Source organism: Halorarum sp. SLYT50 (genome assembly GCF_059821265.1).
This window is the reverse complement of the sequence record NZ_CM187555.1, coordinates 2,710,183-2,764,397: the sequence shown is the minus strand read 5'-3', so window position 1 is coordinate 2,764,397 and position 54,215 is coordinate 2,710,183. Positions and strand designations below refer to the sequence as shown.

The 54,215-nt window shown below is 71.5% G+C and carries 53 protein-coding genes, 1 tRNA gene and 3 pseudogenes (2 of these 57 only partly in view); 29 read left to right on the top strand and 28 right to left on the bottom strand.

Annotated features, from left to right (window positions below):
• A protein-coding gene (locus AC6RUA_RS14480) for a DUF255 domain-containing protein (protein WP_499813704.1) crosses the window boundary here: on the bottom strand, window positions 1–701 show its 5' portion. 877 nt of this gene lie to the left of the window's left edge; the window shows 701 of its 1,578 coding nt (coding positions 1–701); the start codon lies at window positions 699–701; its stop codon lies off the left edge, out of view.
• A gap of 135 nt (window positions 702–836) precedes the next feature.
• Here AC6RUA_RS14480 and AC6RUA_RS14475 point away from each other — a divergent pair, with 135 nt between their 5' ends.
• The gene (locus tag AC6RUA_RS14475; RefSeq protein WP_499813703.1) at window positions 837–1,400 is read left to right on the top strand and encodes an FxsA family protein; all 564 of its coding nucleotides are present in this window, start codon (window positions 837–839) and stop codon (window positions 1,398–1,400) included.
• A 61-nt stretch (window positions 1,401–1,461) separates the two neighbouring features.
• A tRNA-Ile gene (locus AC6RUA_RS14470) sits at window positions 1,462–1,535 on the top strand.
• 166 nt (window positions 1,536–1,701) lie between these two features.
• On the opposite strand, the gene betC is transcribed toward AC6RUA_RS14470, so the two are convergent.
• The gene (gene betC / locus AC6RUA_RS14465; protein WP_499813702.1) at window positions 1,702–3,237 is read right to left on the bottom strand and encodes a choline-sulfatase; all 1,536 of its coding nucleotides are present in this window, start codon (window positions 3,235–3,237) and stop codon (window positions 1,702–1,704) included.
• 355 nt (window positions 3,238–3,592) lie between these two features.
• On the opposite strand from betC, the gene AC6RUA_RS14460 reads away from it, so the two are divergent.
• Entirely contained in the window at window positions 3,593–4,243 is a 651-nt protein-coding gene (locus tag AC6RUA_RS14460) for a hypothetical protein (protein WP_499813701.1), read from the top strand.
• Between the two features lie 29 nt (window positions 4,244–4,272).
• Here the strand turns inward: AC6RUA_RS14460 and AC6RUA_RS14455 are convergent, their stop codons facing one another.
• Entirely contained in the window at window positions 4,273–5,646 is a 1,374-nt protein-coding gene (locus tag AC6RUA_RS14455; protein ID WP_499813700.1) for an adenylosuccinate synthase, read from the bottom strand.
• A 165-nt stretch (window positions 5,647–5,811) separates the two neighbouring features.
• Between AC6RUA_RS14455 and AC6RUA_RS14450 the strand changes: the two genes are divergently transcribed.
• Window positions 5,812–6,594, top strand: a complete 783-nt coding sequence (locus tag AC6RUA_RS14450) for an SDR family NAD(P)-dependent oxidoreductase (protein ID WP_499813699.1) — start codon at window positions 5,812–5,814, stop codon at window positions 6,592–6,594.
• A 247-nt stretch (window positions 6,595–6,841) separates the two neighbouring features.
• Here AC6RUA_RS14450 and AC6RUA_RS14445 read toward each other — a convergent pair whose 3' ends face one another.
• A complete protein-coding gene (locus AC6RUA_RS14445) occupies window positions 6,842–8,056 on the bottom strand; it encodes a GNAT family N-acetyltransferase (protein WP_499813698.1) in 1,215 nt (404 codons plus the stop codon).
• A 51-nt stretch (window positions 8,057–8,107) separates the two neighbouring features.
• Between AC6RUA_RS14445 and AC6RUA_RS14440 the strand changes: the two genes are divergently transcribed.
• The 3 genes from AC6RUA_RS14440 (at window position 8,108) to AC6RUA_RS14430 (ending at window position 9,774) form a co-directional block, all read left to right on the top strand.
• Window positions 8,108–8,539: a DUF7996 family protein gene (locus AC6RUA_RS14440; RefSeq protein ID WP_499813697.1), complete on the top strand. Its 432-nt coding sequence runs from the start codon at window positions 8,108–8,110 to the stop codon at window positions 8,537–8,539.
• A 29-nt stretch (window positions 8,540–8,568) separates the two neighbouring features.
• A complete protein-coding gene (locus AC6RUA_RS14435) occupies window positions 8,569–8,814 on the top strand; it encodes a DUF8006 family protein (RefSeq protein WP_499813696.1) in 246 nt (81 codons plus the stop codon).
• A 78-nt stretch (window positions 8,815–8,892) separates the two neighbouring features.
• Window positions 8,893–9,774, top strand: a complete 882-nt coding sequence (locus tag AC6RUA_RS14430) for a homoserine kinase (protein WP_499813695.1) — start codon at window positions 8,893–8,895, stop codon at window positions 9,772–9,774.
• Window positions 9,775–9,807: 33 nt separating this feature from the next.
• Here the strand turns inward: AC6RUA_RS14430 and AC6RUA_RS14425 are convergent, their stop codons facing one another.
• From AC6RUA_RS14425 to pdxS, 4 genes are all read right to left on the bottom strand, one after another.
• A complete protein-coding gene (locus AC6RUA_RS14425) occupies window positions 9,808–11,241 on the bottom strand; it encodes an FAD-binding oxidoreductase (protein ID WP_499813694.1) in 1,434 nt (477 codons plus the stop codon).
• On the bottom strand, window positions 11,222–11,806 hold the full coding sequence (locus AC6RUA_RS14420) for a thiol-disulfide oxidoreductase DCC family protein (RefSeq protein ID WP_499813693.1): 585 nt from the start codon (window positions 11,804–11,806) through the stop codon (window positions 11,222–11,224). Before AC6RUA_RS14420 ends, AC6RUA_RS14425 begins: the two co-directional genes overlap by 20 nt.
• A 55-nt stretch (window positions 11,807–11,861) precedes the next feature.
• A complete protein-coding gene (locus AC6RUA_RS14415; RefSeq protein WP_499813692.1) occupies window positions 11,862–12,143 on the bottom strand; it encodes a hypothetical protein in 282 nt (93 codons plus the stop codon).
• Between the two features lie 79 nt (window positions 12,144–12,222).
• Window positions 12,223–13,128, bottom strand: a complete 906-nt coding sequence (pdxS, locus tag AC6RUA_RS14410) for a pyridoxal 5'-phosphate synthase lyase subunit PdxS (RefSeq protein ID WP_499813691.1) — start codon at window positions 13,126–13,128, stop codon at window positions 12,223–12,225.
• A gap of 106 nt (window positions 13,129–13,234) precedes the next feature.
• Between pdxS and AC6RUA_RS14405 the strand changes: the two genes are divergently transcribed.
• Window positions 13,235–15,109 carry a S9 family peptidase gene (locus AC6RUA_RS14405; RefSeq protein ID WP_499813690.1) on the top strand — a complete coding sequence of 625 codons (1,875 nt, stop codon included), beginning with the start codon at window positions 13,235–13,237 and terminating at the stop codon, window positions 15,107–15,109.
• 46 nt (window positions 15,110–15,155) lie between these two features.
• Here AC6RUA_RS14405 and AC6RUA_RS14400 read toward each other — a convergent pair whose 3' ends face one another.
• Window positions 15,156–17,342, bottom strand: a complete 2,187-nt coding sequence (locus tag AC6RUA_RS14400; protein ID WP_499813689.1) for a hypothetical protein — start codon at window positions 17,340–17,342, stop codon at window positions 15,156–15,158.
• 141 nt (window positions 17,343–17,483) lie between these two features.
• Here AC6RUA_RS14400 and gpmI point away from each other — a divergent pair, with 141 nt between their 5' ends.
• Window positions 17,484–19,028, top strand: coding sequence for a 2,3-bisphosphoglycerate-independent phosphoglycerate mutase (gene gpmI / locus AC6RUA_RS14395; RefSeq protein WP_499813688.1), 1,545 nt, complete (start codon window positions 17,484–17,486; stop codon window positions 19,026–19,028).
• Here the strand turns inward: gpmI and dnaG are convergent.
• Window positions 18,999–20,459 (bottom strand): DNA primase DnaG, encoded by a 1,461-nt coding sequence (gene dnaG, locus AC6RUA_RS14390; RefSeq protein WP_499813687.1) that lies wholly within the window; start codon window positions 20,457–20,459, stop codon window positions 18,999–19,001. The genes gpmI and dnaG overlap by 30 nt on opposite strands.
• A gap of 79 nt (window positions 20,460–20,538) precedes the next feature.
• Here dnaG and AC6RUA_RS14385 point away from each other — a divergent pair, with 79 nt between their 5' ends.
• The 7 genes from AC6RUA_RS14385 to AC6RUA_RS14355 all read left to right on the top strand — a co-directional run bounded on the left by AC6RUA_RS14385 (window position 20,539) and on the right by AC6RUA_RS14355 (window position 27,508).
• On the top strand, window positions 20,539–20,907 hold the full coding sequence (locus AC6RUA_RS14385) for a YqcI/YcgG family protein (RefSeq protein ID WP_499813686.1): 369 nt from the start codon (window positions 20,539–20,541) through the stop codon (window positions 20,905–20,907).
• A gap of 247 nt (window positions 20,908–21,154) precedes the next feature.
• The gene (gene pyk / locus AC6RUA_RS14380) at window positions 21,155–22,915 is read left to right on the top strand and encodes a pyruvate kinase (RefSeq protein WP_499813685.1); all 1,761 of its coding nucleotides are present in this window, start codon (window positions 21,155–21,157) and stop codon (window positions 22,913–22,915) included.
• 100 nt (window positions 22,916–23,015) lie between these two features.
• A complete protein-coding gene (locus AC6RUA_RS14375; RefSeq protein ID WP_499813684.1) occupies window positions 23,016–23,198 on the top strand; it encodes a DUF7312 domain-containing protein in 183 nt (60 codons plus the stop codon).
• A 21-nt stretch (window positions 23,199–23,219) separates the two neighbouring features.
• Window positions 23,220–23,810 carry an NfeD family protein gene (locus AC6RUA_RS14370; protein WP_499813683.1) on the top strand — a complete coding sequence of 197 codons (591 nt, stop codon included), beginning with the start codon at window positions 23,220–23,222 and terminating at the stop codon, window positions 23,808–23,810.
• A gap of 109 nt (window positions 23,811–23,919) precedes the next feature.
• On the top strand, window positions 23,920–25,119 hold the full coding sequence (locus AC6RUA_RS14365; protein ID WP_499813682.1) for an SPFH domain-containing protein: 1,200 nt from the start codon (window positions 23,920–23,922) through the stop codon (window positions 25,117–25,119).
• Window positions 25,120–25,187: 68 nt separating this feature from the next.
• Window positions 25,188–25,817: a winged helix-turn-helix transcriptional regulator gene (locus AC6RUA_RS14360; protein ID WP_499813681.1), complete on the top strand. Its 630-nt coding sequence runs from the start codon at window positions 25,188–25,190 to the stop codon at window positions 25,815–25,817.
• A 119-nt stretch (window positions 25,818–25,936) separates the two neighbouring features.
• Window positions 25,937–27,508 carry a sulfatase-like hydrolase/transferase gene (locus AC6RUA_RS14355; RefSeq protein ID WP_499813680.1) on the top strand — a complete coding sequence of 524 codons (1,572 nt, stop codon included), beginning with the start codon at window positions 25,937–25,939 and terminating at the stop codon, window positions 27,506–27,508.
• A 120-nt stretch (window positions 27,509–27,628) separates the two neighbouring features.
• Here AC6RUA_RS14355 and AC6RUA_RS14350 read toward each other — a convergent pair whose 3' ends face one another.
• The gene (locus tag AC6RUA_RS14350; protein WP_499813679.1) at window positions 27,629–27,910 is read right to left on the bottom strand and encodes a DUF7123 family protein; all 282 of its coding nucleotides are present in this window, start codon (window positions 27,908–27,910) and stop codon (window positions 27,629–27,631) included.
• Between the two features lie 188 nt (window positions 27,911–28,098).
• On the opposite strand from AC6RUA_RS14350, the gene AC6RUA_RS14345 reads away from it, so the two are divergent.
• Window positions 28,099–30,003, top strand: a complete 1,905-nt coding sequence (locus tag AC6RUA_RS14345) for a flippase-like domain-containing protein (protein ID WP_499813678.1) — start codon at window positions 28,099–28,101, stop codon at window positions 30,001–30,003.
• 51 nt (window positions 30,004–30,054) lie between these two features.
• Here AC6RUA_RS14345 and AC6RUA_RS14340 read toward each other — a convergent pair whose 3' ends face one another.
• Both AC6RUA_RS14340 and AC6RUA_RS14335 read right to left on the bottom strand, forming a co-directional pair.
• Entirely contained in the window at window positions 30,055–30,876 is an 822-nt protein-coding gene (locus tag AC6RUA_RS14340; RefSeq protein ID WP_499813677.1) for a class I SAM-dependent methyltransferase, read from the bottom strand.
• Window positions 30,877–30,988: 112 nt separating this feature from the next.
• Window positions 30,989–31,600, bottom strand: coding sequence for a DUF84 family protein (locus AC6RUA_RS14335; protein WP_499813676.1), 612 nt, complete (start codon window positions 31,598–31,600; stop codon window positions 30,989–30,991).
• A gap of 143 nt (window positions 31,601–31,743) precedes the next feature.
• On the opposite strand from AC6RUA_RS14335, the gene AC6RUA_RS14330 reads away from it, so the two are divergent.
• The gene (locus AC6RUA_RS14330; RefSeq protein WP_499813675.1) at window positions 31,744–33,120 is read left to right on the top strand and encodes an outer membrane protein assembly factor BamB family protein; all 1,377 of its coding nucleotides are present in this window, start codon (window positions 31,744–31,746) and stop codon (window positions 33,118–33,120) included.
• A gap of 89 nt (window positions 33,121–33,209) precedes the next feature.
• Here AC6RUA_RS14330 and AC6RUA_RS14325 read toward each other — a convergent pair whose 3' ends face one another.
• Window positions 33,210–33,974: a helical backbone metal receptor gene (locus AC6RUA_RS14325; RefSeq protein WP_499813674.1), complete on the bottom strand. Its 765-nt coding sequence runs from the start codon at window positions 33,972–33,974 to the stop codon at window positions 33,210–33,212.
• Window positions 33,975–34,153: 179 nt separating this feature from the next.
• Between AC6RUA_RS14325 and AC6RUA_RS14320 the strand changes: the two genes are divergently transcribed.
• Window positions 34,154–35,110 carry a transcription initiation factor IIB gene (locus AC6RUA_RS14320; RefSeq protein ID WP_499813673.1) on the top strand — a complete coding sequence of 319 codons (957 nt, stop codon included), beginning with the start codon at window positions 34,154–34,156 and terminating at the stop codon, window positions 35,108–35,110.
• A 107-nt stretch (window positions 35,111–35,217) separates the two neighbouring features.
• Window positions 35,218–35,907: a type I 3-dehydroquinate dehydratase gene (locus tag AC6RUA_RS14315; protein ID WP_499813672.1), complete on the top strand. Its 690-nt coding sequence runs from the start codon at window positions 35,218–35,220 to the stop codon at window positions 35,905–35,907.
• A gap of 50 nt (window positions 35,908–35,957) precedes the next feature.
• Here the strand turns inward: AC6RUA_RS14315 and AC6RUA_RS14310 are convergent, their stop codons facing one another.
• From AC6RUA_RS14310 to AC6RUA_RS14300, 3 genes are all read right to left on the bottom strand, one after another.
• The gene (locus AC6RUA_RS14310) at window positions 35,958–36,251 is read right to left on the bottom strand and encodes an ArsR/SmtB family transcription factor (protein WP_499813671.1); all 294 of its coding nucleotides are present in this window, start codon (window positions 36,249–36,251) and stop codon (window positions 35,958–35,960) included.
• The gene (locus tag AC6RUA_RS14305; RefSeq protein WP_499813670.1) at window positions 36,238–36,999 is read right to left on the bottom strand and encodes a hypothetical protein; all 762 of its coding nucleotides are present in this window, start codon (window positions 36,997–36,999) and stop codon (window positions 36,238–36,240) included. The genes AC6RUA_RS14310 and AC6RUA_RS14305 overlap by 14 nt, the downstream gene beginning before the upstream one ends.
• Window positions 37,000–37,182: 183 nt before the next feature.
• The gene (locus tag AC6RUA_RS14300) at window positions 37,183–38,376 is read right to left on the bottom strand and encodes a 3-dehydroquinate synthase II (protein WP_499813669.1); all 1,194 of its coding nucleotides are present in this window, start codon (window positions 38,374–38,376) and stop codon (window positions 37,183–37,185) included.
• A gap of 385 nt (window positions 38,377–38,761) precedes the next feature.
• Between AC6RUA_RS14300 and AC6RUA_RS14295 the strand changes: the two genes are divergently transcribed.
• Complete coding sequence (locus AC6RUA_RS14295) at window positions 38,762–40,156, top strand: MFS transporter (RefSeq protein WP_499813668.1); 1,395 nt, start codon at window positions 38,762–38,764, stop codon at window positions 40,154–40,156.
• A 75-nt stretch (window positions 40,157–40,231) separates the two neighbouring features.
• On the opposite strand, the gene AC6RUA_RS14290 is transcribed toward AC6RUA_RS14295, so the two are convergent.
• From AC6RUA_RS14290 to trpC, 4 genes are read right to left on the bottom strand one after another with little or no spacing between them, the layout of a single operon-like run.
• Complete coding sequence (locus tag AC6RUA_RS14290; protein WP_499813667.1) at window positions 40,232–41,035, bottom strand: 2-amino-3,7-dideoxy-D-threo-hept-6-ulosonate synthase; 804 nt, start codon at window positions 41,033–41,035, stop codon at window positions 40,232–40,234.
• Between the two features lie 50 nt (window positions 41,036–41,085).
• Complete coding sequence (trpA, locus tag AC6RUA_RS14285) at window positions 41,086–41,922, bottom strand: tryptophan synthase subunit alpha (protein ID WP_499813666.1); 837 nt, start codon at window positions 41,920–41,922, stop codon at window positions 41,086–41,088.
• Complete coding sequence (gene trpB, locus AC6RUA_RS14280; RefSeq protein WP_499813665.1) at window positions 41,919–43,184, bottom strand: tryptophan synthase subunit beta; 1,266 nt, start codon at window positions 43,182–43,184, stop codon at window positions 41,919–41,921. Before trpB ends, trpA begins: the two co-directional genes overlap by 4 nt.
• Window positions 43,181–43,969 carry an indole-3-glycerol phosphate synthase gene (gene trpC, locus AC6RUA_RS14275; protein WP_499813664.1) on the bottom strand — a complete coding sequence of 263 codons (789 nt, stop codon included), beginning with the start codon at window positions 43,967–43,969 and terminating at the stop codon, window positions 43,181–43,183. Before trpC ends, trpB begins: the two co-directional genes overlap by 4 nt.
• Window positions 43,970–44,117: 148 nt before the next feature.
• Here trpC and AC6RUA_RS14270 point away from each other — a divergent pair, with 148 nt between their 5' ends.
• Entirely contained in the window at window positions 44,118–44,600 is a 483-nt protein-coding gene (locus tag AC6RUA_RS14270; RefSeq protein WP_499813663.1) for a methylated-DNA--[protein]-cysteine S-methyltransferase, read from the top strand.
• Window positions 44,601–44,633: 33 nt separating this feature from the next.
• On the opposite strand, the gene AC6RUA_RS14265 is transcribed toward AC6RUA_RS14270, so the two are convergent.
• On the bottom strand, window positions 44,634–44,984 hold the full coding sequence (locus AC6RUA_RS14265; protein WP_499813662.1) for a hypothetical protein: 351 nt from the start codon (window positions 44,982–44,984) through the stop codon (window positions 44,634–44,636).
• 154 nt (window positions 44,985–45,138) lie between these two features.
• Here AC6RUA_RS14265 and AC6RUA_RS14260 point away from each other — a divergent pair, with 154 nt between their 5' ends.
• The gene (locus AC6RUA_RS14260; protein WP_499813661.1) at window positions 45,139–45,333 is read left to right on the top strand and encodes a cold-shock protein; all 195 of its coding nucleotides are present in this window, start codon (window positions 45,139–45,141) and stop codon (window positions 45,331–45,333) included.
• Between the two features lie 57 nt (window positions 45,334–45,390).
• Here the strand turns inward: AC6RUA_RS14260 and AC6RUA_RS14255 are convergent.
• Window positions 45,391–45,663: pseudogene (locus AC6RUA_RS14255) on the bottom strand (hypothetical protein); the annotation flags it as partial.
• Between the two features lie 38 nt (window positions 45,664–45,701).
• On the opposite strand from AC6RUA_RS14255, the gene AC6RUA_RS14250 reads away from it, so the two are divergent.
• Window positions 45,702–45,875, top strand: a complete 174-nt coding sequence (locus tag AC6RUA_RS14250; protein ID WP_499813660.1) for a hypothetical protein — start codon at window positions 45,702–45,704, stop codon at window positions 45,873–45,875.
• Window positions 45,876–45,907: 32 nt separating this feature from the next.
• Here the strand turns inward: AC6RUA_RS14250 and AC6RUA_RS14245 are convergent.
• Together AC6RUA_RS14245 and lonB are read right to left on the bottom strand one after the other, a co-directional pair.
• A pseudogene (locus AC6RUA_RS14245) lies at window positions 45,908–46,775 on the bottom strand (CPBP family intramembrane glutamic endopeptidase).
• Window positions 46,776–46,788: 13 nt separating this feature from the next.
• Window positions 46,789–48,891, bottom strand: coding sequence for an ATP-dependent protease LonB (lonB, locus tag AC6RUA_RS14240; RefSeq protein ID WP_499813659.1), 2,103 nt, complete (start codon window positions 48,889–48,891; stop codon window positions 46,789–46,791).
• 166 nt (window positions 48,892–49,057) lie between these two features.
• Between lonB and AC6RUA_RS14235 the strand changes: the two genes are divergently transcribed.
• The 3 genes from AC6RUA_RS14235 (at window position 49,058) to AC6RUA_RS14225 (ending at window position 51,078) form a co-directional block, all read left to right on the top strand.
• Entirely contained in the window at window positions 49,058–49,615 is a 558-nt protein-coding gene (locus tag AC6RUA_RS14235; protein ID WP_499813658.1) for a nicotinamide-nucleotide adenylyltransferase, read from the top strand.
• Between the two features lie 7 nt (window positions 49,616–49,622).
• Window positions 49,623–50,429, top strand: coding sequence for an SAM hydrolase/SAM-dependent halogenase family protein (locus AC6RUA_RS14230; RefSeq protein ID WP_499813657.1), 807 nt, complete (start codon window positions 49,623–49,625; stop codon window positions 50,427–50,429).
• Between the two features lie 61 nt (window positions 50,430–50,490).
• Window positions 50,491–51,078 carry a trimeric intracellular cation channel family protein gene (locus tag AC6RUA_RS14225; RefSeq protein ID WP_499815454.1) on the top strand — a complete coding sequence of 196 codons (588 nt, stop codon included), beginning with the start codon at window positions 50,491–50,493 and terminating at the stop codon, window positions 51,076–51,078.
• Between the two features lie 24 nt (window positions 51,079–51,102).
• Here AC6RUA_RS14225 and AC6RUA_RS14220 read toward each other — a convergent pair whose 3' ends face one another.
• Complete coding sequence (locus AC6RUA_RS14220) at window positions 51,103–51,549, bottom strand: hypothetical protein (RefSeq protein WP_499813656.1); 447 nt, start codon at window positions 51,547–51,549, stop codon at window positions 51,103–51,105.
• Window positions 51,550–51,713: 164 nt separating this feature from the next.
• On the opposite strand from AC6RUA_RS14220, the gene AC6RUA_RS14215 reads away from it, so the two are divergent.
• Together AC6RUA_RS14215 and AC6RUA_RS14210 are read left to right on the top strand one after the other, a co-directional pair.
• Entirely contained in the window at window positions 51,714–52,511 is a 798-nt protein-coding gene (locus AC6RUA_RS14215) for an SDR family NAD(P)-dependent oxidoreductase (protein ID WP_499813655.1), read from the top strand.
• Window positions 52,508–52,711: pseudogene (locus tag AC6RUA_RS14210) on the top strand (hypothetical protein); the annotation flags it as partial. The gene AC6RUA_RS14215 and the pseudogene AC6RUA_RS14210, both read left to right, overlap by 4 nt.
• On the opposite strand, the gene AC6RUA_RS14205 reads toward AC6RUA_RS14210, so the two are convergent.
• Both AC6RUA_RS14205 and thsA read right to left on the bottom strand, forming a co-directional pair.
• On the bottom strand, window positions 52,621–53,001 hold the full coding sequence (locus AC6RUA_RS14205) for a nuclear transport factor 2 family protein (RefSeq protein ID WP_499813654.1): 381 nt from the start codon (window positions 52,999–53,001) through the stop codon (window positions 52,621–52,623). The pseudogene AC6RUA_RS14210 and the gene AC6RUA_RS14205 sit on opposite strands and share 91 nt — an antisense overlap.
• Before the next feature lie 243 nt (window positions 53,002–53,244).
• A protein-coding gene (gene thsA / locus AC6RUA_RS14200; protein ID WP_499813653.1) for a thermosome subunit alpha crosses the window boundary here: on the bottom strand, window positions 53,245–54,215 show its 3' portion. 586 nt of this gene lie beyond the right edge of the window; the window shows 971 of its 1,557 coding nt (coding positions 587–1,557); its start codon lies off the right edge, out of view — the gene reads right to left on this strand; its stop codon occupies window positions 53,245–53,247.

Genomic DNA, 54,215 nt, shown 5'->3' with positions numbered 1-54,215 from the left:
GCGAACGCGCGCACCAGCGCGGCGTTGTCAGCCAGCAGTTTCTCGCGGTGCGGGTCACCCCAGTCGCGCGCGCCGGCGTAGCGGAACAGCCCGCCGTCGTCGTCCGCGAGGTTCCGCGCGACGGCGTCGAGCGTCCGGGTCGCCTTCTCCCGGTCGCGCTTCAGCGCGAACTCCACGGTGCGGGGCATCGGGAACTTGGCGTCCGTCCCCCACCCCGCGAACTCGGGGTCCCACTGGTCGTCGAGTTGCCCGGCGAGGTGCTCCTCGATGTGCGGTCCGACCGGTCCGGCGGGGGTCTCCTCGCCCGAGAGCGCTCGGGGGACCTGCCCCGCCGTCTCCCCCTTCGCGTCCCACGTCTCGCGCACCCGGTCGAGCACGGAGCGGAACCCCTCCGGACCGACGTACGTCGCGCCGGTGACGATGTCACCCGAGGGCGTCGCGAAGACGACGGAGGGGAACCCGCCCATGTTGTACCGCTCGCGGACGCGGGGGTGGCGGTCCACGTCCACCCGGACCGGGACGAACCCGTCGGAGACGTTCGCCGCGATGCGCGGGTCGCCGAACGTCTCGACGGCCATCCGGTGGCAGTCCTCGCACCACGTCGCCGTCAGGAACAGCACGACCGGCGCGCCGCGGCGCTCGGCCGCCGCGAACGCGTCGGGTCCCCACTCGCGCCACTCGACGCGGGTCTCGTCGTCCATGCCTCGCGTCCGGGCGCGACGGGGGTAAAGTCGGCGTTCGGTCCGCACCCGCGTTCGCCGGCCGATACCGACGGACGACCGGTTCGGCCGGAACCTCCCGCAAGGGATATAGGCCGTCCTCGGGAACCTCGGGGCATGCGCACTCGGTACCTCCTCGTCGCGCTCCTCGCTATCCCGCTGGCGGACGCCGCCTTCCTGGTGTGGGTCGCCGGGCAGATCGGTGCCGTGGAGACCGTCGCGCTCGTCGTCCTCACCGGACTGGTCGGGATGCTGCTCGTCAGGGCCGAGGGTCGCCACGCCCTCCACAGCCTGGAGCGGAAGCTGGCGCGGGGCGAACTCCCGACGAGCGAACTGCTCGACGGGGGACTGCTCGTCGCCGCGGGCGCGTTCCTGCTTACGCCGGGGCTGGTGACCGACACGCTGGGGTTCCTGCTCGCGGTGCCGCCGACGCGCTACCCGATCCGGGAACTGCTCAAGCGGTACGTCGTCGTCCCGTACATCGACCGCAAGACCGGCGGGCTGGGAACCGGCGTCGTCTGGACGAGCGGCTTCCCCGGCCCGGACGCCGACGCGGCCGGCGGTCCGGGCGGCGCGACCGGGTCCTCCGAAGGGGGGACGACCGGCGAGGACGACGTGGTGGACGTCGGGGGTGACGACTACTCGGTCGACGACAGCGAGTCGCGAGACCGCAGGACGTGAGGGCGATTCCGAACGGAAACGCTTAACCCACGGCATCCGCAACGTGGAGACGCGCTCACCTGGGCCAATAGCTCAGTCAGGTTGAGCGCTCGGCTGATAACCGGGAGGTCCGCGGTTCAAATCCGCGTTGGCCCACCTCCTATCCGCTCGGTCCCCGACCGAGCGAGATTGGTGGGGTCCACTCCCCAGCCATCCAATCTCGTTGCTCTGAACCCCGACAGGGTCGGGTATCGCCGTCCGTCGGACGCGACGCGTGCGTCTCGGTGAGCGGAGCGGTTCCGTCCGGGGAGACGACGCCGGGTCAGTCGGGCAGGTACTGCGCGAGCGGGTGTCGAGACGGGTCGAAGTCCGGGTCGTGCGCCCAGTCGGTTCCGGACTCCTGCGCCGCCTCGTAGACGAGCGCACGCCGCCGGATGCTCGCGTCGACGGCGTCGTCGATCTCCTCGGGGTCGAACCGGTCGAGGAGCGCCCCGCGCAGGTCCTCGACCACGTCCCGTCGCTCCTCCGAGCGGTCGTTCCACTCGCCGGGGTCATCGCTCAGGTCGAACAGTTGCTCGTCGTGACCGTGGACGTCGACGTACTTGTGGTCGCCGCGCCGCGCCATGAAACACGGGGCGTGGACCCCCTCGGCGTAGAACTCGGAGAAGACGACCCGGTCGTCGAGCCGGCCCTCCAGCGTATCGAAGAGGCTGTGCCCGTCGAAGGGGAGCCGGTCGGCCTCGTCGACGCCGGCGACGTCGAGGAACGTCGGTAGGAGGTCGACGAGGCTCACGGGAACCGAACAGGTCTCGCCGGCGTAGCTCCCGTCGGGGAAGGCGGCGACGAGGGGAACCCGGCTCGACCACTCGTAGAAGCAGCGCTTCTGGACCATCCCGCGCTCACAGAGCATGTCGCCGTGGTCCGAGCAGAAGACGACGACGGTGTCGTCCGCCAGCCCCGCCTCCTCGAGGGCGTCGAGCAGTTCCCCCAGTTTGTCGTCGACGTAGCTGACCAGCCCGTAGTACGCGCGCCGGACGCGTCGGACGTTCTCGTCGCCGGTGAGGTCGGGCCGGTCGTGGACCTCGTGCCAGTCGTTCACCCACTCGTCCATCGTCGAGCGCGTCTCCTCGACGTCCTCCGGAATCTCGGGGAGGTCGACGGGGGCGTCCGCGTACCGCTCCCAGTACTCCTCGGGCGGCCAGAAGGGGTCGTGCGGGTGGTGGTACGAGACGGTGAGGTGGAACGGCTGTGCGTCCGTCGCCTCGTCGGCCTCGCGTCCCTTCGCGCGGAGGTACTCCAGCGCCCTGAACTGCGTCTCCTCGTCGTAACTGAGGTACTTGTTCCACTCGCCGACCTCGACGGCGTCCGCGACGTACTCCGTCACGTGTCCGCCGGTGGCCGACGTCGCCAGTCCGACGGCGCTCTCCTCGTCGAGTCCGCGGTACGGCGTCCACCGGAAGTCCTCGGGGAAGATGTCGGTGGTGAACCGCCGGTCGAACCCGTGGAGCTGGTCGGCCCCGACGAAGTGCATCTTCCCCGAGAGGACCGCGTCGTACCCCTCGTCGGCGAGGTAGTGACCGTAGGTGACCTCGTCGTCACCGATGGGGGCGGCGTTGTCCCAGGCGCCGATCTCGGCGACGTGACGGCCAGTCACCATCGACGCCCGGGCCGGCGCACACATCGGACACGGAGTGTACGCCGCGTCGAACCGGACGCCCCGCTCGGCGACCCGGTCGAGGTGGGGCGTCTCCACGACGTCGTGGCCGTACGTGCCCGTCAGTTGGGGCGTCAACTGGTCGGTCACGACGAACAGGACGTTCGGTCGGTCGGCGGCGAGCGGCGACGCGGAGTGGGTCATTCGGAGTGCGAGTGCGGAGAGACGGGAAAAAACGCTACCGGTAGTCCCGACCGTCGACCCCGCGTCCGCACGAGCGAGCGTCGGAGTCGGGAACGTCTCCCTCCCGGTCGAATTCGTCGGTTCGATAATTTGGGCGGGACGTACTTGACCGTGGAGTCGCTAGGAGACACGAGATGTCACGGTCGACTGGCGACAGCGGGTCGGGGAATCGCCGAAGCCGGGGAGAGACCGAAGGCGCCGTCCGGGCCGGTCGACCGACCGAACCCGTCCTCGGCCTCGGAGCGGAGACGAACGCCGCCAGAGACGGTCGCCGCGTACGGAACGCGGCGTCGGGTAGAGCGAGGAGGGAGTCGTAATGTCGGTCCTCAACCGCGTGTTCGACGCCACGCTCCGTCCGCACCTCCCGCCGAAGCGAGTCCGCCTCGGCGGCGTGGACGCGTACGCCGGCAGCGTCCTCGACCGGACGCTCGGGGACGACCCGGAGTACGAATCGGCGATGCGGGCCGCCCTGCGGACCCACGTCGAGGACGGCGACGCGGTCCGGGTGGTGGGTGGGGGGTCCGGCGTGACCGCGGTGGTCTCGCTCGACGCCGGCGCCGGCTCGGTCGAGGTGGTGGAGGCGACCGAGACCGGCGTCGAGTGCTGCCGACGGACGCTCGCCGGGAACGGGTACGCGGCGCGGTCGGAGGTGCACCACGGCGTCATCGGCGAGGTCCGGGAGGCGTGGGGAGGGGGTCTCGGAACGCCGCGTTCCCCGGAGTGGTGTCGGAACTGCGACGTCCTCGAACTGGACTGCGAGGGCGCGGAGCGCGAGATACTCTCGGCTCTCGACGCCGGCGGTCCCCTCCCGCGCGTCCTGCTCGTGGAATCGCACGGCTACCTCGGTGCACCGACCGCGTTCGTCCGCGACCGACTGGAGGAACTGGGGTACCGCATCGAGAGCGAGACGCCGGAGCGAGCCGAGCGGGACGTCTCCGTTCTCGCGGCGGTCCGACCGGCGGAGTAGCCGCCGCCTCGCGAGCGGCGTGACCCTCCCTACTCGTACGGGTCCGCCAGCACTACCGTCTCCTCGCGCCCCGGTCCGACGCCCACGGCGTAGAGGGGCGCGTCGAGTTCGGCGGCGACGTGCTCCAGGTACGCGCGGGCGTTCTCCGGAATCGCGTCGTACCCCTCGTCGACGACCGCGCGCCAGTCGACGTCGGGCCAGCCGTCGAACTCGCGGTAGACGACCGAACAGCGCTCCCAGTCGCCGGTGGTCGGCGGGACCGTCGTCGTCTCCTCGCCGTCGAGTTCGTACGCGTGGCCCACCCGCACCGTCTCCAGTCCGGCGAGCACGTCGACGTGACCGACCACGAGGCCGGTGAACCCGTTCGCGCGCGCCGCGTGCCGGAGCATCGGGAGGTCCAGCCAGCCGACGCGGCGCGGCCGCCCCGTGACCGTCCCGTACTCGCCGCCCTCGTCGCGGACGTACGTCGCGAGTTCCTCCTCCTCGTCGGTCTCGTTCGGACCCCGGTAGCCGGGCGTCTGTCCCTCGACGCCGCCCAGTTCCGTCGGGAACGGACCGGTTCCGACCCGGGTGAGGTACGCCTTCACGACGCCGACCACCTCTCCCCGTCCGACGACCGTCGGGCCGAGTCCGGTGCCGACGGCCGCGCCGCCCGCCGTGGGGTTCGAGGACGTCACGTACGGGTAGGTGCCGTGGTCGACGTCGATGAGCGTCCCCTGTGCGCCTTCGAGCAGCACTTCGTCGCCGTCGTCGATGCGCCGCTGGAGGAAGGTGCCGCAGTCGACGGTCATGCGTTCCTCGTCGAGGCGGCGGCCGTACGCGCGGTACCGTTCGAACAGGGCGTCAGCGTCGAACGCGTCGCCGGGGTCGGCGTCGAGCGTCGCCTCGGCGGCCGCTCGCTTCCGCGGGACGACGTACCTTAGCCGGTCGCGGAGCGCGTCCGGGTCGAGCAGGTCGCCGACGCGGACGCCGCGCCGGCCGGCCTTGTCCTCGTAGGTGGGTCCGATACCGCGGCCGGTCGTCCCCACCGCGAGGTCCGACTCGTCCTCGGCTCTCGCGTCCTCCTCCGCGTCGTCGAGGAAGCGGTGGTACGGCATGATGACGTGCGCGCGTTCGGCCACGCGCACGTCGGGGTCGAGTCCACGCTCGCGGAGCGCGTCGAGTTCCTCGAACAGCGTCTCGGGGTTCACGACGCAGCCGTTGCCGAGGACGCCCACCTTGCCGCGGACGACGCCGGACGGGAGCAGCGAGAGCTTGTACTCCTCGCCGCCCGCCACGACGGTGTGGCCGGCGTTGTCGCCGCCCTGATAGCGGGCGACCACGTCCGCGCCTCCACCCCAGAGGTCGACGGCACCCCCCTTGCCCTCGTCGCCCAGTTGCGAGCCGACGATAGTGACGGTCATACGGGCGGCGAGTTCGCGCGAGCCCTACAAATATGTGGTGATATTCTGCAGTTAACTCGTGCTTGATATGCACGTTCGTGTACCTCTCACGGGTGCCAGACGAGTCCATCCCGTCCGTCTCGCCGCCACGCCAAGCGTGAGGTGTGAGGCGTCCGTGCGGGGGGTATGGGTTCGCTCAACCCCGACTTCTCCGACGAGACGGTGGTGGTCACCGGCGGCAGTTCGGGCATCGGCCGAGCCGTCGCTCTGGCGTTCGGCGACGCCGGCGCGACGGTCGTCAACGCGGACGTACGCGCCGCGTCGAAAGACCCCGACGCCGACGCGCCGACCCACGAGACCATCCGCGAACGGGGCGGCGAGGCGTCGTACGCCGAGTGCGACGTCTCCGACCCCGAGCAGGTGGCCGACGTGGTCGAGGCGGCCCGCGAGTTCGGCGGCGTCGACGTGATGGTGAACAACGCGGGCGTGTACACGAAGCGTCGCTTCAGGGAGGTGACGCCCGAGGAGTTCGCGGAGGTCCACGGCGTCAACGCCCGGGGGGCGTTCTTCGGGACGCAGGCGGCCGCGAACGACATGATAGACCGCGGCGACCCGGGGGTCGTCGTCAACACGAGTTCGAGCACGCAGGGACGCGCGGCGTGGGACCACTCCCACTACGCCGCGAGCAAGGGTGCGGTCCGGTCGATAACCCGGAGCGCCGCGCTCGAACTCGCGGGAGAGGGCGTCCGGGTGAACGCCGTCGCGCCCGGCCCGGTCGCGACCGAGATACGCGAGGGGTGGTCTGAGGAGGCCGCCGAGATCCGACCGGAGGGGGAGACGCCGTCGCTCCCGTTGCGGGCGGCGACGCCGCCGGAACTGCCCGGGGCGTACCTCTACCTGGCGAGCGACGACGCGTCGTACGTCACCGGTGAGACGGTCTGGGTCGACGGCGGGGCGCACGTCTGCTGACGACCCGTCGGGTTCCGTCGGGTTCGCGTGTCGCGCCGCTCGTGAGACCGACGGCGAGTAGAACGGAGGGCGACACGGTTCGTGACCTCGTTTCGACCCCTCGGCCGCGTCCCGAGCGGGGGTCGTCCCGGTTGGCTCGGCACTCGTGGCGCCTCGCGCGTCACCGGACTATCGTGTGGCGTTCGCCGGAACGGCGAGATGATAAAATAACCTTCCGACCCGGTTTTCAAAACGGAGAAGCGAGGGGTCAGAACCCTTCGCGGAGAAAGGTCTTCGTCGGGGGAAACGCGGCCGCGAGGGTGCGACGCGCCCCGTCGGCGTCGACCGTCAGGTGGCCGAGCGCCTCGAGTCGCTCGACGGAGTGGGAGCCGGCGACGAGTCTGGCCAACGCACCGGCGTCGAGCGACGCGTCCGGGTCGGCGTCGGTCGGGGCGCACGCCGCCGTCCCGCCCTCCACGGAGAGGCGGAACCGGCCGTCGTTCCACGGGCAGGTCTCGTCCGCGACGGCGAGCGCGACCGACCCCTCGACCTCCGTCGGGTACGCGAGCGCGCCGAGCGCCGCCGGGACGTCGACCAGCCGGAACATGGGACCGGGCCTGACGCTCGTGTCGGCCGCACGGGGGTCGTCGAGTTCGTCGAACAGGCGCTCGTCCGCGCGGGCGGTCAGCCGAACCGTCGACACCTGCGAGTCGTGGTTGCGGCAGAACCGGAGCAGGTGGCCGCGCGCCTCGCGGTCGACCGCCGCGAACTCCGAGACCGAGAGCCGTCGGCCGTCGTCGGTCTCCTCGACGGCGTAGACCAGGTAGCCCCGCAGGTCGCCGTCGCGCTCCCAGCCGTAGACGAACGGGTCGGTCCCCCACGACCGGAACACCCGGCACCGCCACCAGTCCGCGGTACGGTCGAGCGCGAGCGTCTCGGTCGCCGCCGCGTCGTGAACCGCGTCCAGCCGCTCCCAGTCGTCCGCGTCGAGGCGGACGAACTCGCCCGCCGGCGCCGGGCACGCCGAGTCGAGTTCGGCAGGGGCGACGTCGATGCGGGCGTAGTCGTTGACGCGCTCGTAGCCCAGACGCCGGTAGAACGAGTACTCGAACGGCCACAGCGCGGCGAACGGAACGCCCTCCTCGCGGAGTTCGGCGTGGACGCCCCCGAGCAGGTCGTAGACGAGGCCCCTGCGGCGCGACTCGGGCGGCGAGGCGACGGCGGCGACGCCCGCCATCGGTCGGAACGCGCCGCGGATTCGCGCGGAGAAGTCGTAGTAGGCGCAGACCACCGCGAGGTCGCTCGCGTCGAGCGACTCCCGTGGCGCGTCCGGAGAAACGTCGTACAGTCCGCGGCCGTGGAGTCCGGCGGGGTGGTCGGGGCCGTCCCGGTCCGGGTCGGGACCGCTCTGAGGGTTGAACGCGTACGCGACGATTCGGTCGAACGCGTCCTCGTGGTCGTCGGGGACTCGTCGGTACTCCATGCCACCCGTGGCGGCGGCGGGGGGAAAGTCGTTGCGCGTCCACGTGAGACGGTGCCAGCCCGGGACCGGACCGAGGGGTTCACGACGCTGGACGCCCGACTGACGCCCGTGACCGACACCGACAGCGACGGCGGACTGTTCACGCGCGACACGCTGTTGCTCGCGCTCGTGCTGTTCGTCGGCGTCGCCGGGACGGGCGTCGTCCGCCGGCAACTCGGCCTGCTCGGGTACAACGAACTCGGTCGCGTCGTGTTCGTCCTCGGCTACGGGGGGATGGTGTTCGTCGTCTGGTACGGGTGGATACGACCGCTCGACATCACGGGGCCGACGGGGAACGCCGGACGCGGGACGACCGCTGCGGACCCCGAGAATCCCGAGAACCCCGGAGACTGCGGGGAGACGACGGACCGCGACGGCGGGGAGAGCCGAGACGCGCCGGCGAGCGAGCGAGCGCGGGAGCGGGACGAGAGAACGGAACGTTAATGCGAACCCCGGAGCCACATCGGGTACGAATGCTCCCGCTACAGGTCATCGACAGTTTCCTGCTCAACTACAACGTCGGGCAGGCGCTCCTGGTCGGGTTCATCCTGACGACGGTCGCGACGCTGTTGCTCTCGCGGAAGGTGCTGGCGCTCAACACGATCCTCTTCGGCGTTATCTTCCTCCTCACTCCACAGTCGCTCGTCCCGACGCACTACCTGTTTCTCGGCATCGTGCTCGTCGTCGTCGGCCCGCTCGTGTTCGTCGTCTCCGACTGAGCGAGCGTCACCGACCGGCCGAGGCCCGCGTCGCGCCGAACGCCACCCTTTTGCCGGGTGGCACCCGACCACCGCGCCATGGTAACCGCTCGGGCGCCGGCGACCAGCGCGAACCTCGGGAGCGGGTTCGACACGTTCGGCGTCGCGCTCGACCGACCGGCCGACACCGTCACGGTCGAGCGGGCGGACGAGACGACCATCGAGGTGACCGGAGCGGGCGCGCAGTTCATCCCCGAGGACCCGGAGAAGAACACCGTCGGCGCGGTGGTCGAGGCGCTCGACGCGCCGGCGCACGTCCGCATCGACAAGGGGATTCGACCCTCCTCGGGACTCGGCTCGTCGGCCGCGTCCGCGGCGGCCGCGGCGGTGGCGCTGAACGACCTGTACGACCGCGGCCGCAGCCGCGAGGACCTGGTCCGGGTCGCCGCCGAGGGTGAAGCGGTCGTCTCCGGCGACGCCCACGCAGACAACGTCGCGCCGTCGCTGCTCGGGGGGTTCACCATCGTCCGCGACGGCGGCGTCACGCGAATCGGAGCGGAGGTCCCGCTGGTCGTCTGCTTGCCCGAGATAGCCGTCTCGACGCGCGACGCCCGCGGGGCGGTGCCCGACAGCCTGTCGATGGCCGACCACGTCGAGACGGTGGGCAACGCCGCGACGCTCACCGCCGGCATGTGTCGGTCGAACCCGACGCTCGTCGGCGAGGGGATGGACGACCCCGTCGTGACGCCGGCGCGCGCCGACCTCATCACGGGATACGCGGGCGTCCGCGAGGACGCGCTGGTGGCCGGCGCGACGGGCGTCACGGTCAGCGGCGCCGGACCGGCGGTGCTCGCCGCCTGCCGGCCCGGCCGGCGGCGTGCGGTCGCCGGCGCGATGGTCGAGGCGTTCGAGCGGGCCGGCGTAGGAGCGCGGGCGTACCAGAGCGGCGTCGGCGAGGGCGCGACGCTGCTTCGACCCTGAATCCCGGACCTCAAGCCGGCGGCTGCTCCCCCCTCAGTCCGCCTCCGCGCGGATGTTCCGGTTCACGCGGAACAGGTTCCCCGGGTCGTACCGCCGCTTCACCCCCACCAGTCGGTCGTAGTTGTCCCCGTACGTCGCCCGGATGCGCTCCTCGCTCTCGTCCGCGGTCTGGAAGTTCACGTAGTTGCCGCCCGTCGAGTACGGCCGGAACCGGCCCCACGCCTCGCGGACCCACTCGCGGTACCGGGCGCCGTCCTCGTCGTCCGGCTGCCACATCCCGGCCGCGCCGTAGACGAACCGGGCGTCGCGGTTCCCCACGGCGCCGTCGTCCTCGTCGCGTTCGTTGAGCGCGCCGCCGACGTGCGCGAAGACCAGTTGCCCGCCCGGGATGGGGTTCTCCGCGGCCAGGTCGCGCACCGTCGCCAGCAGGCCGTCGCTCAACTCGGCGGCGAACTCGGTCTTCCAGTAGTAGTGGTTCCCCTTGGGCTGTGTCGCGTCGAGGGACGACTGAATCTGCGTGTACGGCTGTTCGGCGAGCGTGTCCACGACGGGCCCCTCCAGCGCTCGAATCGGCGCCAGCGCCTCGTCGACGCCGGCCAACTCGCCGCTGTAGCAGACGACCATGAGACAGATGCGCTCGCCGTGCCACTCCTCGGGGACGAACGGCGCCGGCGGGGCCCGCCGCATGAGCAGGAACACCGTCAGTTCCCGCGGCGCCGTCGCGGTGAGTTCCCGGTAGGCGTCGAGAATCTCGTCGGCCCGGTCGAACGGCCACGCGACGAGTCCGCCGTAGACGGTCGGTCCCACCTCGTGCACCCGGAACGTGAACGACGTGACGACGCCGAAGTTGTGGCCGGCGCCGCGGACGGCCCAGAACAGGTCCGGGTTCTCCTCGCGACTGGCGCGGCGAACCCGCCCGTCGGCGGTGACGATTTCGACTTCGAGCAGGTTGTCGACCGTCCACCCGAACCGGCGGGTCAGGTAGCCGAAGCCGCCGCCGAGCGTCAACCCGGCGAGGCCGGTTTCGGAGACGAACCCGCCCGGCGTAGCCAGTCCGTGGACCTGCGTCTCCCTGTCGAAGTCGCCGAGGAGACACCCGCCCTGGGCGGTAGCCGTCCGCTCCTCGGGGTCGACGATGACCCCCCGGAGCCGCGACATGTCGATGGTCAGGCCGCCGTCCGCCAGAGCCGTTCCGGCGATGTTGTGCCCGCCGCACTTCACGGAGAGCAGGAGTCCCCGCTCGCGGGCGAAGTTCACGGCCGCCACGACGTCGGCCGTACCCGTCGGCTGAACGACGAGCGCGGGCGTCTTCCTCACCATGCCGTTCCAGATGCGCGTCGCCTCCTCGAAGCCCGTATCCCCGGGAGTGAACACCGGTCCCCGCAGTTGCTGACGGAACGCGTCGAGCGCCTCTTCCGTCGGTGCGGTCGTATCCGGTTCTCGCGCGTCAATCGTGTCTTGGGTCATGCTGCCTCCTCGGTCGTGAGTCGGTGGTGGACTCACGGTCGCATAATATAACGATAAATAGAGAGATAAGGTAGTAGTGTGACGAACTGACACGTGTGCGCGTCGGTTCACGGAGAACCGGCGAGCGAGCGCTCCGCGAACCGTCCGCGGAGGCGCGCGGCGGAAGCTGACACTCGTCGGTCCGACCGAACACTCGGTACCGGTTGGCGGCGACGACGTCGTAGGCCGCGTCGCGCAGGCGCGTCGGCACGGGGACGAGCGGGCACGCCAGCGGCCACGGACCGTCGAGGCGGACGGCCCGGAGCGCGGCGGTCGACTTCTCGTAGACCACACCGTCCTCGACGAGTACGAACGAGTCGAACGACTCGCACGGGAGACCGTAGCGGTCGAGGAGCGGCCGTCCCACGGTCGACTGGAGCGGCGCGAACCGGAACGTCCCGGCGGCGTCGAACCGGACGACGAACCGCACGGCCGCGTTACAGAGGTCGCAGACGCCGTCGAACAGGAGCACGGGGTGCTCGCCCGTGTCGAACCCCGCGAGCGGGTCGTCCGTGTCGTCGCTCACGGCCGGAGGACGCGCGCCGGAGGTATCAGGCAGTCGACGGCGGGGACACGGTCGCCTACAAGCCGTCGGTGCCGCGCCGGTCGTACTCCTCCCACACCCCCCACGCGAGGAGTCCGAGACCGACGGCGAGTAGCGCCCACAGGAGGAGGCGCGTCCCGAGGAACAGCCGTGCCGTTCCGGACGCGTACGGCCCGGGGTCGAAACTCCCCCACTCGAGCGACGCGCTCCGTGCGACGTGGTACTGCGTGAAGAAGAGGTGTCTGGCCCAGCCGTTGACGACGGCCGCGAGCAGGCTCAGGCCCGAGAGAACGCTCCCGGCGAGCAGTTTCGTGTTCATCGGTGGGAGCCGTGACGCCGTCGCCGGATAACGGTGGGGGTCGCGGAACGGGGCTCCGTCGACGGTCCGAGTCCGTCGCTCAGACGCCGCGGCCCTGGAGCTTCTCCTCTTCGGGCATCGTCTCGTTCGCCTGCCCCTTCATGCCCTTGCCGATGTCCTTGGCGATCTCCTTCAGCGTCTCGGGGTCGTCGTAGTTGTTGACGGCGCTGACGATGGCCTCGCCCATCTTCTGGGGGTCCTCCGCGCCGAAGATGCCCGACCCGACGAAGATGCCGTCACAGCCGTGTTGCATCATGAGCGCGGCGTCCGCGGGCGTGGCGATGCCGCCGGCCGCGAAGTTGACGACCGGGAGTCGGCCGAGGTCGGCCGTCTCGTGGACCAGTTCGCGGGGCGCCTCGTGCGTCCGCGCCCACTCGTCGCGCTCCTCGTAGTTCATCCCGGAGAGCTGTCGGATGGCGCGCTGGATGGCGCGCTGGTGGGTGACCGCCTGGTTCACGTCGCCCGTGCCGGCCTCCCCCTTCGTGCGAATCATGGCCGCCCCCTCGTCGATGCGGCGGAGCGCCTCGCCGAGGTCGCGCGCGCCGCAGACGAACGGCGCGGTGAACCCGCGCTTGTCGATGTGGTAGCGCTCGTCGGCCGTCGTGAGCACCTCCGACTCGTCGACCATGTCGGCGCCGGTGGCCTCCAGAATCTGCGCCTCCGCGGTGTGGCCGATGCGGCACTTCCCCATCACCGGGATGGACACCTCGTCGATGATGTCCTCCAGCATTCCGGGGTCGGCCATCCGGGCGACGCCGCCGCGCTTGCGGATGTCGGCCGGTACCGCCTCCAGCGACATCACCGCGACCGCGCCGGCGTCCTCCGCGATGCGGGCCTGCTCGCGCGTCACCACGTCCATGATGACGCCGCCCTTCTGCATCTGGGCGAACCCGCGCTTCACCAGTTCCGTCCCCCGCCTGAGGTCTTCGAGGTCCGTCTCGGTCATACTCGCGCTTACGGCGCGGCGCACTTAACGAGTCTCCTTCCGGCGGGGACGCGTCGCCACCTTCCGCGACCGAGGGTTACAAGCGCGGGCCGCGCCACCGCCCGCCGTGTACCGACGAGACCTGCGCGACACCGATTACGACGACCTGCTCGCCGCGATGGCCAGCGCGGACGCGGCCGTGCAGGCCGCACCCGGGCCCGGCGGCGACCGGCTCGCGTACGCGAAGGCGCGCGAGGGACAGACGGACCTCTGGCTCTGGGACGGCGAGCGGGACGTCCGACTGACGAGCGAGGGTATCACCGCGATGCGCTACGGACGGGGCGACCCCGCGTACCTCGACTGGCACCCCGACGGGGAGGCGGTGGCGTTCGTCGACGCCGACGGCAGCCTCTCGACGGTCGACGTCGACACCGGCGAGGTGACGGCGCTCACGGGGTACGACGACCCCGACCTGGGACTGGCGTACGGCCCCGACGGGGAGGAACTGGTCGTCGTGACGGACCACTTCTCGCGGGCGTCGCTCGCGGTGGTGGCGGCCGACGGGAGCCGGGTCGAGGCGCTCGCCGACGACGAGTACCTCTACGGCGACCCGGCGGTCGCCGACGACGGAACGGTGTACGCGACCCGCGCGCGCCACCGCGACCTGTTCGACTACGAGGCGGCGCTGGTCCGCGTCGACCGTGGGGAAGCGGAGGAGAACGAACGCGTCGAGACGGTGTTCCACGAGGAGGGCGTCCGCGTGCAGAACGTCCGGCCCCGCCCCGACTCCGGGGAGGTGGCGTTCGTCCACGACGGGAGCGGGTTCGACGCCGCGTACGTGACCGACCCGAGCGCCGAAGGGGCCGAAGGGGTCGAGGAACTGTACGCCGAAGACGGCGCGGAGGTGGCCGACCCCGCGTGGAGTCCCTCGGGGATGACGCTCGCGGTGACGGTGACGCGCGACGCGGCGTCGACCGTCCACACCGTCGACCGCGACGGGTTCTCCTCGGAACTGACCGACGAGCGCGTCTTCCACACCGCGCCGCGGTGGTTCGACGGCGACGTCGTGTCCGTGCGCGACGCGCCCCGGGAGCCGCCGGCCGTCTGGAACGCGAGCGACGGCGAGCAGGTGACGCCCACCGCCGCGCCCGCGTTCGACGCGCGCGTCCCGGAACCGGAGTCCATCACATACCGCTCGGAGGACCGCGACGTGCAGGCGGTCGTCTACCCGCCCGGCGACGACGCCGACGACGAGTCGGTTCCGGTGCTGGTGAAGGCGCACGGCGGTCCCACCTCGTTCGACCGCTTCCGGTTCGACTACCGCGCGGGCTACTTCGCCGCGCTGGGGTACTGCGTCGTCCTCCCGAACTACCGCGGGAGCGACGCGTACGGCCGCGAGTTCCGGATGGCGAACGACGCCGACTGGGGCGGCGGCGACCTGCAGGACGTGATTTCGGCCGCGGACGCGGCCGCGACGGCGTACGACGCGGTGGACGGCGACCGGGCCGGCATCTACGGCGGGTCGGGCGGCGGGCTGATGACGGTGAACGCGCTCGGCACCTCCGACCGCTTCCGCGCCGGCGCGGCGTTCTACGGCGTCTACGACTACGAGACGTTCCTCGACGACACGGACGACGTCGGCTGGCAGTTGATGAAGCGCGAACTCGGCGACGTGGCGACCGACCTGGAGAACTACCGCGACGCCTCCCCCATCCGGCACGCCGCGGATGTCGACGACCCGCTGCTCGTTCTGCACGGCGAGGAGGACGCGCGCGTCCCCATCAGCCAGTCCGAACAACTGTGTGACGAGCTAGAGAGACACGGGAAGCGCTACGAGTTCCGCCGGTACGACGGCGAGCCGCACGGGTTCGGCGACCGGGAGAGCGTGGTGGACGCGTACACCCGGGTCGCCGACCTGTTCGCGAAGTACCTCCGCGTCAACCCGGACGACGGGAGCAGTACCCCCCACCCGACGGACGAACCGGACCGGACGTCGGGCTGACCGCGCGCGCGACCCGCCACCCCGGAGAGGGCGAGGACTCGCCGCCTCAGAGGTCGGCATCGATGGTCGCCGCCGCGCGCTCGTGGGCGGTCGGGAGCCGCGTCGAGAGGAGCGCGCGGAACTCCCGTTCGAGCCGCGTGCCGGCGCTCGCGAGCGCCTCCCGGGCCGCCGTCACGTCGTCGCTCGCGTCGCGGAGCGCGCCGTTCGCCGCGGCGGCGTCGCCGGCCGCGGCCGCGTCGTGAGCGCGCGATGCGGCGTCGACGGCCTCCGCGACGGGCGCGAGCACGCGGACGTAGACGCCGTCCTCCTTCAGGCGCGCCGGGAACCGGCCCGCGGCCGCACCCTCGACGAGGTCCGCGACCGACGAGCGACCGGTTCCGTCGTCGCTTCGGTCCCCGTCCGCTCCGCGCTCGCCGCGTTCGACGCTCTCGTCCGGGAGGTCAAGCGACGAGAGGTCGAGTCCGAGCGCGAGCGCGAGCCCCTGCTCGAACGTCTCGGCGAGGAACGTCGCGAGGAAGCGCGCGGCGGCGGCTTTCCCCGTCTCGACGTTCTCGATGGTCGCGTCGGTCTGGTCGGGTCCGGGGTTGACGCGATACGCGCCGGTTCGGCCCGCCTCGTCGGTCACCTCGGCCGTGTACGCGCCCGCCCGGTGGACGTAGACGCCGGCCCGGTCGTCGCCGGCCGGTCGGCCCTCGTAGACGGTGCCACCGAAGTCGTCGGTGACCGACAGCGAGGCGAGCGACGGCCCGTCCGGACCGCTCGCGTCGAGACGGAGCTTCACCGCGTCCTCGTTCGCCGTCATCACGACCGACCCGTCCGCGCCGGCGGCGGTGGTCGTCTCGCCGTCGTGGTCGAGTCGCTGGGCGTACGGCGCGACGCCGGCGGCGTTGACCGTGAGGCGGTGGTCGCCCGCGGGGACGTCCCGGAGCGCGAGGACGCCGGTGAACGTCGGCACCGCCGTCGGCTCGGATTCGAGGAGCGCGACCGCCTCCGTACGCGGGTCCCGCGTTTCGATGCCGTTGTCGCCGGGCGCGTCCGCCGACGGGTGTGCCTCGCGGACCGCGGCGACGACGGCGTCGGTCGGTCCCTCCCCGACGTCGAGTCCGAACCGGTCGACGATAGCCCGGCGGTGGTCGGGGTCGGTCACGTCGGCGAGGGGGTCGGAGAAGCGAGGCTGGGCGTCCGGCATCGAGGGTGACGTCAGGTGCGAGGCCACGGCGTCCTCGGCGAACGCCGGGACGGAGAACTCGAAGCTCAGTTGCGGGCCGGTCAGTTCGTCGACGTCCACCTCGGCCATCGCCGCGAGTTCGTACGTGTGGTCGGCCTCGCCGGCGTCGTCGCGGCCCGCGAACGCGAACTGGCGGCCCGGCTCCCGGGGCGGGAGGTCCACGGGCGGCGACGGGAGCCCGGAGAGTTCCCGGACGGTGAGCGCGTCCGGGAGGAGGTCCTCCCGGGCGACGTTCGGGAGGGCCGGGTGCTCGTGGAGCGGACCCCCGTCGAGTTCCGGCAGCGCGAACGGGAGGCGGAACCCCTCGTCGCGCGGCAGGCCGTACGCCGCGGGCAGGTCGACGAGGTCAAGCAGGCCGTTGTTCACGTCGGCGGTGTCGCCCGCGCCGGGGAGCCGTTCGAACGTGTCGCGCGAGCGGTTCACCCCGAGCGCCGACGAGTGGCTCCCCACCTCGCTGATGATACTCGCGCGGTCCGTCTCGGGGTCGACGAACTCGTTGTTCGGGCACTTCCGGGCGTGCGCGCTGGCGACGAACAGGGCCGGTTCGCCCACCTCGTCGCCCGCGTCCAGGTCGACGAAGACGTGTAGCACCTCCCAGTCGTGCCAGTGGAAGTTGGTCGTGAACTGGTCGAACACCGAGTAGAACCAGAACTGGACCACCGCGAGCGGGGTGTCGCGGTAGCGCCGGACGCTGTAGAACACCGTCGGCGCGGGCGGGCCTCCCTCCCGCTTGAACTCCGCGGTGTAGCCGTCGAGCGCGTCGAACCCGTCGACGACGGTCCGCCCGTCGCGTTCGGTCGCGTAGCGTCCCGGGTCGGTCGGGAACCAGCGCTCGCCCGCCCCGAAGTAGAGGTCCGGCGCGTACGCCTCCGCGAGTCGCCTCGCGTCCGCCTCGTCCGGCGCGTCGGTCGGCGGGCGCTCCCCGGTCCGCGAGAGCACCGCGCCGGCACCGAGCGTCGCGGCGCCCATGCTCGCTCCCCCCAGCAGCAGTCTCCGTCGTGTCACTCCCAACGTGTTCCCCTCGGTTGGGCGACCGTTCACCTCCCTCCGGATATAACTCCAGGTCCAGTTATCGTCTTCCGAGACTTGCTCGGGACCACCGCGGGAACCGACGGAGTGATGCCGCCGGCCCCGGTGGGTCCGCCCATGCGAGCGGCGCTCGTTATCCTCGACGGGTGGGGCCTCGGCGACCACGACAGGCGCGACGCGGTGAAGGCCGCGGACACGCCCGCGTTCGACCGCCTCCGGGAGGCGGGGGCGTTCGGGACGCTCACCGCGTACGGCCGGGACGTCGGCCTGCCGAGCGACCAGATGGGTAACAGCGAGGTCGGTCACGTCAACATCGGCGCCGGGCGGACGGTGTACCAGGAGTACACCCGCATCAACGACGTCATCGAGGCGGGCGAGTTCGCCGAGAACGAGGCCGTCGCCCGGGCGTTCGCCCACGCGGCGGAGGGCGACGGCCGGGTCCACTTCCTGGGGCTGGTGAGCGACGGCGGCGTCCACTCGGACCAGGCGCACCTCCACGCGCTCATCGACGCGGCCGCCGAGCGTGGACTCGACGCCGTCACCCACGCGTTCACCGACGGGCGCGACACCGCGCCGCGGTCGGGCGTCGACTTCCTCGCGGCTCTGGAGGCGCACGCCGAGGACCGGGGGACCGGCGGCGTCGCCACGGTGTCGGGACGCTACTACGCGATGGACCGCGACCGGAACTGGGAGCGGACGGCGCGGGCGTACGACGCCATCGTGAACCGCGAGGCCGACCACGAGACCGCGTCGGCCGTCGAGGCGGTCGAGGAGAGCTACGAGCGCGGCGACACCGACGAGTTCGTCGAGCCGACGCTCGTCGAGGGCGGCCCGGCGCTCGAAGACGGCGACGCGGCGGTGTTCTTCAACTTCCGGGCCGACCGGGCGCGCCAGCTCACCCGAATGCTCGCCGACATCGAGTCCGAGGGCTGGGAGGCGACGGGGGTCGAGACCCGGTCTCCAGAGGTCGAACTGGTGACGATGACCGAGTACGACGCCACGTTCGGCCTCCCGGTGGCGTTCCCGCCCGAGCAGCCGGCGGACACGCTCGGGGAGGTGCTCTCGGAGGCCGGCCTCACCCAACTCCGAATCGCGGAGTCGGAGAAGTACGCCCACGTCACCTACTTCCTGAACGGCGGGCGCGAGGTGGAGTTCGAGGGGGAGATGCGACACATCGTCGAGAGCCCCGACGTGCCCACGTACGACGAGACGCCCGAGATGAGCGCCGTCGAGGTGACGGACGCGGCCGTCGAGGCCATCGAGTCGGGCGACCCGGACGTGCTCGTGCTCAACTACGCCAACCCGGACATGGTGGGCCACACCGGCGACTTCGAGGCGGCCGTCGCCGCCGTCGAGGCGGTGGACGCGCAGTTGGCTCGCCTCGCCGGGACGGTCCGGAAGGCCGGCGGCCACCTGCTCGTCACGGCCGACCACGGCAACGCCGACGACATGGGGACGCCAGCGGAACCGCACACGGCCCACACGTTCGCGCCGGTGCCGTTCGTCTACGTCGCTCCCGACGGCACCGACGGCGGCCGGCGGGTCCGAACGGGCGGGTCGCTCGTCGACATCGCACCGACGCTGCTGTCGCTCGTCGGTGTCGACCGGCCGGAGGCGATGACCGGCGCGTCGCTACTGGAGGAGGCGAACGGCGAGGAGTAGCCCAGACCGCCCAGGGTCAGTTTCAGACCGAGGCGAGTCGGTCCGCCGTGAGGACCCGGACGGAGGTGGGCCGCTTGACGAACTCCCCCTCGCTCTCCGCGACCACCTGCTCGACGCCCCGCTGGGCGGCCACGTCGAGCACCTTCTGCGTGAGTTCGCCGTCGATGACGAGCGCGAACGGCGGGTCGTCGTACTCGGGGTCACAGAGCGCGTCGAACGCCTCGGCGGCCGGCACGTCCGCGAGCACGCCCTGGTCTGCGCCGAGCACGCGAGCGTGGTTGGTCGAGCCGTCGATGACGTCCCGGACGTGCTCCGGGAGCGTCGTCGGTTCACCCGGCTCCGCCCCCTCCGCGGCCGCCTCGGTTCCTCGTCCCCGTCGGGGTCGCCGGTTCCGTCGTCAGCGTCCGGTCGGCCGGCGTCCGACCCGTTGTCGGCCGCGCCGGTCGACTCCTCGTCGACCGCTCCGTCTTCGTTCGCCTCGGCCGACGGAGACGCCGGCTGCTCGGTCGTCTCGGGCGCATCGGCCGCCGGTCCCGGCGTCGCGTCGGGCGCGGGGCGGGTGCTCCCGTCGGTGGCCGCGACCGAGCCCGGGTCCCCGGCGTCGGAGAGTGCTCCCGGCCGTTCGTCGACGTCGAGCGAGTCGAACGGCACCTTCTCGCGGAGCGCCGCGAGCAGGTGCTTGCGCGGGAGGTCCTCGACCGACTGTCCGTCTGGCGCGAACGCGACGTAGTCGACGTCGCCCACCTGTGCGAGTTCGCGAAGGATGAGCCGCCCGCCCCGGTCGCCGTCGAGGAACGCGGTGACGGTGCGCTCGCGCGTCAGGTCCGCGACGGCGTCGGGGACGTTCGTCCCCTCGACCGCCACCCCGTTCTTGATACCGTACTTCAGCAGCGTGAGCACGTCCGCGCGCCCCTCGACGACGACGATGGCGTCCGAGTCGCGGACGCGCGGCCCGGCCGGGAGGCCCTCGTACTCGTCGATGCGTTCGACCCGCTGGGCCTCCCGGACTTCCTCGAGGATGCCCGTCGAGTCCATGACCGGTTCGTCGAACGAGGTGGACAGCAGTTCCTTGGCCCGTTCGACCACCTCGCGCCGCTGGGCAGCGCGCATGTCCTGGATGTCGGTCACCTCGACGCGCGCCTCACACGGCCCGACGCGGGTGATGGATTCGAGGCTGGCGGCCAGAATCGACGTCTCGACCTTGTCGAGACTCGACGCGATGGTTATCTGGCCGAAGCTCTGGCCGTTCTCCGAGTCGACGCCGACGTCGATGCGACCGATCTTCGAACTCTGCTGGAGGTCGCGGAGGTCCAGTTCGTCACCGAGTAGTCCCTCGGTCTGTCCGAACACGGCGCCGACCACGTCGCTCCGTTCCACGACGCCGTCGGCGGTGATGCGTGCGTGTATGAGATATTTCGCAGTGTCGTCCATTGATGTCCCCTCCTGGGGGGTGTGATGGTGATGTGGTGAGTATGAACCGCGTCACCGTTCGGTATATAAGCGCCCAGAGGTGGATATACCTATCGTACTCGGGAGCGCGTCGAACCGGGCCGGCGGACCGGTCGAGTCGTCCCGTCGCGCTCTCCCGCGAGAGCCGGACCGCCACTTCGAGACGTTCACCGCCGGGGTGACGGGCGAGCGGAACGGGACGCCGTTCCCGGGTCACTTCGGGACGCACGCGGTCGAGAACGGCGACCTGCTGTACACGGCGGTGCCGTCGCTCACCGCCCCCGGCGCGCTGTTCGGTCTGCGCGACGCGGTTCAGGAGTACCTCGACACCCGCCGGGACCACGCGGGCCGCGCGCCCCTCGTCGCGTTCTTCGCGCCGCCCGCCCGCTCGCCGGAGTCCGGGCGACGGCCGAGGTGCTCGGCTGGCTGACCGGCATCGACGGGGCGGCCGACGCGGGCGGGGCGAACCGCCGAGCGGACGCGGAGTAGCCGAGCGACCGGCGACCCACGCGAATTTCACTCGGATTCGACTCCATCGTCGTACCTTTATCAGGCGCGGGCGAGACCCTCCGGACAAGAATGCGACGAGCGAAAATCGTCTGCACGCTCGGATTTCACTCGGATTCGACTCCATCGTCGTACCTTTATCAGGCGCGGGCGAGACCCTCCGGACAAGAATGCGACGAGCGAAAATCGTCTGCACGCTCGGGCCGGCGTCGGACGAACGGGAGCGGATTCGAGCGCTGGCCGAGGCGGGGATGTCGGTCGCCCGCCTGAACGCCAGCCACGGGGACACCGACCACCGGGGGAGCGTCATCGACCGCATCGGGACCGTCGACGACGCGACCGACCGGCCGCTCGCGGCGATGCTCGACCTCCAGGGGCCGGAGGTCCGGACCGCCGAACTGGACGACCCCGTCCGTCTGGTGACCGGGTCGGAGGTGCGGTTCGTCGAGGGTGACACCGCGACGCCGGAGGAGGTGGGGGTGAGCTACCCCATCGACGCCGCCGCGGAGGGGGACGTCGTCCTGCTGGACGACGGGCGCATCGAGGCGGTCGTCCGGCGGGTGACCGACGACGGCGCGGTCGTCGCGCACGTCGAGTCCGGGGGGGAGCTCGGTTCGCGCAAGGGCGTGAACGTCCCGGGGGTCGACCTCGGTCTCGACACCATCACCGAGCGGGACGAGCGGGAACTCGACCTCGCGGCCGAGAAGTCGGTCGACTTCGTCGCCGCCTCGTTCGTCCGGGACGCGGAGGACGTGTACGCCGTCTCGGACGCGCTCGACGAGCGCGGCGCGGGCGAGATACCCATCGTCGCGAAGATCGAGCGGGCGGGTGCGGTCGAGAACCTCGACGGCATCGTCGAGGCGGCCTACGGGGTGATGGTCGCGCGCGGCGACCTGGGCGTGGAGTGCCCGCTGGAGGACGTCCCGATGATTCAGAAGCGCATCATCCGGCGGTGCGTCGACACCGGTACGCCAGTCATCACGGCGACGGAGATGCTCGACTCGATGGTGACCGCCCGGCGACCCACCCGCGCGGAGGCGTCCGACGTGGCGAACGCGGTGCTCGACGGGACCGACGCCGTGATGCTGTCGGGCGAGACGGCGGTCGGCGAGCACCCGGTGCGCGTCGTGGGGACGATGGACCGCATCGTCCGGCAGGTCGAGACCAGCGACGAGTACGCCGAGACGCGCGAGGAGCGGGTCCCGCTCGCCGACGAGGACTCCCGGACCGAGGCGCTCGCCCGGTCGGCGCGCTACCTCGCGCGCGACACCGACGCCGCGAGCGTCGTCGCGGCGACGGAGTCGGGGTACACCGCGCGGAAGGCGGCGAAGTTCCGTCCCGGCGTCCCGGTCGTGGCGACGACGCCGAGCGACCGGGTGCGCCGCCAGCTCGCGCTCTCGTGGGGCGTGCGGCCGATGTACGCCGACCACTCGCCGGGCATCGAGGGCGTGATGGACTCGGCCGTCTCGGCCACCTTCGAGGCGGGCGTCGCCTCCTCGGGCGACACGCTGGTCGTCCTCTCGGGGATGATGACCGAACTGGAGGGGACGAGCACGACGAACACGCTCAAGCTCCACGTCGCCGCCGAGACGGTCGTCACCGGTCGGAACGTCGTCGGCGGACGGACCGCGGGACCGGTGTACCGGGTGGACGACGGCGACATCTCGGACCTGCCGGCGGGCAGTATCGTCTACCTGCCCGCCGAGTTCGACGGCGAGTTCACGGGCGACACCGCCGCGCTCGGCGGCATCATCGACGCGCGCGCGGGCATGACGGGCTACCCGGCGCTCGTCGCCCGCGAGGTGGGCGTACCGATGGTGTCGGGCGCGCCGCTCCCGGACGACCTGCCCGACGGGACGACCGTGACGCTCGACGCCGAACGCGGCGTCGTCTACGAGGGGGACGTCATCACACACGCCCAGGGACGCTGAGGCGAGGGGACGGGAACCGAGGGTCGGGTCCGCCCGATTCGCCCCACCGCGACGACCGACTCCCCGACACCCATTTACCGCCGACCGACCTACTCTGGGTATGAGCGACAGCGACGAGGAGGGCGAGTGGCGATTCGGCCTCGACGAGGTGGACGAGGACGGCATCGTTCCGCCCGAACGCGCCCCCATCGAACCGGAGTCGGTGTCCGTCGAGAACGCCCTGTTCGTCGCGGTGGGCGCGCTCGGAACGCTGCTCGTGTTCCTCTCGGCCACGCTTTTGTAGCGCCGTCTCTCACTCACCGCCATGCTCCAGTTGGACTTCCTCGGTCCCGAGACCCTCCCGCTGCTGCTCATCGCGTCGGGGCTCATCGTCTCCATCCTCGAGGCGCTCGCACCGGGAGCGCACCTCGTCGTGCTCGGGGTGGCGCTGCTCGCGGCGGGGCTGGTCGGACTGGTGCTGGGGCCGGTCGCCGGCCCGTTCGTCCTCGGCCTCTTGGTGCTCGTCTTCGGTGCGCTCGCGTTCTACGGCTACCGCGAACTCGACATCTACGGGGGGAAGGGCCAGCAACAGACCTCGGACTCGGGGTCGCTCCGCGGGGCGACCGGACGAGTCACCGAGCGGGTGACGCCGCGCGGCGGCGAGGTGAAACTCGACGGCGGGGGATTCAGTCCCCACTACTCCGCCCGCTCGGTCGACGGGGAGATACCCGTCGGCACCGAGGTGATGGTGGTCGACCCCGGCGGCGGGAACGTCCTCACCGTGGAGTCGCTCGAGGGCGGCGTGGACGACATCGACCGCGAACTCGCCCGCGAACGCCAGCGACGCGAACGGCGCGAGGAGGAGGGGACCGAGGAGCGCGGAGACGACCGAGGGCGCGAGCGCGAACTGGAGTGACGCGCGACCGGTCGCGGGCGGCCGGGCGACGACTCGCGTCGGACGGACCGAAAGCGGCGGACGAGAGGCGGGCGAATCCTTAAGTTAGGAGGGACGAAACCGCTAGCGTATGGTCCTCCTACTGCAGATAGCCGGCCTCGGTGCGGCGGTGCTGGGGCTGTTGTTCCTGCTCGTCGTCATCGTCGCGGTGTACCAGGCGATCGTCATCGTGGACGCCTACGAGAAGAAGGCGCTCACGGTGTTCGGCGAGTACCGGAAGCTGCTCGAACCGGGCATCAACATCGTCCCGCCGTTCGTCTCGCGGACGTACACCTTCGACATGCGGACACAGACGCTCGACGTCCCCCGGCAGGAAGCCATCACGCGGGACAACTCCCCGGTGACGGCCGACGCCGTCGTGTACATCAAGGTGATGGACGCGAAGAAGGCGTTCCTCGAGGTCGAAGACTACAAGACGGCCGTCTCCAACCTCGCCCAGACCACCCTCCGCGCCGTGCTGGGCGACATGGAACTCGACGACACGCTCAACAAGCGTCAGGAGATAAACGCCAGAATCCGGAAGGAACTCGACGAACCCACCGACGAGTGGGGCATCCGCGTCGAGTCGGTCGAGGTGCGCGAGGTCAACCCCTCCCAGGACGTCCAGCAGGCGATGGAGCAGCAGACGTCCGCCGAGCGCCGCCGCCGCGCCATGATTCTGGAGGCGCAGGGTGAGCGCCGCTCCGCCGTCGAGAGCGCCGAGGGTGAGAAGCAGTCGAACATCATCCGGGCGCAGGGTGAGAAACAGAGCCAGATTCTCGAAGCGCAGGGCGACGCCGTCTCGACCGTGCTGCGCGCGAAGTCGGCCGAGTCGATGGGCGAGCGCGCCATCATCGACAAGGGGATGGAGACGCTAGAGAGTATCGGACAGGGCGAGTCGACCACGTTCGTCCTCCCGCAGGAACTCACCAGTCTCGTCGGCCGCTACGGCAAGCAGTTGACCGGCAGCGACGTACAGGACTCCGCGGGACTCGATTCGCTCGAGTTCGACGAGGAGACGCGCGAACTCATCGGTCTCGACGACATCGACGAGATACTCGGCCAGATCGACGAGGCCGCCGAGATGGACACCGAACAACTCGAACAGGAGGCCGAGGCCATCAAATCCGGCGACATGGGCTCGAGCATCAAGTCCGCCGACGAGGTCATCGAGGAGGCCAACCAGGAGGACACCATCCAGTCCGCCGACGAGGTCGTCGAGAACAGCGAGGGCGACGGTGCGGCCGGCGGCGGCGACCGGGAGGCCGAACCGGAACCCGAGAACGAGTAAGGTCGACCGTCCCTCCCGGGGCGCGATACCCCGACACCCTTTTGCCCGCCGTATCACTACGGGGAGTCGTGACGCGCGAGGTGGACCCCGACAAGCGGGCGACGCTCCGTCGCTTCGCGGCGCTCGGGGCGGCGACGCCGCTGGTTTCGAGCGGCCGCGCCGCCGGCGACGACGCCGGCGACACCTCGGACGTGCGCGACGCCATCCGGGGGTACCTCGCGACGACGCCCGGCGCGCACTTCTCGAAGCTCCGCGACGACCTGAAACTCGGCACCGGGGAGGCGCAACACCACCTCCACCGACTCGAACGCGACGGGGCGGTGGTCTCCCAGAAGGACGGCGACTACCGGCGGTACTTCCCGGCCGGACGGTTCTCCGCGTTCGAACGGCGCGCGCTCGGCTACCTCCGCCGCTCGACCCCCCGGGGGATGCTGCTCGCGCTGCTTCGCGACCCGGAGGCGACGGGGGCGGACGTGGCGCGCGCGCTCGACGTCTCGCGGGCGACCGTGAGCAACTACTCCGGCGACCTGGAGGCGGCGGGGCTGCTCGACCGCTCGGACGGCTACCGGGTGGCGCGCCCGGAGGCGGTCATCGCGCTCGTGGTCCGGTACGCCGACTCGTTCGGCGCCGACGCCGTCGCGTTCGCCGACGACGTCGCGTCGTTCATCAGCTACGACGGCCCGGGCGAAACTCCCTGACGGGAGGGGTTCTCCGCGGGCGTGCTGTAGTAGGAGGAACGTAGATAGAGCGTACCGAACATCGAAAAGACTCTAAACCGGACGGAAACGTTACGGAACCGAGGCTCAGCTACCCACTGATGCCAGACGGCCGGCCCAACGTCCTGTTCCTGTTCAGCGACGAACACAGCTTTCGCTGTTTCGGTCACCGCGACGCCGAGAGCGGCGAGCCGGTGGAGACGCCGGCGTTCGACGACCTCGCCGCGGGAGGGACCGCGTTCGAGAACACCTACTGTCAGATGCCGCTGTGCACTCCCTCTCGCCTCTGTCTCCTCACCGGACGCGAGGTCCGCGGGGCCGGCGCGTGGGACAACAACCGGGTCATTCCGCCCGGTGCGGCGACGCTCCCCGGAACGCTCGGCGACGCGGGATACGACACGTGTCTCGTCGGGAAGATGGACCTCGGCGGGAACCGGCAGTTCGCCGGCTTCGACGACCGACCGTACGGCGACCTGACCGGCGGGACGACGCACCAGTGGGAACCGCTGGACCGGGCGGGTGGGCGGAGAGTACGTGACCGCACGCGCGACGCCGGCCTCACGGAGGTCCCCGAATCGCACCTCCAGGAGTACAGCACGGTCCGCGAATCGCTCGCCTGGATTCGCGAGCAGGAAGCGGCGAGCGATGAGCCGTGGTTCCTCACGGCCTCGTTTTCGCGGCCGCACTTCCCCTTGACCGCCCCACGACGGTATCTCGAGCGGTACTGGGACTCCGAGGCCGACGAGCCGACCGACCGGCTGACCGAACCGAAGGTCGGTCGCGAGGGCGACACGTCGGCCCACCCACTGACCGAGGGCGCGATCGAGGGCTTCCGGACCGAGGAGATCGGCGATACCGAGCGCCGGCGCGCTCGCGCGGCCTACTTCGCGTGCGTCGAGTTCCTCGACGAGGTCGTCGGGGAGTTCCTCGCGACCCTGCGTCGTGAAGGTCACCTGGAGAACACGGTGGTCGTCTACACCTCCGACCACGGCGAACTCGCCGGTGAACACGGCATCTGGTGGAAACACACGTGGCACGAGGCCGCGACCCGGGTCCCCCTCTTCGTGCAGACGCCCGCTCACCGCCGAGGGGACACCGACCCGACGACGGTCGAGACGCCCGTCGGTCTCGTCGACCTCTTTCCGACGCTCTGTGGACTCGCGGGAGTCGAGCCGCCGGGCGACCTCGACGGGGTCGACCTGTCAGAAACGGTCGAACGCGGCACCGAGCCCGACCGGGGACCGGTCGTCTGCGACAACTTGACTCCGCGCTGGGGGGAGGGGACGGAGTTCCGACTCGTCCGCGACGGCGACTACAAGTACGTCGGGTTCCGGGACGCACCCGAGGTGCTGGTCGACCTCGACGCCGACCCGCTCGAACGGCGCAACCTCGCGGCGGACCCGGCGGCGCTCGGGAGCGAGCGGCGCGACCGGCTCGAACGCCTGCGCGGGTTCGTCAGCGAGACGATGGACTTCGGCGCGGCGGAACGACAGCGCAGACGGGACCGAGAACTCGTCGAGACGTACGCGCTCGACGCCGAGGCCGCCTCGCCCTCAGGGAACTGCTACGCGATGCCCGACGGTACCGTCGTCGACGCGGACGTGCCGCTGTACGACCCGACGGTCGTGACCGACGAGCCCGAATCCACGTTCGACGACTATCCCGGCGAGTGAGTCCCGGTCGGGTACGACCGACGGTCACGGGGGCGCGGAGCGACCGACAGCAGTGCTCCCGAGCGTCCGGCGCTCGAGTCGGCTGTCGACGGAACGAGCGGGAACCCGCACCCGGCGGGCTCAGACCGTGACCATCCACGTCGTCCCCGAGCTGTACCCCCACTTCTCGACGGTCAGGTCGAACTCGCCCTCACAGATGGGGGACATGTTTGCGCCGACCTCTTTCGCGCTCATGTCGAGGTCCTCGGCGATGAGGCGCGACTTGAAGTACGTCCGGGTGGCCGCCTGCTCGCGGAGGTACTCGAGGATGCGGGCCTGCTTGTCCGTCAGGTCCGGCGTGTGCGCGACGTCGCCCGCGTCAGTCGTGGTCGTCTCAGCCGTCGCCGCCTCGGTTGCGCTCATACACCCACGGACGACCCGTCGACCAATAGGGGGTTTGGTACACGGGATTAACACGTCGCAGTCGTGCGGTTCTCCCCGCCAGACGACCGTCGACCGCTCGTCACCGGCCGCAGACCGGTACGGTCGTCAAACACCCCGGCAGACGAGTGCAGAAGGTACTTACCCGCCGACCGGCCATGTGGGGCGTAATGAGTCGTGTCGGCGACGACGCTCCCGCGCCGAGCGCGCGTCGCGCGGGGACGAGCGACGGGAGGCGCGACGCCGTCGAGGTGAGCGTCGTCCTCCCCGCGTACGACGAGGAGGCGACGCTGGAGGGGACGGTGCGGACCACCGTCGACACCGTCGAGCGGTTCCTGCCGGCCGACGCGTTCGAGGTCATCGTCGCCGAGGACGGCTGTTCGGACCGCACCCCCGAGATCGCGGACCGCCTCGCCGTCGCCGACGAGCGGGTACGGCACTTCCACAGCGACTCGCGCCTCGGGCGCGGGGGTGCGCTGGAGTTCGCGTTCGAGCGAGCGGCGGGCGACACGCTCGTCTACTTCGACACGGACCTCGCGACGGACATGCGCCACCTCGAGGCGCTCGTCGAACGGGTCCGCTCGGGCGAGTACGACGTGGCGACGGGGTCGCGCTGGATTCCCGGCGAGCGGGCCGACCGGCCGGCGAAGCGGGGCGTGCCGAGCCGGGGGTTCAACGCGCTCGTGCGGACGGTCCTGCGCTCGGACCTCCGGGACCACCAGTGCGGGTTCAAGGCCGTCTCGCGCGAGGCGTTCGACGCGCTGAGAGACGACATCGAGGACGACCACTGGTTCTGGGACACGGAACTGCTCGTGCGCGCCCAGCGGGCGGGCTTCCGGGTGACGGAGTTCCCCGTCGCCTGGGAACCGAAGGAGGACTCGAAGGTGGACCTCGTGCGCGACGTGTTCGGCATGGGGAGTCAGGTCGTGAGGCTGTTCTGGCAGCTGTCGGTCTCCCCGCGCATCACCCGGGGGCGCACCGTCGCCGCGGGCGTCCTCCTCACGGCGCTCGCGCTCGCGCTGATGACGGTGTACCTCGACCCGAGCGAGGTGTTCGCGGCGTTCGGGGAGGCGGACCCCCGTCCGGTCGCCCTCGCGGCGGCCGTGTACGCGCTGTCGTGGCCGCTGCGCGGGCTTCGCTACCGCGACATCCTCGACGAGTTGGGGTACCACGAGACGGTCCGGTTCCTGACGGGCGCGGTGTTCATCAGCCAGACCGGCAACCTCGTGTTCCCCGCGCGCGCCGGCGACGCCGTCCGGGCGTACGTGGTGAAAGCCCGACGGGGAATCCCGTACCCGACGGGCGTCGCCTCGCTCGCCGCCGAGCGGGTGTTCGACCTGCTCACCATCACCGCGATGGCCGGGACGGTCCTGCTGGGCCTGCTGGTCACCGGGAACACGAGCGATGTCGCGGCGGCCGTCTCCGGTAGCGTCGGCGGCGACGCCGTGACGCCCGGCGCGGTCCGGACGGCCGTGCAGGTGGCCGCCGCCGTCGGCGTCGTGGCCGCCGCGGGGCTGCTCGCCATCGTCGCGTCCGCGCGGACGGAGCGCAACTACGTCCGCGCGGTCGTCTCGCGGTTCTCCTCGGACTCGTACGTCGACTACGTCGTGGGCGTGGTCGAGGAGTTCGTCGCCGGCGTCCAGACCGTCGCGGGCCAGCGGTCGTCGTTCCTCCGCGTCGGGGCCGCCTCCGTCGCCGTGTGGACGCTCGACGTGCTCACGGCGCTCCTCGTCCTCTCCGCGTTCCCCGACGCGCTCGCGGCGATGTCGCCGGTCCAGTTCCTCGCGGTGGGCTTCTTCGCCGTCTCCGTGGGGAACCTCGCGAAGGTGCTCCCGCTGTCGCCCGGCGGCATCGGGCTGTACGAGGCGGCGTTCACGGCGTTCGTCGTCGGCCTCGGCGGCGTGCCCGCGGCCGTCGCGTTCGCCGCGGCGGTGCTCGACCACGCCGTGAAGAACGCCGTCACCGTGGTCGGCGGCGTCGGGTCGATGCTCGGACTGAACGTCTCGCTCACCGCCGCCGTGGAGGGGAGCGAGGAACTCGACCCCGACGCGGACGCGACGCCGACGAACGACTGAGACCGAGGACGAGCGGTCAACCGTCGCCGAGCAGGACGGTCGGGTCGGGTCTCAGGCCGGTTTGTGCGCCTTCAACGAGAACGTGAACGGCAGGTCGTGCTCCAGTCCGGGGAGCCACCACCGGCCGTCCTCGTCGGCCTCCATGGCGTCGAAGCGCCGGAAGAACGACCACGGGTGTTCGTGCAGGAACTCGATTCGCAACCCCGCGTCGACCAGCGTGGTGACGACTTCTCCGAGCGGGTGCGCGAACCCGTGCGCGCGCCTGTGCTCCAGCCCGAATCCCTCCCCGGCGTAGCTCCCGTCGAACTCTGTGGTCGTCGCTCCCTCGTCGAAGTAGGGGTGTGCGACCCGGAGGTCGTCTGCGGTGCTCTCGTGGTGGAACGGCGCGGCGAGCGGGTGACCGTCCGCGATGTAGAACGTCCCGCCGGGGACGAGGTGCGCGGCGACGACTCCCGCCCACGGCGTCAGGTCGGGCAGCCAGTAGACGGTGCCGTAGGAGGTGAACACGACGTCGAACTCGTCGTCGAGACCCAGTTCACACACGTCGCTCTCGACGAAGCGCGCGCGGTCCGGCGAGAGGCCCACCCGGTCGCGCAGGTCGCGCGCCGCCTCGACCGCCGTCGGCGCGAAGTCGACGCCGGTGGCGTGCGCCGCGCCGCCGTCTCGGACCCACGAGAGCGTGTCCAGCCCGAAGTGACACTGGAGGTGGAGCAGTCGCTCCCCCGCGGCGTCGAGTTCCTCGCGTTCGAGGCGTCGCAGCGTCGACTCGCCGTCGAGGAACGCCTCCACGTCGTAGTGGTCGGTGTCGGGGTGGTGTTCCGCCAGTTCGTCCCAGTGCGCCCGGTTCTCCTCGACGTACTCGCGGCGGTCCATGGCACGAGTCGTCGGGAGGCGGAGATATACGTTCGGCTCGTTCGTCACAGGGTCGCACGCGGCGCTCTCGTGCGTCTTCGCTCCCCTCGGCGAGAGCCGTCCCCGACGCCCCCTACTCCGGTGGTCCGTAGAGGTCGGTCACGAACGGTCCGAGCGCGCCGGCCACGGCGGCCGCGAGCGCGTCGGTCCGGTCGACGCGCCCGCCAGTGAACGCGCCGACGGCGCCCTGTCGCCGCGCCACGTCGTCCTCGTCGAGTGCGTCGTCCATCACGGGACCGAGTTCCGCGCCGTCGCGGACCCGGCGAGCGACCCCGTCGGGGAGTCGGAGGCTCGGACCGGCGGCGGTGCCCCACCGGGTCCCGTCGGTCACCGCCGCCCACATGACGAGCAGGAGCGCGTCGTCGTCCGGACGGGACGGGTTCGCGTCCGCGTCGTCGGCGTTCTCGACAGTCTCGACGTTCCCGACGTCCCCGGCGGCCGCGAGCGGTGCGACGCCGCCCTCGATACCGACCGCCAGGTCGTATCCGGCTGCGAGGACGGCATCCGCGCGGTTCACGGCCCCCTGGCGGGTCTCGGCGCTCCCCCGCGGTTGTTCGGGGACGCCCGACGGGACCGGACACGCTTCGACGGTCGTCTCCCGGGCGAACTCGTCGTCACCGCTCGACAGCGCCCGCTCCGTCGCGTCCACTTTCACCGGGTTGCCGGAACCGACGCCTACGCGCACGCCTGTCCCGGAGTGGGGCGCGACCGAGAACCCATCGGTATCGCCCGTCGCACTCGACTCCACCGGATCGGGCTGGCGGTAACGACGACGCGCGTTTGTGTCCCCTGAAGGCTTACCCCGTCCCCGGCGCACCGTCCGCCAGCATGAGACCCACGCGACGGCGGTTCCTCGGCGGACTCGGCGCGGCCGCGGCCGGGGGCGCCGGCTGTCTCTCACCAGTGCCGACGCGCGGACCGCGCGACGACGACTCGCGGGTGCCGTCGCGGACGGACGACCCCGCGCACGCCGTCGGCGACGCGGGGGGGCGGTGGCGGATGGGCGGGAACGACGCCGGGCGGACCGGGCACGCGCCGGACGCGTCGACGCCGCGGGAGGGGGTAGGAGCGGCGTGGCTCCGCCGCCCCGGGGGCGACCCTCACGGCGCGGTCGGACCGGTCGTCGACGGGTCGACGGTGTACGTCGCGTACGCCGTCGAGCGGGACGACTCGGAGGGGTCCGAGACGCGACTGGCCGCGTTCGACGCCGCCACCGGCGAGGAGCGGTTCGTCCTCGGCGTCGGGACGGGACGGCCGACCGGGGTGGTGCTCGGTGCGGACGTGGCGTACGTCTCCCTCGGACCGCCCGGTCGGAGCGGGACGACGCTCGTCGCCGTTGACCCGGCGGAGCCTGCGGTCGACTGGCGACGGCGCCTTCCCCCGCTCACCGGCCCGCCCGCGTTCGCGGACGGGACGCTGTTCGCGGCGACGGCCGGCGGCGGAAGCCCGGAACGCGCGGAAACAACCGAGAACGCCGAGACCTCCGAGAGTACCGAGTACTCCGCGAGCGAGCGCGACGAGGCGAGCGCGCTCGTGGCGTACGACGCCGACGGGAGAGAGCGCTGGCGGGCGGCGGTCGACGGCGAGGCGTACACGGCAGCCTGCGTCGGTGCGGACGCCGCGTTCGTGGGACTGGCCGACGGCCGGGTCGCAGCGTTCGAGACCGACGACGGGGCCCACCGGTGGACGGAGCGCGTCGTCTCCCGCGACGGCTGCTGTCCCGACATCCAGGGGACGCCGACCGTCGCGGACGGCCGCCTGTACGTCCCGGGCATCGACGAGGAGGTGGCGGCCGTCGACGCCGCGGACGGCTCGGTCGTCTGGACGGCGACGGTCGTCGAGGAGGACTACGGCAACCCGGTCCCGTCGCCGGCGGTCGGCGGCGGCGACGTCTACGTGAACACCTACCACGGCGGCGTGGTGGCGCTCGACGCGCCCGACGGGGCGCTCCGGTGGCGGAGCAGCGGGGACGGGAACGCCCGCTCGCCGGCGCTCGGAGACGGGGTCGTCGTCGCCCCGATGTACGAGGCGATAGTGGGGTACGACGCCGACAGCGGCGAGCGCCTGTGGCGCGTCGAGATGGAGGTACCCGACGCCGGGATGGCGATGTACGTCATGGACCCGACGGTGGCGCTCGTCGGCGACGCCGCGTACGTGGCGCTCGAGGACGCGCGGGTGTACGCGCTCGGCGGCACCAGCGAGTGAGACGAGCAGGCGACGGGAGCGGAGAGCGACCCGCGCGGACGGACGAAGCGGCGACGGGTCGGACCCCGGAGGTTCGACCCGGGGCGTGCTCAGTCGTCGCGGTCGACGGCTCCCTCGTGAAACAGCCCCGCGAGCGCCTCGACCCCGTCGACGAGCGACGGACCGGGACGGTTGAGCAGGTCGTCGTCGAGGACGTGCACCGCGGCGTCGAGGTCCCACTCCCGGTCGGCGAGCGCGTCTGGGTCCGAGCGCTCCCCGTGTCCGCAGACGTGGAGCACGGCGTGGTCGGGGTCGGCGGCGGGCACCTCGCCGTCGGCGACGGGACGCGAGCGCTCGCCCGGTGCGACGAACGGGTAGCGCCCGCCGGCGGCCGCGACCACGTCGGGCACCCAGTTCCCGGCGGCCATTGGCGGGTCGGACCACTCCTCGCAGTAGACCACCGGCCGGTCGGACGGGTCGTCGGGGACGGCCGCGCGGACGCGGTCGACGCGGCGACGGCAGTCGGCGACGAACCGGTCGCCGGCGGCGGACCGTCCCACGGCGTCGGCCACCTCGCGCATCGAGCCGAACACGCCGTCGAGCGTGTCGGGTTCGACGTGCGTGACCGGGAGTCCTCGGTCGCGTAGGTCGTCCGCGACCGGTCGCTGGAGCGGGTCGCAGGTGAGCACCGCGTCGGGGTCGAGTGCGGCGACCCGGTCGGCGTCCGGGTCGGGCCACCCGCCGACGACCGCCGCACCGACGCGGTTCGCTGTGTGGTGCGTGACGCCGACGAGCGCGTCGGCCGCTCCCAGCGCGCGGACGGTGTCAGTCGCGCTCGGCGCGAGCGAGACGACTCGGCCGGGTTCGGGTGTCACGGACTGGTGTGGGAGACCGTCGCACAAATAGCTCCCGTCTCGCGGTTCGCCGACCGAGACACGGCGGTGAGGCGGGGCCGCACGACACCGTGGGATTTAACCGTTGGGTCGGCCTTCCATTTGGTTACGGAACCACCCAGGCGTTTTTTCGAAGCCACCTGGGAGCGCCCGCCCTCACGATGAGCGAGAAAACTCACACCAGAGACCGAACCACGGAGACGGAAACCACGGCCGACGAGGGACTCTCCTGTCCCGAGTGCGGCGGCCACGTCATCACGGACGAGGAGCACGGCGAGACGGTTTGCGCCGAGTGCGGGCTCGTCGTCGAAGAGGACTCGGTGGACCGCGGGCCGGAGTGGCGCGCGTTCGACGCCGCGGAGAAGGACCAGAAGAGCCGGGTCGGCGCCCCGACCACGAACACGATGCACGACAAGGGGCTGTCGACCAACATCGACTGGCGCGACCAGGACGCGTACGGCCGGTCGCTCGGGTCGCGCCAGCGCCAGAAGATGCGTCGGCTGCGCAAGTGGAACGAGCGGTTCCGCACGCGCGACTCGAAGGAGCGCAACCTCAAGCAGGCGCTCGGCGAAATCGACCGCATGGCCAGCGCGCTCGGCCTCCCGGACAACGTCCGGGAGACGGCGTCGGTCATCTACCGGCGCGCGCTCGACGAGGACCTCCTCCCGGGCCGCTCCATCGAGGGCGTCTCGACGGCCTGCACGTACGCCGCCGCCCGGATGGCGGGGGTCCCGCGCTCGCTCGACGAGATCGCTGACGTCTCGCGGGTGAGCAAGGACGAGGTGGCCCGGACGTACCGCTACGTCGTCCGCGAACTCAAACTGGAGGTCAAGCCGGCCGATCCCGAGCAGTACGTCCCCCGGTTCGCCTCCTCGCTCGGGCTCTCGGACGAGGCAGAGATGCGCGCGAAACAGCTGTTGAAGAACGCGAAGGAGCAGGGCGTCCACTCGGGCAAGTCGCCGGTCGGCCTCGCGGCCGCCGCGGTGTACGCCGCCGCCCTCCTGACCAACGAGAAGACGACGCAGGCGGCCGTCTCGGAGGTGGCGGACATCTCCGAGGTGACCATCCGCAACCGCTACCACGAACTCCTCGAAGCCGAGGAGGGCCTCGTCACCTGAGACGACCCGCCGGCTGACGCCGCCGTCCGTCGTCCCGCGACCTCGACACGCGCGAGCGGCGCGGCCGTCCCCGAGCGAGTTTTCACGCGGCGCGCGGAACGCGGGGCATGGACTTCGACTCCTTCCGCCTCGCGGCGGCGACGGCCGACCCGACGGAGGAACCCGCCGCCCGCGAGCACGCCGACTGTGTCGAGTTCCGGATGGACCTCGCGGACGCGCCGCTCGACGCGCTCGCGGCGTACGACGGGACGCTCCCGCTCCTCGTCACGAACCGCGCGACCTGGGAGGGTGGAGAGGCGCCCCCGTACGGTCGGCTGGACGCGCTCGCGGACGCCGTCGAGTACGAGGCGGTCGCGGCCGTCGACGTGGAACTGGCGACGTTGCGCGGCAGAGCGACGGGGACGAACGACGTCGCCGTCGCGGACCTCGTGGCGCGCGCCCGGGAGCGTGACGTAGCGGTCGTCGCCTCCGTCCACGACTTCGCGGGGACGCCCGACCCGCGGACGCTCGACGCACTCCTGTCTGCTGCGGCGCGAGCGGGTGACGTCGGGAAACTGGCGACGACGGCGCACGGCCGCGACGACGCGCTCGCGCTGCTGTCGGCGACTCACCGGGCGACCCGCCGCGGCGAGACGGTGGCGACGATGGCGATGGGCGAGGCCGGCAAGCACACCCGTGCGGTCGCTCCCGTCTACGGCTCCCGCATCGGTTACGCGCCGGTCCGGGCGGACGCGGCGACCGCCCCCGGTCAGTACGACCTGGCGACGCTCCGCGGTCTCGTCGACGCGCTCCGGTGAGCGCGCGAGCGGGAGCGGAGAGCAGCACCAGAACCGGCGGCGGCGGGGCCTCACGCGGACACCGAGTCGTCGAGAAGCGCGGCGAGGCGCGCGCCGGCGGGGGTCAGCGCGTACCCCGCCCCGCGCTTCTCCACGAGGCGGCCGCGGAGGCGTCCGAGGTGGTAGTTGAACCGGCCCGTGTCGTCGACGCCCAGCCGTCGGGAGAGGTCGCTGAACGACACCGGGTCGGGGTCGGCCGCGAGTTCGCGGACGATTCGGAGGCGGGTCTCGTCGCTCAGCAGGTCGAACGTCGACGCGAGCGCCGACCCGTCGGTTCCGTCGGCGTCGCCCCTACTCCTCGCCATCGAGGAGCACCTCTGCGATCTCGACCGCGTCGACCGTCGGCCGACCGTCGTCGCCGCGGGTCCACGAGAGGGCGGGGCGGACCCGGTACGACTCCGCGCCGTCGCCGACCCGGAGCGTCGCCGCCTCGCCGGTCGCGAGCGTCGTGTTCACCCGCTTTCGCGCCGACGCGTCGAAACTGTTCGCCTCCCCGACGCCCTTCCCGCGCCTCACCGCGACCACCGTCACCGCGAGCCCGTCCGGTCCGGTTTCGAGCGCCACCCGGAGCGGCACCTCGTACGCCTCGCGGTCGTCGAGGAACGGGAAGACGAGCGTCGCGTCCTCGGCGCTGGCGAGCGTCTCCATCTCCGCGTCGAGGTCCGACGGCGTCTCGGGGCGCTCGGGGCGGGGCGGCACGTCGACGCCCGCGGCGCCGAACGACGACGCGAGCGCGTCGTACACCCTGTCCTGAATCCCCCGTTCCAGCCCCGTCGCGAAGCGGTCCCAGCGGTCGTCGTCGCCGCGCCCGTCCGGGTCGTGAGAGCCGTAGGGACCGCCGGCGTACCGGCGCTCGTCCGGACCGCGGGGGGCGCCGCTCGACGGCCGGTCCGGACCCTGGGGTGCGCTCGGAGCCGACGGGCCGGGCGCATCGGGCCGCGCGAGTCCCCGGTGGAGTACCTCCTCCCACGAGAGGTCTAGTTCGCGCTTGCGGTGTTTCATCCGCTCGAACACCTCGTCGTCGTCGATGGTTATCCGGACCTCTCGACTCATACTGTGAGTTCTATCCATCGAAGTATATAAATCTGCCCCTTATAACTCACATTAGACTCACATAGCGGACGATATCGGGACGCTCGGCACGGCCGAGGCTGGCGGGTCGGACGGGCGCGAAACGACCGAGAGAACGCGAGGTCAGCGGTGGCGAGGGGAAAAGGGGAGAGCGTCCGCGTCCGACTACTGTTCGATGATGCTCTCGTCGACGGCTTCCCCGAAGTGACGCGCGACGTCCTCGTAGAAGACGAGGGCCTCGTCGCCCGCTTCGAGGTCGGTGACGGCCGTGCGCCCCTCGCTCGTCGCCACCTTCACCGTCTCGGCGTTCTGGACCAGCGTCGCGATGCGGTCGACGCCGTCGTCCGTCTCGACCTCCGCGCTCACGCGGAACATCGGGCGCTTCTCGATCTTCACCCGGCCGACGATGGCGTCGCGGGTCTTCCCCGTCGTGTCGACCACCTGGACGCTGTCGCCGCTCCGGAGTTCGCTGAGGTACTTCGTCCCGCCGTCGGGCGTGCGGACGTACGCGTGGACCGCCCCGGCGTTCACACGGAACGGCCGGGAGGCGACGTACGGCGAGTCGGCCGTCTCGGCGTGGACGAAGAACAGCCCCCGCGACATCGACCCGACGAGCATCCCCTCGTCGTGGTCCATGATGCTCCCGGTGTCGACGCAGACCCGGTCGGCCGACCCCGCTCGCTCGACTTCGGTGACCGTGGCGTAGGTGAGTTCGAGCGACTCGCGGGCGGCCTCGTCGCGCACCTCGACCGTCCGCCGAATCTCGTCGGGGTCGTCGGCGTCCAGTAACACCCCCTCCGCCCCGAGTTCGAGCGTCTCGAAGGCGGTGCGCGCCTCGTCGGCGCTGGTGACGCCCGCGACGAGCGTCGTGTCGTCGCCGATGCGGGCGATGAGGTTCTCCAGCGGGATTATCTTCCAGTTCTCCCCGACCGTGACGAGGAACTCCGCGTCGGCGGCGGCCGCCTCGGCGAACGCCTCGTACTCCTCGTCGAAGATGCGGACGTACGCCCCCTGCGCGCGGTTGTCGCCCCGACGGAGCGTCGTCAGGTCCGCGGACCCCGAGAGGTCCGACGGGAGTTCGACCGTCCCGTCCCCCTCGCCGTCCTTGCCGACGATGTACGCGTCCGCCGTCGCCGTCTCGTCCCCGCCGTCCTCGACGCCGAGTACGTCCACGTCGGCGTCCGAGCGGAACGCCGCGACGTTCACGTCGCCGAGTTCGCGCACCTTCCCCACGTCGCGTTCGTCGACGAGCACCCAGTCGACGCCGGCCTCCAGCCCCGCGGTTATCCGTCGCTTCCGCCGGTCCCAGTCCCCCACGCCGTCGTCGGCGCGAAGCCAGACGCTCCGCTTTCGTTCCATTGTCCCCTCCCTCTCGGTGGGCCCGCTTGAAGTTGGCGGATACGGCGGAGCCACCGGAACCCGCCTCCGGGTCGCGTCGTCCCTCCGTACGGTGGCCGTCCGCTTCGGCCTCGACGGGACGCTCTGCGTCCACGAACCCCGACGACTTGTTCGGCGAGGCGTTCGCGGCGGCCGGCGTCGACCGTACTGCGACGCCGCCGACCGGAACGGCGCGGACCCGAGCCACACGCTCGACTCGTCCGCCGCGCTGGAACGACTTCTGTGGTCGGCGCCGTCGCCCGCGGGTCGCCGTCGGAACGACCCGACTGCGGCGACGTGGGGAAAGTATATCACGGATACTGTCAGCGCGGAGAATTATATCACGGCGGCCGTCCCGGGAGGGGACATGCATCTGCGCGGACGACGCGGCGTGGACCTCCTCGGGAACCGTCAGTTCAGGCTGCTGTTCGGCGGGCGCGCGGTGAGCCTCGCCGGCGACGCCCTCTACGCCGTGGCGGCGACGTGGCTCGTGTACGAACTCACCGGGTCGACGGCCTACACGGGACTGGCGAGCGCGCTCGCGGCCGCGCCGGGCGCGTTCCGGGCGTTCGTCGGGCCGCTGGTGGACCGGGCGCGCCTCGAACGCGTGCTGGTCGGCGCGGAACTCGCACAGGGGCTGGTCGTCCTCGTCGTCCCGCTCGCGGCCGGCGTCGGCGCGCTCTCGACGTGGGTCGTGCTCGCCACCATCCCGCTCGTCGCGCTGGTCGGACAGGCCGGCCCGCCCGCGCAGAACGCCGCGCTCCCGCGCGTCGTCGACGGCGACCGCCTCTCACGGGCCAACACCGCGTTCCAGGTGGTCTCGCGCGGCGTCGGGTCGCTCGGCAGGGTCGTCGGGGGCGCCGCGGTGGCGGCCGTCGGCGCCGTCGCGCTCTACCTGGTGAACGCCGCCACGTTCTTCCTCGCCGCGGCCGCGTTCGGAGGGCTCGCGGTTCCGGGGGCCACCGGAGGAGAGGGGACCGACGGGGAGGCGGCCGCGGACGGTGGAGCGGCCGAATCCGACAGGGGTGCGGACGAGTCGGTCGAGTCGAACGAATCGGCTGACGGCGCCGCGGGCCTCCCGTCGCTCGCGGAGTACGTCGCGGAACTCCGCGAGGGAGTCGCGGTCGTCCGCGGGTCGGCGGTGGGCGCGATGGTCGCGGCGGTGAGCGTCGTGACGCTCGGCGGGAGCCTCGCGGTCGGCGTCATGCCGGGGTACGCGGACGCGCTCGGGGCGCCGGCGGCGGCGACGACGCTCGGCCTGCGGGGAGTCGGCGGCGCGGCCAGCACGTACGGGCTGCTCGTCGCCGCGAACGGCGCCGGCGCGTTCGTCGGGTCGCTGCTCGCCACCCGGTTCGAGGACGTCCCGTTCGGCCGGGTGACGGCCGCGGGCTTCGGCGCCAGCGCGCTCCTGTGGGCCGCCGGGGTCGTCGCGTCCGAACCGCTCCCGACGGCGGTGCTGTTCGCGCTGGCGTACGTGCCGGCGGGCGTGTACAACGTGCTCGTCCTCACCGTCGTCCAGACGGGCGTGCCGGACGGGTTGCTCGGGCGGGTGACGGCCGTCGTCGGCACCGCGACGAGCGTCGTCGCGCCGCTCGGAACGGTCGTCGGGGGCGTCCTCGGCGAGGCGGTCGGCGCGGGCCGGGTCGTCACCGCGGCGGCGCTCGGTTTCGCCGGCGTCGCGGCCGCGTGGGCGCTCGTACCGGCGCTCCGGCGGTTCCCGCCCGCGAGCGAGGTGGAACCGGGACGGTTCGAGACGGCCTGAAACGGATGTCGACGCGAGAGGGAGAACGGGACAGGCGTCGCACCCGGTCGGGTCTGCCGAGGTCGTCGGGTCGGACTACCCGTCCAGTCCCGCGTCGTCGAGCGCGTCCCCCGCCGTCGCGTCGTCGTGGACGACGGCCGAGACGGCGCGCGTCATGGCCTCCGAGTCCTCGTGCTGGAAGATGGTCCGACCCATCGAGACGCCGGCCGCGCCCGCGTCCATCGCGCCGCGGACCCGCTCCAGCGTCTCGCGGTCGCCGACGGGCGACCCGCCGGCGATGATGACCGGCAGGCGCGTCGACGCGACGACGTGTTCGAAGCTCTCGGCGTCGCCGGAGTAGGCCGTCTTCACGAGGTCCGCGCCGCACTCCTCGGCCAGTCTGACCGCGTGGCCGAGGTACTCGGGGTCGTGTTCGGGGTCCTCGCCGGCGAGGTTCGCCCCGCGGGCGTACGTCATCGCCAGCGTCGGGACGCCGTAGTCGCTCGCGTCTTCGGTCAGCGAGGCGAGGAACTCCATCTGCTCGGGTTCGTAGTCCGAGCCGACGTTGATGTGCATCGAGACGGCGTCCGCGCCCGCGCGGATGGCCCCGGTCACGGTGCCCGTCGGACGCTTGTCGTTCGACTCCGGCCCGACGACGGTGGAGGCGTTGAGGTGGACGAGGTAGCCCGCGCCGTTCTTGTTCGGGTGGACGCGCGGCGCGATGCCCTTCTGGGTGAGGACGGCGTCCGCGCCGCCGCGCGTCACGGAGTCGATGGTCGATTCGATGTCCTTCAGGCCGTCGACGGCCCCGAGCGTGAGCCCGTGGTCCATCGGGACCATGAGGATACGGCCGTCCGTGGAGATGCGGTCGAGTCGAGCGGCGAGTCCTGCGTGTTCCATTGTGCGAACCTCTGGCAATCGTGGTAAAAGGGTTTGCGAACGGTTCCGCCTCAAGAGCCTTCGGTTCGCGGCGGACGTCGCGCGGCACCGCGCTCCGTGCCCGCCTTCAGTTCGCGCGCCAGCGCCTCGAGGCGGTCCGCCACGTCCTCGACGGGGGCACCCTCCTCGTGGCCCTCGGCGACGATGTCGACGAGCGCGGAGCCGACGATGACGCCGTCCGCGCCGGCGGCGACCACCTCCTCGGCCTGCTCGCCCGAGGAGATGCCGAAGCCGACGGCCTTGGGGAGCGAGACGTCCGCCAGCCGGTCGAGCGACGTCGCGGTGTCCGAGGAGACGTCCGCGCGCGTGCCGGTGACGCCGAGGCGCGCCTGCACGTAGAGGTAGCCCGACGAGAGCGCGACCAGTCTCTCCAGGCGCTGCTCGTCGGTGGTGGGCGCGACGATGGATATCAGGTCGAGGCCGAACTCGTCGCACGCCTCGCGCAGCGGTCCCGCCTCCTCGGCGGGGAGATCCGGGACGACGAACCCCGAGAGACCCACTTCGGCCGCCCGCTCGACGAACGGTCGCGGGCCCTGGTCCTCGCCGAACTGGTACATCAGGTTGTAGTACGTCATGCAGACGAGCGGCGTGTCGGTGTCGAGGTCCCCGACGAACGCGAAGAACCGCTCGGGCGTCATCCCGCCCTCCAGCGCGCGGACGATTGCCCCCTGAATCGTCGGCCCCTCCGCGACCGGTTCCGAGAACGGAAGCCCGAGTTCGATGACGTCCGCGCCGCCCCGGTCGAGCGCCCGGACGTACTCGAGCGACGACTCGTAGTCCGGGTCGCCGACGGCGAGGTACGGGACGAACGCCGGCCCGTCCGCGAACGCGTCGTTCAGGTCGCTCATCGGCTCCCCTCGAGCCCCTCGAACACGTCCATCTCCGGCGCGTTCGACAGGTCGCGCCGGTCGGTCTCCTCGATGACCGATTCGAGGTCTTTGTCCCCCCGTCCCGAGACGTTCACGACCACCAGGTCGCCGAGGTCCTCGTCGCCCTCGCTCGCCGCCTCGAGGTACGCGAGCGCGTGCGCCGACTCCAGCGCGGGGATGATTCCCTCCGACTGCGAGAGCCGGTGGAACGCCTCCAGCGCCGCGTCGTCGTCGACGTTGACGGGCGTGACGCGCCCCTCGTCGACCAGCGCTGCGAGTTCGGGGCCGACGCCCGCGTAGTCCAGTCCCGACGAGACGGAGTGAGACTCCACAATCTGCCCGTCGTGGTCCTGCAGGAGTTTGGTCCGTGCGCCGTGGAGCACCCCCTCGCTCCCCGTCGAGAGCGACGCGGAGTTGGGCGCGACGCCCGTCTCCTGATCGACCTCGAGGGAACTGCCGCCCGCCTCGACGGCGTACAGGTCGACGCCCTCGTCGCCGACGAACTCGTGGAACGTCCCCATCGTGTTCGACCCGCCGCCCGCGCACGCCAGCACCGAGTCGGGGAGACGACCCGCCTTCTCGACTACCTGCTCGCGCGCCTCCTCGGAGATGACCGCCTGGAAGTCCCGGACCATGGTCGGGAACGGGTGCGGGCCGACGACGGATCCGATGACGTAGTGGGTGTCCCCGACGTTCGTCGCCCACTCGCGCATCGTCTCCGAGATGGCCTCCTTCAGGGTGCCGCGTCCGGCCGTCACCGGGACGACGTCCGCCCCGTTGAGGCGCATCCGGAACACGTTGGGACGCTGACGGTTGATGTCGCGCTCGCCCATGTACACCTCGCAGGGGAGACCGAGGTGCGCGGCCGCCATCGCCGTCGCGGTGCCGTGCTGGCCCGCGCCCGTCTCGGCGATGACCCGCTCTTTGCCCATGTACTTCGCGAGCAGGACCTGTCCCAGCGCGTTGTTGAGTTTGTGCGCGCCGCCGTGGAGCAGGTCCTCGCGCTTCAGGTACACCTCGGCGTCGTACCGTTCGGAGAGACGGTCCGCGCGCTGGAGCGGCGTCGGTCGCCCGCCGAAGTCGGCGAGGCGCTCGCGGAACTCGTCCACGAACCCGTCCTCGTTGTGCAGGACGTACCGCTCGTAGGCGTCGGTCAGTTCCTCGATTGCGGGCATCAGCACCTCGGGCACGTACTGGCCGCCGTACGCCCCGAACTTCCCGTCGCCGGCGTCGCTGCTCATGGCTCGCCCTCCGTGCCGGCGGTAGTAAAGCGCCGCGTGTTCGCGGCCACGTCCCCCGCCTCGCCCTCGGCGTCCATGATGGCCGACCCGACGAGCAGCGCGTCCGCGCCGGCCGCGCGCATCCGTCGGGCGTCGGCCGCGGTGGTGATACCGGACTCCGCGACCAGCGTCACCCCGTCGGGGACGTCGGGCGCGACGGACTCGAACGTCGAGAGGTCGACCTCCAGTCTCGTGAGGTCGCGGTTGTTCACGCCGACCAGGTCCGCGCCGGCCGCGAGCGCCCGCTCCAGTTCCGCGGCGTCGTGGACCTCCACGAGCGGCTGGAACCCCCGCTCGCGCGCCGCGGTCACCATCTCCGAGAGGTCGTCGCCGAGGAACCGCGCGATGAGGAGTACGGCGTCCGCGGCGACGACGTCCAGGTGCGCTTCGCTGAGGAGGAAGTCCTTCCGGAGCACCGGTACGTCGACGGCCGCGCGGACGCGTTCGAGCGCGGCCGCCGAGCCGCCGAAGTGCTCGGGTTCGGTCAGGACGGAGAGCGCCGCCGCGCCGCCGTCGACCATCGCCGCCGCCAGTTCGACCGGGTCGTCCGCGCGCGTGCCGTCCGTCGTCGGACTCGTGGGCTTCACCTCGGCGACCACCGGAACGCGCCCGTCCGCCTCCGCGTCGGCGAACGCCGCGGGGAGCGAGCGGGCGTCGACCGAGCGTCGCTCGTCCCCTCCGGGGCGCGCCCTCGCCGCGTCGAGGATGGAGCGCACCGCCGGCGCGACCTCGTCGTGTGTGTTCATCTGTGTTCACTAGTGAGCATATCCGTACATAAGAGTTGCGTCGGCGACCGGGGGTGGTGGGTCGCGCGGACGGCGAGCGGCCCGACGGGAGCGTGAGCGCGACGACGAGGCCGCCGCGTTGAAGCCGTCGCCGCGTCTCGGTCCGCACATGGACGCTGGCGACGTCGGGGCGGCGGGCGTGTACGCGCGCGAGTCGACGCTGCTCGGTCGGGCGGTCGAACTCGGGGTCGCGGGCGGACGGGTGCTGTCCGTCTCGTTCCCGGAGGCGCTCCCCCCGGACGCGGAGGAGTCGCACTCGCTGCTCGACCGCCTGTTCGCGTACCTCGACGGCGCGGAGGACGACTTCACGGACGTGACGCTCGCGCTCACAGTGCCGACTGCCCAACGAGGGGTACTGGAGGCGACCCGGAACGTACCGCACGGGGAGTCCGTCGACCTCGCCCGGGTGGTGGGGATGACCGGCGATCTCGACCCCGAGGACGAGGACGACCTGGAGACGGCGCGGACGGCACTCGCGAACAACCCGGTGCCGATATTCGTCCCCGACCACCGCGTCCGGGGCGCGTCGGGCGCGACGCCGCCGGCCGTCGGCGAGGCACTGCGCGAACTCGAAGGTATCGACGTCTACTGAACCGCACCTCCCCGGTGGGGGCACCGCCCTCGTTCACGCGCCGTCCTCGCGCGCCAGGAAGAGGACGACCGCGAGCGCGAACAGCGCCTCCGCGACGGTCTCGAGCGGCCCGAGACCGGACAGGACGCCGCCGAGTTTCGCCCCGCCGGCCGTCAGGAACATCGCCGCGTTCGAGAGCGCGCCGGCCTCCGTCGGCCCCGTGTGGACCCACATCGTCCGCTGTCCCGCCAGCACTCCCACGGCGAGCATTCCACAGCCCGCGACGAACGCGGGCGGGAACGCCCCCGCGTACCAGCCCCGGACGCCGTAGACGACGACGGCGACGGCGAGGGCCCCCGCGACGACCGCCGGGACGTCGAGGCGGGCTCCGGTTCCCAGTTGCATACCAGCACGTCGACGGGGGCGAGCGTAAACTTGTGGGCGTCGCACGACGCGCGTCTGACGCGGGAACGGGCGCGAGTTGCTCCCGGGCGACGGGGGGCGTGATACCGCGACCCGCGCAAGGGTTATCTCCGGTCGGGGATTACGTCTGTCTGTAATGGCACACGGTACGGTTGATTTCTTCAACGACACGGGCGGCTACGGTTTCATCTCCACCGAGGATTCGGACGACGACGTGTTCTTCCACATGGACGACGTCGGCGGCGAGGACCTGACCGAAGGCAGCGAGGTCGACTTCGACATCGAACAGGCCCCCAAGGGCCCCCGCGCGACGAACGTCGTCCGCAACTGAACCGAGACCGAGCGTCACCGCGCGGTGGCGACGGACTCGCTCGGATTTTTGACGGTGTCACGCGCCGAGCGACGCCCGCGGGCCGCTCTCTTGCGGGTTCGACGGCGAGCGCCGTTCGGTTCGAAGCGACGCGGTCCCGAGGACGGTCACGACCGACGGCGGGAGTTGCATCGGCAGGTGCACGCGGAGGAAGTCCGAACACCGGTAGTCCCCGGACGCGGAGACGAACAGGTTCGTCTGGCAGCCGAGGGGCGTCGTGACCCCCGTCGAGGCCGCGAACGTCACCACGGACACGAACGCGTTCGCGTCGACCGACCGCGGTGCGGCGGCGAAGCCTTATCTGGGACGCGAGCCTCACTCACGGTAGAATGGGCGTGTTCAGGGAACTCGGCCGTCGGGTCGAACGGTTCAAATCGGAGGCGGAGACCGCGGCCGAGGAACACGCCGCCTACCGGTGTGAGGAGTGCGACGCGCGCTTCGACGACCGACACGAGCGGTGTCCCGAGTGCGGCGCGGAGGGAACGATGGCGCACGAGGGGTGACGGAACCGCCGGCGCGGGCGACCCGTGACCCGTTACCCCCCGGCTCCCGGACGCTCGTGGACCACGAACTCGAGCGCGTTCACGAGGTAGTGAGCGACGACGACGACGACGAGGCTCCCCGTGAGGACGAACCCCGCCGCGAGGACGAACCCGACCACGCCGGTGACGAGGACGCCCACGCGCCCCTGCGCACCGTGACCGAGCGCGAACGCGACCGAGGAGAGGACGGCGAAGACCACGGCGAGGCGCCGACCCGACCGAGAACGCGCCGACGAGCGCCGCCCGGAAGAGGAACTCCTCGAACGCCGCGACCAGCGGGAGCACGCCGAGGAGGAGAACCGCCCACCCGCGGGCGGACTCGGGCGCGAGGGCGGCGCGGAGTTCCTCGCTCGCCTCGATACCGACGCGCCGGCCGACCCGGCCCGCGAGGTGGTTCACGGCCCAGAGCGCGACGCCGAAGCCGGCGCCGAGCGCCAGCAGGCGCGGCGAGTACGCCGGCGTCAGCCCGAGCGCGCCGAGCGGAACCCGCGTCCACCAGGCACCGAACACCAGCAGCGCCGCGAACAACCCCTGCGAGAGCGCGACGTTGAGCAGGAGCGCACCCGTCGGGAGGTCGGCGCCGGCCGGCCGGTCGCCGGGACCGGCCCCCGTCGGCGTCGGAGCGGGCGGGGAATCGAAGGCGTCCTGCGTATCCTCGTGCCGGTCGGCGGTACGGTCGACGCGCCGACCATCGGGGTCGGCAGCGACGTCCAGGCCCTCGGACGACGGGGGAGGTGCAACGGTCGGCGGGGACCGGGGGGTATCGCCGACGCTCGCGGGGTCGTGCGAGAGGCGCGCGAGCGCCAGAAGTAGCGCGAGGACGACGCCCGTGATGGCCGCGAACGCCGTCCAGTCGGTCACCGTCCGCGGCCCGCTACTGCGGGCTGGGGCTGGACGGGCCGCGGGCACCGGTGCCGGAGCCCTCGCCCGCCTTCAGCGCGGAGCCGGTGATGTTCTTGAGGCGGTCGACGAGCGAGTCCTTCTCCGGCTCGCCCTCGAGCGCCACGTCGAGCACCTCGGAGATGTGCGAGACCGGGATGATCTCGATCATCTCCTTGTACTCGTCCTCGATCATCACGTCCTGTTCGTTGGCCCTCGGGATGATGACCCGCGTGCAGCCGGACTTCGCGGCCGCCTCTATCTTGTGGGTGACACCCCCGACAGGGAGCACGTCGCCGCGGACCGACAGCGAGCCGGTCATCGCGAGGCTCTGGTCGACGCCCACGTCCTCCAGCGCGGAGATGACCGCCGTGGCGACCGTGATGGACGCCGAGTCCCCGTCGACGCCCTGCTGGCCCGTCTGGACGAACTGGATGTGGATGTCCTTCTGGGTGATGTCCTCGTCGGAGAACTTCTTGATGATGGCCGAGACGTTCTGGACCGCCTCCTCGGCCATCTCCTGGAGCTTCCCGGTGGCGATGACCTGCCCGCCCATCCCCTGAGAGGGGGTCACTTCCGCCATCACCGGGAGCATGATACCGGAGTCCTGCCCCATCACGGCGAGGCCGTTGACGCGGCCGACCTGGTACCCCTCCGCGACCTGGAGCTCGTAGTCCTTCCGGCGCTCGATGTAGTCGTCCGCCAACTGCTGCTCGATGGAGCGGCTGCGCCCCTTCGCCTGCAGCACGTGCTCGCGGGTGACGGTGTCGGCGTCCTCGCCGCGGGCGATGTCGCCCGAGACGCGGACCAGCCCGCCGAGGTTCCGGAGTTCGAGCGTGAGGTGGCCCTTCCGGCCGGCGCGTCGGCGGGCCTCGAGGATGACCTCCTCGACGGCCTCGCGGTCGAACTGCGGGAGCCGGCCGTCCTTCGCAACCTCCTGGGCCACGAACCGGGCGTACTTCCGGCGCATCTCGGGGGTGTCGTCGATGGTGTCGTCCATGTACACCTCGTACCCGTACCCCTTGATGCGCGAGCGGAGCGCGGGGTGCATGTTCTCCATCGCGTCGAGGTTCCCCGCCGCGACCATCACGAAGTCCGTCGGGACCGGCTCCGTCTGGACCATCGCGCCCGAGGAGCGCTCGGACTGACCGGTGATGGAGAACTCGCCCTCCTGAATCGCGGTCATCAGCTTCTGCTGGGACCGGATGTCGAGGGTGTTTATCTCGTCGACGAACAGCACGCCCTTGTTCGACTTGTGGATGGCGCCCGCCTCGACGCGGTCGTGACTGGGCGTCTCCATCCCGCCGGACTGGAACGGGTCGTGCCGCACGTCGCCCAGCAGCGCCCCGGCGTGCGCGCCCGTGGCGTCCTCGAACGGCGCGGACTTCGTGTCCGCGTTGTTCACGAGGAGGTTCGGAATCATCGCGTCCGACCCGCGCGAGCCGTACCGGAACGCGAGGTAGATGATACCCGCCGCCAGGATGCCGAGGAGGAGGTTACCCACCGCGAGGAACGCGTACCCGAGCACCACCGCGATGATTATCCACATGAGGAAGCTGCGCATCTGGTTGCGCTTTCGCGCCTCCTCCTTGTGCGCCTCCACGATCTGTTCGCCCTTCCCCGCCGGGACCGTCCGGACCTTCGGGTTGTTCCCGTCGTCGGGGTTGTGGTAGACGAGCACGTCCTGGAGCTCCTCCTTCGGGAGCAGTTCGGACATCGCCTTCGCCAGCATCGACTTGCCCGTCCCGGGCGAGCCGATCATCATCACGTGGCGGCGCTGTTTGGCCGCCTTCATCACGACGTCCCGTGCGTGCTCCTGTCCGATGACCTGGTCGACGAGGCGCTCGGGGACGTCGATCTCGTCGGTCGAGTCGATCTGGAGGCCGCCGAGGAGGTCGTCTTCGGCGTTCTCCTCGTCGATCTCGGCGTCGATTTCGACGTCACTCCCGAGGTCGTCGATGTCGGCGTCGCGGTCGGAGGGGTCGTTGTCCGTCCCGACCGTTCCCCCGCCCGTGGTACCGTTTGAGTCGGGGTCGTCGACGGTCGGGTACTCCTCTTCGGACCCGCCGCGACGACTGTCGTTCGGATCGTTGCTCATAGAATCGTTACTGTCTGAATCGACGGCCCAGGAACTGATATACTTTCTCCCCTCTGACGGAACCGCCACCCGAACGAAACGCGCCACGAGACCGCGTGTACCCCGCGATTCGACCGGTTGGGCCATCCCGTCGGGCTTATAAACCATCGGAGAGATACGGCCGAGTATGCGGGGGTTCTACATCGGGCGGTTCCAGCCGTACCACGACGGCCACCACCACATGGTCGAGGAGATAGCGTCGGAGGTCGACGAACTCGTCCTCGGCATCGGGTCGGCGGGCGACTCACACACGAAGCGAAACCCGTTCACCGCGGGTGAGCGGCTCATGATGGTCAGCAACTCGGTCGCGCCGCTGGACGTTCCGACGTACGTCGTTCCCATCGAGGACCTCGAGCGGAACTCCGTCTGGGTGAGCCACGTCCAGTCGATGTGTCCGAAGTTCGAGGTGGCCTACTCGAACAACCCCCTCGTCATCCAGTTGTTCTCCGAAGCGGGGGTCACGGTCCGGCAGTCGCCCATGTTCCGCCGGGAGGAACTCGAGGGCGCGGAACTGCGCGCCCGGATGATAGAGGGGGAGAGCTGGCGCAACCTCGTCCCCGACGCCGTCATCGAAGTCATCGAGGAAGTGGGCGGCGTCAAGCGAATCCGCCACGTCGCCGACACGGACGCGAACGGCGCGAGTGGGAGGGACGCGACCGAAGACCGGACGCCCGAAACCGAGTGACTCCGCGATGATAACGCTCGCCTCCGACTTCGGCTCGCCGTACCCGGCCGCGATGAAGGGCGTCCTGCTCTCGGAGGCGAGCGACCCCCGACTCGTCGACGTCGCCCACGACCTGCCGCGCGGCGACCCCCGTGCGGCGGCGTTCTGGCTCCGGTTCGTCCTCCCCGAGTTCCCGCCCGCCGTCCACCTCGCGGTGGTCGACCCCGGCGTCGGCACCGACCGCGCGGCGCTCGTCGTCCGCGCCGGCGGGCACGCGCTCGTCGGTCCGGACAACGGCTCGCTCGTGCCGCCCGCCCGCGCGCTCGCCGGCGACGGCGGCGTGGAGGTGTTCGAGGCGACCGTCGAGAACCCCCGGTCGAAGACCTTCCACGGGCGCGACGTGTTCGCGCCGACCGCCGCCGCCGTCCACGAGGTGGGCGTCTCACACGCCGAGAGCCTCGACGCACTCTCGCGGACCGAGGAGTACGAGGCCGTCCGACTCCCGGAGGCGCGCGTCGACGCGACGGAAGCGGTCGGCGAGGTGCTCGTCGTCGACGGCTTCGGCAACGTCATCACGAACGTGCCGGGGTCGTTCCTCGACGGCCGGGCGGGGGAGGCGGTCACGGTCCGGACCTCGGCGGGCGAGCGGACCGTCGGCGTCGCAGATACGTTCGCCGACGTGTCCAGCCGCGACCCGCTGGTCACCGTCGGGAGCCACGGCTACGTGGAGTGTGACGTCAACGGCGGGCGCGGCGACGAGGCGTTCGGCCTCGCGCCCGGCCGGTCGGTCACGCTCTCGTTCGACGACGAGAACACGCAGCTCCTGCCGACGTGACCCGGACGACGAGCACCGCGGGCGAACGAACGTGAGCGCCGCGACCGACGCGGTGGCGGCGATGAACGTCGTCGGGCTACTGGCGTTCGCCGTCGCCGGGACGCTGAAGGGGTCCGACGCCGGCCTGGATACGTTCGGCGTCGCCGTCCTCGGGGTGTTGACGGCGCTCGGCGGCGGCATACTCCGAGACGTGCTCGTCGGACGGGTCCCGGTCGCGCTCCGGACGACCGGGGACGTGGTCGTCGTCGCCGCGGGGGTCGCGCTCGGACTGGCGCTCGCCCGGCGCGCGGAGGGACGAGTCCGCGAACGTACGGCGTTCCTGCTCGCGGACGCGGCCGGACTGGCCGCGTTCGCCGCGAGCGGCGCGGCCGTCGGGACGACAGCCGGACTCTCCCCGTTCGGCGTCGTCGTGACCGCGACGCTGACCGGCGTCGGCGGCGGCAGCCTCTCGGACCTCCTGCTCACGCGCGTCCCCGTCGTGCTCCGGGAGGACTTCTACGCGACGCCCGCCGCACTGGGCGGCGTCGGCGTGGCCGTGGCGACCGCACTCGGCGTCCGTCCGGCGCTCGCGACGCTCTCGTGTGCGGCCGGCGTGTTCGCGCTCCGCCTGTACGCCGTCCGCCGGGACTGGCGGCTCCCGTCGCCGTGAGCCGCCGTCGTTCGTCCCGCCGCGTCACTTCAGCTTCCGTCCCGCGAACTCCTCGGCCATCAGGAGCGAGTTGTACAGGACAGTGAGGAGAGCGCCGACCACGAACAGGAGCGCCCAGCGCGGGACGGGTCCGTCGAGGACGGTGTGACACGCGAACACCGTTCCGAGCGTCGATACGACGTGGACCGTCGAGACGACGAGCAGCGACCCGTGGGACACCTCCGTCTCGTCGAGGAACCGCTCGAACGCGACGAACGCTAGGAGCGCGAACCCGGCGACCGCACCGCCGACGAACGAGAGGATACCCCGGACCCCCGGGACGCCGAACCGCGAGACGACGAGCGCCCCGACCCCCCACGTCGTGAGCGAGAACCCGTACGCCTCGGACTCGTCGACCAGTTTCTCCGCGGACGGCGAACGCGGCTCGTCGCCTCCTGCTCGGTCATCGCCGGCGGTTCGGTTCCTACCCACTTGTGCGAGACGGCCAAGGGGCGGCGTGGTCGGTGGCGCACCGGCGGACCTGAGCGAGTCACCGCCGGAGGGTAACCGGCGTCCCGCCCAACCCGACCCGGTGCGAGCCAGCCGGCGCTCCTGTCAATACGCATATGCTCTCGGAGCGCGTCCTGTCCCCTATCATGGACGCATCTGAGCCGGGACGGGTGGTCGTCGTCACCGGCGCGAACGAGGGAATCGGTCACCACATGGCGAGGACGCTCCTCGAGGACGGCTACCGGGTCGCCGGCTTCGACGTCGACGGGGAGCACCTCCGGCCGCTCGAGGCGGCGTATCCGGACCGGGTACGGTTTCACGAGTGCGACGTGACCGCGGACGACGACGTCACGAGCGCAGTCGACGCGGTGGTCGACGAGTGGGGGCGGATAGACGTCCTCGTCAACAACGCTGCGGTGTTCACCTTCGCTCCCTTCGCCGACCAGACGCTCGCCGACACGCGCCGCGAGTTCGAGGTGAACTACTTCGGCTACGTCCGGACGATTCGGGCCGTCCTGCCCCACATGCGCGCCCGGAACCAGGGCATCATCCACAACGTGAGTTCCGGCGTCGCGTTCGTCGGCCACCCGGGCCTCTCCGGGTACGCCTCGACCAAGGGCGCGATAGAGGCGCTCGTCCGCTCGCTCCGTCTCGAACTGCGACACGAGAACGTCTCGTGTACGCTGATGTACCCGCCCGCGACGAACACGCGGTCGGCCGCCGAACTCGGCTACCCGTCGTTCGCGATGAACGACCCCGCGGACGTGGGGCGCAAACTGGCCCGGAAAGTCGAGTCCACCCGGCCGGTCATCGTGACCGACTGGGTCACCAAGCTGGGGTTGTTCGTCCTCCGGCGGGTCCCGTATCTCGTCGAGAAGGCCACCGAGCGGTTCGTCGAACCGGCCGAGGCGCAGGAGAGCGCGCCGGAACGGCGCGCGGGGTGACGGTGGCCGCTCCTACCCCGCGTGCGGACGTCGAGTTTTTCGCCCGGTCGAGCCACCGCGTCGCGGTGCTCCGAACCCTCGCGTCGGGGCCGTCGACCCGGTCGGAACTTCACGACGAGGCAGTCGTCCCGCAGCCGACGCTGGGGCGGATTCTCGGCGACTTCGAGGAGCGACACTGGGTCGAGCGGGGGGCACGCGAGTACGCGCTCACCCCGTGCGGCGCGCTCGTCGTCGAGGCGTTCGAGGAACTGCTCGCGACCAGGTCTCCCTCCGCGAGGAGAGTTTCGGGGGTCAGGGCGAGGTCGGGGAAGGCGTCAAGGGCACCCCACACTCGCTCTGTGACCGCGTCGGCGCCGGGGAGAACCTGCCCGCCCTCGTGGTGAGTGACCGCGGGGTCCTGTAGCTCCGCGAACGCGTTGCGGTCGCGGTCGTTGATGGCGTCGCACGTCCGTCGGACCAGTTCCTTGTTGCTCTGGGTTGTCGTTGCCATGGGCTCGTCACCTCCACTCGATGCGCCCCTCCCAGTCGGCTCCCGTCCGACACGACCTCCTACGAGCGCTAGCTTCGACTACGGGACCGGATTCGATAGCTGTTACCACGCGTCACGGTTCGGGTGACGAGGGCGAACGGGGCGAAGAGACGGGGGACACGAAGAACGACGACAACTCGACCGACCCGGGAGTGCGACGAGACCGGGCCGGGAAACCACGCCCGTTCCGGTCGGTCGACGCCCTCAGTTCGCGGCGATGACGTCGTCGATGCGGAGGATCATCGTCGCCGCCTCGGTGGCGGACTCGAGCGCCTCGCGCTTCACCGCCGCGGGGTCGAACACGCCGTGGTCGGCGGGGTCGGTTACCGTGCCCGCGTCGTCGTCGATGACGATGCCGGCGGTGCCCTCGCCCTCGAACATCGCGCGGAGGTCGACCAGCGCGTCGATGGGGTCCATCCCGGAGTTCTCGGCGAGCGTGCGGGGGATGGCGTCGATGGCGTCGGCGAACGCCTCGACGGCGAGCGCCTTCCGCCCGGTGACGGCGTTCGCGCCCGAGCGGACGTGGTCGGCGATGGCGACCTCCGTCGCGCCCGCGCCGGGAACGACCGCCCCGTCCTCGTAGACGGCGGTCACGACGCCGAGCGCGTCCTCGATGGCGCGTTCGAGTTCGTCCACCACGTGTTCGGTGGCCCCGCGGACGAACAGCGTGACGGACCGGGAGTCGGGGGCCCCCTCGACGAACGCGACGTCGTCCTCGCCGACCAGTTCCATGCGCACCTCGCGCGCCTGGCCCAGGTCGGACGCCTCGACGTCGGCGACGGAGCCGAGCCGCTTCGCGCCGGTCGCGCGGGCGAACGAGCGGGCGTCCGACGAGGAGACGTTCGAGAACGCGAGGATGCCGACGTCGGCGAGGTGGGCGGCGACGCGGTCCTCGATCTTCTTCGAGCAGACGACCACGTCGACGCCGGCGTCCGCGAGCGTCGTCGCGATGGAGCGGCGCTCGTCGTCCTCGGCCGCGAGCGCGGCGTCGAGCTGGTCGACGGAGGTGATGGAGTACTCGGAGTCCACCTCGCTCGTCCGGACGTCGAGTTTGTAGTCGAGCACCGCGACGGACCCGTCGGTCACGTGACGGGGCATGTTGTCGTTCGCGGGCTCCTCCTCCAGGACGACGCCCGTGACGAGGTCGGTCGACGCGGCGGACGCGCCGGTCTTGG

What these genes read in the sequence shown, in the direction of transcription:
- gpmI (WP_499813688.1), top strand. Translation starts at nt 17,484, where the DNA reads ATGCGAGCGGCGCTCGTTATCCTCGACGGGTGGGGCCTCGGCGACCAC.
- trpB (WP_499813665.1), bottom strand. Translation starts at nt 43,184, where the DNA reads ATGAGCAGCGACGCCGGCGACGGGAAGTTCGGGGCGTACGGCGGCCAG.
- AC6RUA_RS14265 (WP_499813662.1), bottom strand. Translation starts at nt 44,984, where the DNA reads ATGCAACTGGGAACCGGAGCCCGCCTCGACGTCCCGGCGGTCGTCGCG.
- AC6RUA_RS14355 (WP_499813680.1), top strand. Translation starts at nt 25,937, where the DNA reads ATGCCAGACGGCCGGCCCAACGTCCTGTTCCTGTTCAGCGACGAACAC.
- AC6RUA_RS14215 (WP_499813655.1), top strand. Translation starts at nt 51,714, where the DNA reads ATGGACGCATCTGAGCCGGGACGGGTGGTCGTCGTCACCGGCGCGAAC.
- AC6RUA_RS14235 (WP_499813658.1), top strand. Translation starts at nt 49,058, where the DNA reads ATGCGGGGGTTCTACATCGGGCGGTTCCAGCCGTACCACGACGGCCAC.
- AC6RUA_RS14415 (WP_499813692.1), bottom strand. Translation starts at nt 12,143, where the DNA reads ATGAACACGAAACTGCTCGCCGGGAGCGTTCTCTCGGGCCTGAGCCTG.
- AC6RUA_RS14475 (WP_499813703.1), top strand. Translation starts at nt 837, where the DNA reads ATGCGCACTCGGTACCTCCTCGTCGCGCTCCTCGCTATCCCGCTGGCG.
- betC (WP_499813702.1), bottom strand. Translation starts at nt 3,237, where the DNA reads ATGACCCACTCCGCGTCGCCGCTCGCCGCCGACCGACCGAACGTCCTG.
- AC6RUA_RS14375 (WP_499813684.1), top strand. Translation starts at nt 23,016, where the DNA reads ATGAGCGACAGCGACGAGGAGGGCGAGTGGCGATTCGGCCTCGACGAG.
- pdxS (WP_499813691.1), bottom strand. Translation starts at nt 13,128, where the DNA reads ATGACCGAGACGGACCTCGAAGACCTCAGGCGGGGGACGGAACTGGTG.
- AC6RUA_RS14370 (WP_499813683.1), top strand. Translation starts at nt 23,220, where the DNA reads ATGCTCCAGTTGGACTTCCTCGGTCCCGAGACCCTCCCGCTGCTGCTC.
- AC6RUA_RS14225 (WP_499815454.1), top strand. Translation starts at nt 50,491, where the DNA reads ATGAACGTCGTCGGGCTACTGGCGTTCGCCGTCGCCGGGACGCTGAAG.
- AC6RUA_RS14315 (WP_499813672.1), top strand. Translation starts at nt 35,218, where the DNA reads ATGGACTTCGACTCCTTCCGCCTCGCGGCGGCGACGGCCGACCCGACG.
- AC6RUA_RS14260 (WP_499813661.1), top strand. Translation starts at nt 45,139, where the DNA reads ATGGCACACGGTACGGTTGATTTCTTCAACGACACGGGCGGCTACGGT.
- AC6RUA_RS14345 (WP_499813678.1), top strand. Translation starts at nt 28,099, where the DNA reads ATGAGTCGTGTCGGCGACGACGCTCCCGCGCCGAGCGCGCGTCGCGCG.
- trpA (WP_499813666.1), bottom strand. Translation starts at nt 41,922, where the DNA reads ATGAGCGACCTGAACGACGCGTTCGCGGACGGGCCGGCGTTCGTCCCG.
- dnaG (WP_499813687.1), bottom strand. Translation starts at nt 20,459, where the DNA reads ATGGACGACACTGCGAAATATCTCATACACGCACGCATCACCGCCGAC.
- AC6RUA_RS14290 (WP_499813667.1), bottom strand. Translation starts at nt 41,035, where the DNA reads ATGGAACACGCAGGACTCGCCGCTCGACTCGACCGCATCTCCACGGAC.
- AC6RUA_RS14450 (WP_499813699.1), top strand. Translation starts at nt 5,812, where the DNA reads ATGGGTTCGCTCAACCCCGACTTCTCCGACGAGACGGTGGTGGTCACC.
- AC6RUA_RS14430 (WP_499813695.1), top strand. Translation starts at nt 8,893, where the DNA reads ATGGTAACCGCTCGGGCGCCGGCGACCAGCGCGAACCTCGGGAGCGGG.
- AC6RUA_RS14295 (WP_499813668.1), top strand. Translation starts at nt 38,762, where the DNA reads ATGCATCTGCGCGGACGACGCGGCGTGGACCTCCTCGGGAACCGTCAG.
- AC6RUA_RS14340 (WP_499813677.1), bottom strand. Translation starts at nt 30,876, where the DNA reads ATGGACCGCCGCGAGTACGTCGAGGAGAACCGGGCGCACTGGGACGAA.
- AC6RUA_RS14365 (WP_499813682.1), top strand. Translation starts at nt 23,920, where the DNA reads ATGGTCCTCCTACTGCAGATAGCCGGCCTCGGTGCGGCGGTGCTGGGG.
- AC6RUA_RS14310 (WP_499813671.1), bottom strand. Translation starts at nt 36,251, where the DNA reads ATGGCGAGGAGTAGGGGCGACGCCGACGGAACCGACGGGTCGGCGCTC.
- AC6RUA_RS14330 (WP_499813675.1), top strand. Translation starts at nt 31,744, where the DNA reads ATGAGACCCACGCGACGGCGGTTCCTCGGCGGACTCGGCGCGGCCGCG.
- AC6RUA_RS14300 (WP_499813669.1), bottom strand. Translation starts at nt 38,376, where the DNA reads ATGGAACGAAAGCGGAGCGTCTGGCTTCGCGCCGACGACGGCGTGGGG.
- AC6RUA_RS14205 (WP_499813654.1), bottom strand. Translation starts at nt 53,001, where the DNA reads ATGGCAACGACAACCCAGAGCAACAAGGAACTGGTCCGACGGACGTGC.
- AC6RUA_RS14350 (WP_499813679.1), bottom strand. Translation starts at nt 27,910, where the DNA reads ATGAGCGCAACCGAGGCGGCGACGGCTGAGACGACCACGACTGACGCG.
- lonB (WP_499813659.1), bottom strand. Translation starts at nt 48,891, where the DNA reads ATGAGCAACGATCCGAACGACAGTCGTCGCGGCGGGTCCGAAGAGGAG.
- AC6RUA_RS14230 (WP_499813657.1), top strand. Translation starts at nt 49,623, where the DNA reads ATGATAACGCTCGCCTCCGACTTCGGCTCGCCGTACCCGGCCGCGATG.
- AC6RUA_RS14425 (WP_499813694.1), bottom strand. Translation starts at nt 11,241, where the DNA reads ATGACCCAAGACACGATTGACGCGCGAGAACCGGATACGACCGCACCG.
- trpC (WP_499813664.1), bottom strand. Translation starts at nt 43,969, where the DNA reads ATGAACACACACGACGAGGTCGCGCCGGCGGTGCGCTCCATCCTCGAC.
- pyk (WP_499813685.1), top strand. Translation starts at nt 21,155, where the DNA reads ATGCGACGAGCGAAAATCGTCTGCACGCTCGGGCCGGCGTCGGACGAA.
- AC6RUA_RS14445 (WP_499813698.1), bottom strand. Translation starts at nt 8,056, where the DNA reads ATGGAGTACCGACGAGTCCCCGACGACCACGAGGACGCGTTCGACCGA.
- AC6RUA_RS14435 (WP_499813696.1), top strand. Translation starts at nt 8,569, where the DNA reads ATGCTCCCGCTACAGGTCATCGACAGTTTCCTGCTCAACTACAACGTC.
- AC6RUA_RS14250 (WP_499813660.1), top strand. Translation starts at nt 45,702, where the DNA reads ATGGGCGTGTTCAGGGAACTCGGCCGTCGGGTCGAACGGTTCAAATCG.
- AC6RUA_RS14270 (WP_499813663.1), top strand. Translation starts at nt 44,118, where the DNA reads ATGGACGCTGGCGACGTCGGGGCGGCGGGCGTGTACGCGCGCGAGTCG.
- AC6RUA_RS14455 (WP_499813700.1), bottom strand. Translation starts at nt 5,646, where the DNA reads ATGACCGTCACTATCGTCGGCTCGCAACTGGGCGACGAGGGCAAGGGG.
- AC6RUA_RS14460 (WP_499813701.1), top strand. Translation starts at nt 3,593, where the DNA reads ATGTCGGTCCTCAACCGCGTGTTCGACGCCACGCTCCGTCCGCACCTC.
- AC6RUA_RS14305 (WP_499813670.1), bottom strand. Translation starts at nt 36,999, where the DNA reads ATGAGTCGAGAGGTCCGGATAACCATCGACGACGACGAGGTGTTCGAG.
- AC6RUA_RS14320 (WP_499813673.1), top strand. Translation starts at nt 34,154, where the DNA reads ATGAGCGAGAAAACTCACACCAGAGACCGAACCACGGAGACGGAAACC.